General features: G+C 40.0%; 59 protein-coding genes, 2 pseudogenes and 2 riboswitches (2 of these 63 running past the window's edge). Of the genes and pseudogenes, 16 read left to right on the plus strand and 45 right to left on the minus strand.

Annotation, left to right across the window (positions count from 1 at the left end; translation table 11 throughout):
* A protein-coding gene (locus QUF86_RS25350; RefSeq protein ID WP_289317356.1) for a hypothetical protein crosses the window boundary here: on the plus strand, positions 1-75 show its 3' portion. 213 nt of this gene lie to the left of the window's left edge; the window shows 75 of its 288 coding nt (coding positions 214-288); its start codon lies off the left edge, out of view; it ends in the stop codon at positions 73-75.
* A 27-nt stretch (positions 76-102) separates the two neighbouring features.
* Positions 103-888 carry a membrane protein insertase YidC gene (gene yidC, locus QUF86_RS25355; protein WP_289336036.1) on the plus strand — a complete coding sequence of 262 codons (786 nt, stop codon included), beginning with the start codon at positions 103-105 and terminating at the stop codon, positions 886-888.
* 269 nt (positions 889-1,157) lie between these two features.
* On the opposite strand, the gene cphA is transcribed toward yidC, so the two are convergent.
* Both cphA and QUF86_RS25365 read right to left on the minus strand, forming a co-directional pair.
* Entirely contained in the window at positions 1,158-3,779 is a 2,622-nt protein-coding gene (gene cphA / locus QUF86_RS25360) for a cyanophycin synthetase (protein WP_289336037.1), read from the minus strand.
* Entirely contained in the window at positions 3,776-4,588 is an 813-nt protein-coding gene (locus QUF86_RS25365; protein WP_289336038.1) for a cyanophycinase, read from the minus strand. Before QUF86_RS25365 ends, cphA begins: the two co-directional genes overlap by 4 nt.
* Positions 4,589-4,771: 183 nt before the next feature.
* On the opposite strand from QUF86_RS25365, the gene QUF86_RS25370 reads away from it, so the two are divergent.
* Positions 4,772-5,194: a pyridoxamine 5'-phosphate oxidase family protein gene (locus QUF86_RS25370; protein WP_289336039.1), complete on the plus strand. Its 423-nt coding sequence runs from the start codon at positions 4,772-4,774 to the stop codon at positions 5,192-5,194.
* A 26-nt stretch (positions 5,195-5,220) separates the two neighbouring features.
* Here the strand turns inward: QUF86_RS25370 and QUF86_RS25375 are convergent, their stop codons facing one another.
* The 9 genes from QUF86_RS25375 to QUF86_RS25415 form a co-directional block, all read right to left on the minus strand.
* A complete protein-coding gene (locus tag QUF86_RS25375; RefSeq protein WP_289336040.1) occupies positions 5,221-5,658 on the minus strand; it encodes a hypothetical protein in 438 nt (145 codons plus the stop codon).
* Positions 5,659-5,775: 117 nt separating this feature from the next.
* Complete coding sequence (locus QUF86_RS25380) at positions 5,776-6,822, minus strand: M42 family metallopeptidase (RefSeq protein ID WP_289336041.1); 1,047 nt, start codon at positions 6,820-6,822, stop codon at positions 5,776-5,778.
* Positions 6,823-6,914: 92 nt separating this feature from the next.
* Positions 6,915-7,052, minus strand: a complete 138-nt coding sequence (locus QUF86_RS25385; RefSeq protein WP_289336042.1) for a hypothetical protein — start codon at positions 7,050-7,052, stop codon at positions 6,915-6,917.
* 66 nt (positions 7,053-7,118) lie between these two features.
* The gene (locus QUF86_RS25390) at positions 7,119-7,271 is read right to left on the minus strand and encodes a hypothetical protein (protein ID WP_289336043.1); all 153 of its coding nucleotides are present in this window, start codon (positions 7,269-7,271) and stop codon (positions 7,119-7,121) included.
* Positions 7,272-7,384: 113 nt separating this feature from the next.
* Positions 7,385-9,148: an oligopeptide ABC transporter substrate-binding protein gene (opp4A, locus tag QUF86_RS25395; protein ID WP_289336044.1), complete on the minus strand. Its 1,764-nt coding sequence runs from the start codon at positions 9,146-9,148 to the stop codon at positions 7,385-7,387.
* 19 nt (positions 9,149-9,167) lie between these two features.
* Positions 9,168-10,067, minus strand: a complete 900-nt coding sequence (locus QUF86_RS25400) for an ABC transporter permease (protein ID WP_421157033.1) — start codon at positions 10,065-10,067, stop codon at positions 9,168-9,170.
* A gap of 22 nt (positions 10,068-10,089) precedes the next feature.
* The gene (opp4B, locus tag QUF86_RS25405; protein WP_214743605.1) at positions 10,090-11,055 is read right to left on the minus strand and encodes an oligopeptide ABC transporter permease; all 966 of its coding nucleotides are present in this window, start codon (positions 11,053-11,055) and stop codon (positions 10,090-10,092) included.
* Between the two features lie 15 nt (positions 11,056-11,070).
* Positions 11,071-11,997 carry an ABC transporter ATP-binding protein gene (locus QUF86_RS25410; protein ID WP_289324208.1) on the minus strand — a complete coding sequence of 309 codons (927 nt, stop codon included), beginning with the start codon at positions 11,995-11,997 and terminating at the stop codon, positions 11,071-11,073.
* The gene (locus tag QUF86_RS25415) at positions 11,975-13,000 is read right to left on the minus strand and encodes an ABC transporter ATP-binding protein (RefSeq protein ID WP_289317367.1); all 1,026 of its coding nucleotides are present in this window, start codon (positions 12,998-13,000) and stop codon (positions 11,975-11,977) included. Before QUF86_RS25415 ends, QUF86_RS25410 begins: the two co-directional genes overlap by 23 nt.
* A gap of 493 nt (positions 13,001-13,493) precedes the next feature.
* On the opposite strand from QUF86_RS25415, the gene QUF86_RS25420 reads away from it, so the two are divergent.
* The gene (locus QUF86_RS25420; RefSeq protein ID WP_289317368.1) at positions 13,494-14,129 is read left to right on the plus strand and encodes a Bax inhibitor-1/YccA family protein; all 636 of its coding nucleotides are present in this window, start codon (positions 13,494-13,496) and stop codon (positions 14,127-14,129) included.
* 194 nt (positions 14,130-14,323) lie between these two features.
* On the opposite strand, the pseudogene QUF86_RS25425 reads toward QUF86_RS25420, so the two are convergent.
* The 5 genes and pseudogenes from QUF86_RS25425 to QUF86_RS25445 form a co-directional block, all read right to left on the minus strand.
* Positions 14,324-15,015, minus strand: a pseudogene (locus tag QUF86_RS25425) (transposase); the annotation flags it as partial.
* A gap of 562 nt (positions 15,016-15,577) precedes the next feature.
* Positions 15,578-16,120, minus strand: coding sequence for an acyl-CoA thioesterase (locus QUF86_RS25430; protein ID WP_289317369.1), 543 nt, complete (start codon positions 16,118-16,120; stop codon positions 15,578-15,580).
* 130 nt (positions 16,121-16,250) lie between these two features.
* The gene (locus tag QUF86_RS25435; protein ID WP_370014291.1) at positions 16,251-16,790 is read right to left on the minus strand and encodes a M15 family metallopeptidase; all 540 of its coding nucleotides are present in this window, start codon (positions 16,788-16,790) and stop codon (positions 16,251-16,253) included.
* Positions 16,791-16,865: 75 nt separating this feature from the next.
* Positions 16,866-17,357 (minus strand): DinB family protein, encoded by a 492-nt coding sequence (locus tag QUF86_RS25440; protein ID WP_289336045.1) that lies wholly within the window; start codon positions 17,355-17,357, stop codon positions 16,866-16,868.
* A 351-nt stretch (positions 17,358-17,708) separates the two neighbouring features.
* Entirely contained in the window at positions 17,709-18,410 is a 702-nt protein-coding gene (locus QUF86_RS25445) for a DUF459 domain-containing protein (RefSeq protein ID WP_289336046.1), read from the minus strand.
* Between the two features lie 215 nt (positions 18,411-18,625).
* On the opposite strand from QUF86_RS25445, the gene QUF86_RS25450 reads away from it, so the two are divergent.
* Positions 18,626-19,132, plus strand: coding sequence for a GNAT family N-acetyltransferase (locus QUF86_RS25450; protein ID WP_289336047.1), 507 nt, complete (start codon positions 18,626-18,628; stop codon positions 19,130-19,132).
* A 73-nt stretch (positions 19,133-19,205) separates the two neighbouring features.
* Here the strand turns inward: QUF86_RS25450 and QUF86_RS25455 are convergent, their stop codons facing one another.
* Positions 19,206-19,400, minus strand: a complete 195-nt coding sequence (locus tag QUF86_RS25455) for an aspartyl-phosphate phosphatase Spo0E family protein (protein ID WP_289317373.1) — start codon at positions 19,398-19,400, stop codon at positions 19,206-19,208.
* Positions 19,401-19,660: 260 nt separating this feature from the next.
* Positions 19,661-19,873 carry a Fur-regulated basic protein FbpA gene (locus QUF86_RS25460; RefSeq protein ID WP_081112828.1) on the minus strand — a complete coding sequence of 71 codons (213 nt, stop codon included), beginning with the start codon at positions 19,871-19,873 and terminating at the stop codon, positions 19,661-19,663.
* Between the two features lie 153 nt (positions 19,874-20,026).
* Positions 20,027-20,131, minus strand: a riboswitch (SAM riboswitch).
* 159 nt (positions 20,132-20,290) lie between these two features.
* A riboswitch (TPP riboswitch) is annotated at positions 20,291-20,395 on the plus strand.
* Between the two features lie 96 nt (positions 20,396-20,491).
* Between QUF86_RS25460 and tenA the strand changes: the two genes are divergently transcribed.
* Genes tenA through thiE form a run of 5 tightly spaced genes read left to right on the plus strand, consistent with a single transcriptional unit; the run spans position 20,492 to position 23,915 of the window.
* The gene (gene tenA / locus QUF86_RS25465) at positions 20,492-21,181 is read left to right on the plus strand and encodes a thiaminase II (RefSeq protein WP_289317374.1); all 690 of its coding nucleotides are present in this window, start codon (positions 20,492-20,494) and stop codon (positions 21,179-21,181) included.
* 12 nt (positions 21,182-21,193) lie between these two features.
* On the plus strand, positions 21,194-21,715 hold the full coding sequence (gene thiW / locus QUF86_RS25470; RefSeq protein ID WP_289317375.1) for an energy coupling factor transporter S component ThiW: 522 nt from the start codon (positions 21,194-21,196) through the stop codon (positions 21,713-21,715).
* Complete coding sequence (thiD, locus tag QUF86_RS25475; RefSeq protein ID WP_289317376.1) at positions 21,684-22,490, plus strand: bifunctional hydroxymethylpyrimidine kinase/phosphomethylpyrimidine kinase; 807 nt, start codon at positions 21,684-21,686, stop codon at positions 22,488-22,490. The genes thiW and thiD overlap by 32 nt, the downstream gene beginning before the upstream one ends.
* Positions 22,487-23,302 carry a hydroxyethylthiazole kinase gene (thiM, locus tag QUF86_RS25480; protein ID WP_289336048.1) on the plus strand — a complete coding sequence of 272 codons (816 nt, stop codon included), beginning with the start codon at positions 22,487-22,489 and terminating at the stop codon, positions 23,300-23,302. The genes thiD and thiM overlap by 4 nt, the downstream gene beginning before the upstream one ends.
* Positions 23,283-23,915 carry a thiamine phosphate synthase gene (thiE, locus tag QUF86_RS25485; protein ID WP_289336049.1) on the plus strand — a complete coding sequence of 211 codons (633 nt, stop codon included), beginning with the start codon at positions 23,283-23,285 and terminating at the stop codon, positions 23,913-23,915. Before thiM ends, thiE begins: the two co-directional genes overlap by 20 nt.
* Before the next feature lie 38 nt (positions 23,916-23,953).
* Here the strand turns inward: thiE and QUF86_RS25490 are convergent, their stop codons facing one another.
* Positions 23,954-25,159, minus strand: coding sequence for an MFS transporter (locus tag QUF86_RS25490; protein WP_289317379.1), 1,206 nt, complete (start codon positions 25,157-25,159; stop codon positions 23,954-23,956).
* A 271-nt stretch (positions 25,160-25,430) separates the two neighbouring features.
* Between QUF86_RS25490 and QUF86_RS25495 the strand changes: the two genes are divergently transcribed.
* Together QUF86_RS25495 and QUF86_RS25500 are read left to right on the plus strand one after the other, a co-directional pair.
* Positions 25,431-26,918: an aldehyde dehydrogenase family protein gene (locus tag QUF86_RS25495; RefSeq protein ID WP_289317380.1), complete on the plus strand. Its 1,488-nt coding sequence runs from the start codon at positions 25,431-25,433 to the stop codon at positions 26,916-26,918.
* Between the two features lie 380 nt (positions 26,919-27,298).
* Positions 27,299-28,531, plus strand: coding sequence for an aminopeptidase (locus QUF86_RS25500; protein WP_289336050.1), 1,233 nt, complete (start codon positions 27,299-27,301; stop codon positions 28,529-28,531).
* A 60-nt stretch (positions 28,532-28,591) separates the two neighbouring features.
* Here the strand turns inward: QUF86_RS25500 and QUF86_RS25505 are convergent.
* The 4 genes and pseudogenes from QUF86_RS25505 to QUF86_RS25520 form a co-directional block, all read right to left on the minus strand.
* A pseudogene (locus QUF86_RS25505) lies at positions 28,592-28,808 on the minus strand (tyrosine-type recombinase/integrase); the annotation flags it as partial.
* A gap of 72 nt (positions 28,809-28,880) precedes the next feature.
* Positions 28,881-29,030, minus strand: a complete 150-nt coding sequence (locus QUF86_RS25510; RefSeq protein ID WP_289336051.1) for a hypothetical protein — start codon at positions 29,028-29,030, stop codon at positions 28,881-28,883.
* 142 nt (positions 29,031-29,172) lie between these two features.
* Positions 29,173-29,931, minus strand: coding sequence for a GntR family transcriptional regulator (locus QUF86_RS25515; RefSeq protein WP_289336052.1), 759 nt, complete (start codon positions 29,929-29,931; stop codon positions 29,173-29,175).
* Between the two features lie 225 nt (positions 29,932-30,156).
* Complete coding sequence (locus tag QUF86_RS25520) at positions 30,157-31,254, minus strand: tartrate dehydrogenase (RefSeq protein ID WP_289317387.1); 1,098 nt, start codon at positions 31,252-31,254, stop codon at positions 30,157-30,159.
* 815 nt (positions 31,255-32,069) lie between these two features.
* Here QUF86_RS25520 and QUF86_RS25525 point away from each other — a divergent pair.
* On the plus strand, positions 32,070-33,437 hold the full coding sequence (locus QUF86_RS25525) for a citrate:proton symporter (protein ID WP_289336053.1): 1,368 nt from the start codon (positions 32,070-32,072) through the stop codon (positions 33,435-33,437).
* A gap of 307 nt (positions 33,438-33,744) precedes the next feature.
* Here QUF86_RS25525 and QUF86_RS25530 read toward each other — a convergent pair whose 3' ends face one another.
* From QUF86_RS25530 to QUF86_RS25540, 3 genes are all read right to left on the minus strand, one after another.
* Positions 33,745-33,966, minus strand: coding sequence for an HPr family phosphocarrier protein (locus QUF86_RS25530; protein ID WP_289336054.1), 222 nt, complete (start codon positions 33,964-33,966; stop codon positions 33,745-33,747).
* A gap of 628 nt (positions 33,967-34,594) precedes the next feature.
* Positions 34,595-35,749 carry a glycerate kinase gene (locus tag QUF86_RS25535; protein WP_289336055.1) on the minus strand — a complete coding sequence of 385 codons (1,155 nt, stop codon included), beginning with the start codon at positions 35,747-35,749 and terminating at the stop codon, positions 34,595-34,597.
* A 113-nt stretch (positions 35,750-35,862) separates the two neighbouring features.
* A complete protein-coding gene (locus QUF86_RS25540; RefSeq protein WP_289336056.1) occupies positions 35,863-36,948 on the minus strand; it encodes a CdaR family transcriptional regulator in 1,086 nt (361 codons plus the stop codon).
* A 656-nt stretch (positions 36,949-37,604) separates the two neighbouring features.
* Here QUF86_RS25540 and QUF86_RS25545 point away from each other — a divergent pair.
* Positions 37,605-37,772 (plus strand): hypothetical protein, encoded by a 168-nt coding sequence (locus QUF86_RS25545; protein WP_289317393.1) that lies wholly within the window; start codon positions 37,605-37,607, stop codon positions 37,770-37,772.
* A gap of 126 nt (positions 37,773-37,898) precedes the next feature.
* On the opposite strand, the gene cspC is transcribed toward QUF86_RS25545, so the two are convergent.
* The gene (cspC, locus tag QUF86_RS25550; RefSeq protein ID WP_010331195.1) at positions 37,899-38,099 is read right to left on the minus strand and encodes a cold shock protein CspC; all 201 of its coding nucleotides are present in this window, start codon (positions 38,097-38,099) and stop codon (positions 37,899-37,901) included.
* A 300-nt stretch (positions 38,100-38,399) separates the two neighbouring features.
* On the opposite strand from cspC, the gene QUF86_RS25555 reads away from it, so the two are divergent.
* Positions 38,400-38,660, plus strand: a complete 261-nt coding sequence (locus tag QUF86_RS25555; RefSeq protein ID WP_289336057.1) for a hypothetical protein — start codon at positions 38,400-38,402, stop codon at positions 38,658-38,660.
* A 37-nt stretch (positions 38,661-38,697) separates the two neighbouring features.
* Here the strand turns inward: QUF86_RS25555 and QUF86_RS25560 are convergent, their stop codons facing one another.
* From QUF86_RS25560 to QUF86_RS25570, 3 genes are all read right to left on the minus strand, one after another.
* The gene (locus QUF86_RS25560) at positions 38,698-39,315 is read right to left on the minus strand and encodes a YdcF family protein (protein ID WP_289336058.1); all 618 of its coding nucleotides are present in this window, start codon (positions 39,313-39,315) and stop codon (positions 38,698-38,700) included.
* A gap of 121 nt (positions 39,316-39,436) precedes the next feature.
* Positions 39,437-40,222 (minus strand): serine hydrolase, encoded by a 786-nt coding sequence (locus tag QUF86_RS25565; protein WP_289336059.1) that lies wholly within the window; start codon positions 40,220-40,222, stop codon positions 39,437-39,439.
* A 178-nt stretch (positions 40,223-40,400) separates the two neighbouring features.
* Positions 40,401-40,568 (minus strand): YezD family protein, encoded by a 168-nt coding sequence (locus QUF86_RS25570; protein ID WP_289317397.1) that lies wholly within the window; start codon positions 40,566-40,568, stop codon positions 40,401-40,403.
* A gap of 536 nt (positions 40,569-41,104) precedes the next feature.
* On the opposite strand from QUF86_RS25570, the gene QUF86_RS25575 reads away from it, so the two are divergent.
* On the plus strand, positions 41,105-42,493 hold the full coding sequence (locus QUF86_RS25575; protein WP_289317398.1) for an amino acid permease: 1,389 nt from the start codon (positions 41,105-41,107) through the stop codon (positions 42,491-42,493).
* Between the two features lie 40 nt (positions 42,494-42,533).
* Here QUF86_RS25575 and QUF86_RS25580 read toward each other — a convergent pair whose 3' ends face one another.
* The 15 genes from QUF86_RS25580 to QUF86_RS25650 all read right to left on the minus strand — a co-directional run.
* Complete coding sequence (locus tag QUF86_RS25580; RefSeq protein ID WP_289336060.1) at positions 42,534-43,511, minus strand: aldose 1-epimerase; 978 nt, start codon at positions 43,509-43,511, stop codon at positions 42,534-42,536.
* 298 nt (positions 43,512-43,809) lie between these two features.
* On the minus strand, positions 43,810-44,109 hold the full coding sequence (locus QUF86_RS25585; RefSeq protein ID WP_289317400.1) for a YxcD family protein: 300 nt from the start codon (positions 44,107-44,109) through the stop codon (positions 43,810-43,812).
* On the minus strand, positions 44,097-44,531 hold the full coding sequence (locus QUF86_RS25590) for a hypothetical protein (RefSeq protein WP_289318449.1): 435 nt from the start codon (positions 44,529-44,531) through the stop codon (positions 44,097-44,099). Before QUF86_RS25590 ends, QUF86_RS25585 begins: the two co-directional genes overlap by 13 nt.
* Before the next feature lie 197 nt (positions 44,532-44,728).
* A complete protein-coding gene (locus QUF86_RS25595) occupies positions 44,729-46,090 on the minus strand; it encodes a C40 family peptidase (RefSeq protein ID WP_289336061.1) in 1,362 nt (453 codons plus the stop codon).
* Between the two features lie 522 nt (positions 46,091-46,612).
* Positions 46,613-47,677, minus strand: coding sequence for a sulfate/molybdate ABC transporter ATP-binding protein (locus QUF86_RS25600; protein WP_289336062.1), 1,065 nt, complete (start codon positions 47,675-47,677; stop codon positions 46,613-46,615).
* Positions 47,678-47,688: 11 nt separating this feature from the next.
* The gene (gene cysW / locus QUF86_RS25605) at positions 47,689-48,573 is read right to left on the minus strand and encodes a sulfate ABC transporter permease subunit CysW (RefSeq protein ID WP_289336063.1); all 885 of its coding nucleotides are present in this window, start codon (positions 48,571-48,573) and stop codon (positions 47,689-47,691) included.
* An 11-nt stretch (positions 48,574-48,584) separates the two neighbouring features.
* The gene (gene cysT, locus QUF86_RS25610; protein WP_289327263.1) at positions 48,585-49,424 is read right to left on the minus strand and encodes a sulfate ABC transporter permease subunit CysT; all 840 of its coding nucleotides are present in this window, start codon (positions 49,422-49,424) and stop codon (positions 48,585-48,587) included.
* A gap of 68 nt (positions 49,425-49,492) precedes the next feature.
* Complete coding sequence (locus QUF86_RS25615) at positions 49,493-50,530, minus strand: sulfate ABC transporter substrate-binding protein (protein WP_289336064.1); 1,038 nt, start codon at positions 50,528-50,530, stop codon at positions 49,493-49,495.
* A gap of 259 nt (positions 50,531-50,789) precedes the next feature.
* The gene (gene nadD, locus QUF86_RS25620; protein WP_289317404.1) at positions 50,790-51,443 is read right to left on the minus strand and encodes a nicotinate (nicotinamide) nucleotide adenylyltransferase; all 654 of its coding nucleotides are present in this window, start codon (positions 51,441-51,443) and stop codon (positions 50,790-50,792) included.
* A gap of 16 nt (positions 51,444-51,459) precedes the next feature.
* Complete coding sequence (kynB, locus tag QUF86_RS25625) at positions 51,460-52,086, minus strand: arylformamidase (RefSeq protein ID WP_289336065.1); 627 nt, start codon at positions 52,084-52,086, stop codon at positions 51,460-51,462.
* 25 nt (positions 52,087-52,111) lie between these two features.
* Positions 52,112-52,957, minus strand: coding sequence for a tryptophan 2,3-dioxygenase (kynA, locus tag QUF86_RS25630; protein ID WP_289336066.1), 846 nt, complete (start codon positions 52,955-52,957; stop codon positions 52,112-52,114).
* Positions 52,958-52,974: 17 nt separating this feature from the next.
* Positions 52,975-54,324 carry an amino acid permease gene (locus QUF86_RS25635; RefSeq protein WP_289317407.1) on the minus strand — a complete coding sequence of 450 codons (1,350 nt, stop codon included), beginning with the start codon at positions 54,322-54,324 and terminating at the stop codon, positions 52,975-52,977.
* A gap of 14 nt (positions 54,325-54,338) precedes the next feature.
* Positions 54,339-55,607, minus strand: coding sequence for a kynureninase (gene kynU, locus QUF86_RS25640; protein WP_289336067.1), 1,269 nt, complete (start codon positions 55,605-55,607; stop codon positions 54,339-54,341).
* 36 nt (positions 55,608-55,643) lie between these two features.
* Positions 55,644-57,158, minus strand: coding sequence for a carboxylesterase/lipase family protein (locus QUF86_RS25645; protein ID WP_289336068.1), 1,515 nt, complete (start codon positions 57,156-57,158; stop codon positions 55,644-55,646).
* 205 nt (positions 57,159-57,363) lie between these two features.
* Positions 57,364-57,671, minus strand: the 3' portion of a protein-coding gene (locus QUF86_RS25650) for a MerR family transcriptional regulator (RefSeq protein WP_289317410.1). 106 nt of this gene lie beyond the right edge of the window; the window shows 308 of its 414 coding nt (coding positions 107-414); its start codon lies beyond the right edge, outside the window; the stop codon is at positions 57,364-57,366.

A 57,671-nucleotide genomic window follows, 5' to 3' on the forward strand; every position in this document is an offset into this window, starting at 1 on the left:
CGCTTTTTCACATTTATCCGGCAAAAGGACTCACCCGATGATTCCGATGAGCCAAGCCTCCTTCTCGTTGTTTAACCACTAACAATTCGAGGAGGAATCATTTTGAAGAAGAAAAACATGTTTCTATTTACCGTCCTATTTCTAGCAACGACCCTTTTGACAGGGTGCTCTGCAGCAACGAGCGGCCCATTTCATACTGCATTGGTTAACCCCATGACAAAAATGCTTGAATTTAATGCTGATTTATTTAATGGTAACTATGGTTTAAGCATCATCATGATGACATTTTTCATCCGTCTAGTCTTGCTTCCGCTGACTGCCAAGCAATATAAAACACAGCTCAGCATGAAAACGAAGATGAATGGGCTGAAACCGGAAATGACAGCAATCCAGCAGAAAATTAAAGAGACGAAAGATCCAGCTAAACAAAAGGCCCTTCAACAGGAAATGATGCAGCTTTACCAAAAACACGGAGTCAATCCTCTAAATATGGGATGTCTGCCGCTTTTGATTCAAATGCCGATTCTAATGGGTTTTTATTATGCGATTCAAGGTTCCCATGAAATTGCGACACATAGTTTCCTTTGGTACAGCCTTGGCCAGCCGAATATTGCCATGGCGATTATCGCTGGCGTAATTTATTACTTCCAATCGGTCATTTCCATGAGACAAATGCCGGAAGAACAGCAGAAGCAAATGAAGCTGATGAGCCTGCTCTCACCAGTAATGATTTTATTCATTTCTTTCTCCGCTCCTGCTGCATTGCCACTGTATTGGTCAATCGGAGGTTTATTCATGATTGTTCAATCCATCGTGCTTCAAAAAGTATATAAAAAAGACCATGCCAATGTCCCTGCTGTGACTGAAACGGTTATGAAAAAAAGCTAATCCAACTTTAAACTGTACCCTATAGAGCAGACACTTTAAAAAAGTCTGCCTTAGGATACTATTTTGTATATCAAATGAGTAAAAAGGTTTTAATAGAAAAAGAGATTGAAGTACTTTCAAATAATCCTTACGTGAAACCCGTGGGTTTTAAAGAAATCACTTATATGGACGATTTCAATCAAATTTCCATTTAAATATTCAGTTACCAAGTGATTCAGAAGGAAAAGACAAAAAAGTGCATTCCGCAGGGCGGAATGCACTTTTTTTATTTATTTCTTTGGCAATGGATTTGTTGAAACCTTTTCGAAAAACCGCTCTACATATTCGAAATCCGTGTAAAAGAACAATAATAGGTCACCCGGTTGTGATGCTTCCCAGGCTTTTACGAATGCATCCAATTCATTAGGTTCGATGAATGTTTGATCTTTATGTAACCCTGCTTCTACGGCAGCTTCCTGAAGCAGCCCGGCTACTTCGAAAGGCTCCCTTCCCCTCAAATCGTCGTCTTCTTTAATGATGAACAAATCAGAATTCATGGCCGCCACCTTGGAGAGCCTGATAAGCTCATCATCAATACGGTCCCCCGGTCCGGCCAAAACAGTAATTAGACGATTTTTATTATAGGCACTGACCGTTTCGAATATGGCCTTTAATCCTGCTTCATTATGGGCATAGTCGATGATGATCGTTCGCTCTTTCAACTTTTTTAAATTGAAACGCCCTTTGGACAAATTGGTATCAGGCATAAATGTGACAGCCTTTCTCCTTAGTTCTTCCATGGAGATCCCTTGTGTTTCGGCTGCGGCTAACGCCTGAAGTAAGTTGGCGATATTATGACGTGCCATGCCGTTAATCGTTATTGGTATCATGGAGCAATCCATAAATTGATGGATGACACCATCAGATGAATGACAGATCATGCCTTGTTCATTGACGTACCAAATTTTACAACCACCATTTATCGCTGCCTTCACGTGAGGCTGGGTGGCATCTGTAGAGGTATAAATGACCTCCCCATCTGTATAAGCGTTCATGGCAGCTACATTCGGATCATCTGCATTCAGTACACAATAGCCTGTTTTCAGCACAACTTCTGCTACCAGCCTCTTTAATTTTATCAGATCATCCAATGAATCGATTCCATCACGGCCAAGGTGATCCTCACTCACATTAGTAATGATCCCCACATCACATTTACGAAAAGCCAGACCTTCACGCAGAATGCCTCCCCGGGCCGTTTCCAAAACGGCTACATCAACTTCAGGATGGCCCAACACCATTCTTGCACTGACCGGGCCACTGCAGTCACCTTGATCCAATACCTCATCGCCGATATATACTCCATCAGAATTCGTCATACCTACCTTTGTTTTTTCATTAGTAAGAAAATAATGAACCAATCGGGTGGTTGTCGTCTTTCCATTTGTTCCGGTCACTGCGATGATCGGTATAGCTGCCTCTTCCCGAGTCGGAAATAAATAATCGACAATGGCTTTGCCTACATCCCTTTTTTCTCCTTCACTCGGATAATGATGCATTCGAATTCCCGGTGCAGCATTCACTTCAATAATTGCAGTCCGTGAATGTTCGATCGGTTTTGATATATCCTCACAGATAAAATCTATTCCGGCTATATCCAAACCAATCGCTTTCGCGGCAGCAACCGCCATATTCCTAATGCTTGGATGGACCTGGTCCGTTACATCGATTGCCTTTCCACCAGTCGAAAGATTTGCATTGCCGACAACTTGAACCAATTCCCCTTGGTTCGGAATGGTATCCAGCGTCCGGTTCGATTTTTCCAAGTAACACGTAACGGTATGTGTAAGCGGAATTCTTGACATCGGCTTTTCATGACCTTCCCCCCGCAATGCATGACGATTTTCCTTTTCTATCAAATTGCGTATTGTTTCCTTACCGTTTCCAATAATATAAGGAGGAAGCCTCAAACTAGCGGCTATAAGTTCTCCATTGACTATCAGTAACCGATAATCATGTCCTTCAATATGCCGTTCGACAATGTACTTCTCCACATGCGACTCCAAACAATTGACGACATTGAATAGTTCATCCTTATTTTTGATATGGGTGATGACACCTTGCCCTTGTCTCCCATTATACGGTTTTATGACCAGTGGGAAACCCAGCTTGTCCGCCGAGGTAAAGATATCTTCAATGGAATGGGCAACTTCACCTTCAGGTATAGGAAGGCCACACCCTCTTAAAATTGATTTGGTCATTGATTTATCACATGAATTCTCAACTGCAATATTCGATGTCTGGCTAGAAATTGTCGCCTGGACATACTTCTGCCTTGAACCCGTTCCTAAACGTAGTAAACTTTCATCACCCATTCGCTCGACAGGGATATTTTTTGCTTGTGCAGCCTTAAAAATGGCTTCGGTACTTGGCCCCAGTTTATTTCTATAATATAACTGCTCTATTTGTTTTACATAAGATTGTACATTTATAAGTTTTTCACCATTCAGGATGGCTTCCACGATATCTTTCGCTGCTAAAAAAGCTTGAAGTCCCGAGTGAGGCTCCTGATAGTCAAAGGTAACATAATAAAAACCCTTCTTTTCCATCATTATCGTTTTTCCACGAATGGCTTCGATGCCGGCCAAGTTTTGAAGTTCAATCGTCATATGCTCCAATATATGTCCCATCCATGTTCCTTTTCTCAGCCTTTCGGCGAAACCGCCTCGATACCCTTTTGAACATGAATGGCTTCCCAAGTTCGGGAGCGCCTTTAACAATTTTTCATTGAATCCAGGTATTGAATCAGATGGTTTCTGTTCCAGTTCCCCTATATCCAATTCAATGCAAATCGTCGGTGTATAAGCAAAATAATTAGGTCCTTTTAAATAACGGACTCGATTGATTATCATTGTTGGATCCCCTTTTTCATCAACAATTTCCTGTTAAGCAGATCAAAACGGTATCCCCTGGTTAGTGCATGAAGGTTAAATCCCGAAAGAGTCAACTCTTCACTACCATTATCAGAAGATGTGATATTGATATAATCACTATTGCTGCCATCAAGAACCAATACTTGATGTTGGCCAAAGACTTCAAAATGACCGTCTTTTACTAAAATTGCTGTATTTTCATCAATTCCGATACCCATAATTTCTTTATTCCCTGCTATCGCACTTAACAGTCGGTCAAAGCGGCCACGCTGGGAAAAGTGTTGATCAATTATCAGGCCGTCAAGGAAGCCGAAACCCATCCCGATCTCAACCTTTAACTTATTATCATTCAGCATCGTGTCGGCAGCAACGATCATATGCTTACCTAAAATGGAAGCTCCAGCACTTGTCCCTGCTATCACCATTCCATTATGCCAGGCTTTAGAAAGGGCATTGTGGAATTTGGATTTTCCAATCAACTCAGACAACCGGCTTTGGTTTCCTCCAGAAATGAAGATGGCGGAAAAAGAGGTCAGCTGTTCACAAATCGCCGGATCATCTGCATCCTGCCTTGAGTCCAGCTTGATCACTTCCACCCTGTCCACGCCTAAATCCCTGAAAACCTTGATATACTCCGTACTCACTTCTTCAGGAATTTCACTCGCTGTAGGCAATATTCCTATTCCGCCCTCTGAACGGATTGCAAGCTGGACAAATTTATTTAATACTTCACCTTCAAGGCATTTATCCTCTGCCCCGCCAATGATAAGTAATTCACCACAATTCATTCCTCATACTCACCTTTACAAATGGATTAAGATCATGAAATTGCTCTATACAGAACACATAATGACTAGTATGGCAACTTGTCCTAGTCTTCATTCATAAAAATGGTAAACTATAGAATTTTGTTTAACTTAATGAAAAGAGAGGAAAAGTAATAGAGTAAATAATAAAAGGAGTGTGCAAAGATGAGCCAAAACCAATTAAAAGAAAAAGTATTGAACATCATCCGTGATCATAAAATAGGAGTTTTATCATCTGTAGAAAATAACAAACCACATTCACGCTATATGACATTTTTTAACGAAGAATTAACTTTATTCACACCAACGAGTGCAAATACGGAAAAAATTGATGAAATTGAAAAGAATCCTAATGTCCATATCCTGATTGGCTATGAAAATGAAGGATTAGGCGATTCATACTTAGAAATCTCAGGAACCTCGAAAATTAACGATTCACAGGAACTGAAGGATAAATTATGGAATGAGTCTTTTAAAGATTGGTTTGACGGTCCGAAAGATCCAAATTATTTAATCCTTCAAATTAAGCCCGAGAGCATCCGATTGATGAACAACAATGGTGAACCTTCACAAGAATTATCATTATAAATGAATTATTATTTGGCATTTACGAGTCAATGAGCAAAATTCACGAGTAAATGTGCAAAACTCACAAGTATTTGACCGAAACTCACGAGTAAAATGGCAAAACTCACGAGTATTTGACCGAAACTCACGAGTAAAATGGCAAAATTCACGAGTATTTGACCGAAATTCACGAGTAAATGTGCCAAATTCACGAGTATTTGACCGAAACTCACGAGTAAAATGGCAAAACTCACGAGTATTTGACCGAAACTCACGAGTAAAATGGCAAAATTCACGAGTATTTGACCGAAATTCACGAGTAAATGTGCCAAACTCACGAGTATTTGACCGAAACTCACGAGTAAAATGGCAAAATTCACGAGTATTTGACCGAAACTCACGAGTAAATGTGCCAAATTCACGAGTATTTGACCGAAACTCACGAGTAAAATGGCGAAACTCACGAGTATTTGACCGAAACTCACGAGTAAATGGCAAAATTCACGAGTATTTGACCGAAACTCACGAGTAAAATAAAGTTTGTTATAAAAATCAGTTAAAAACCCGCACTCATATTACATGAGTGCGGGCTTTTTTCACGATTAGACCAATTCTGATTGGATATAATGCAAAATGAGATTGGCTGTATGCTTTAAAGAAGAGACGTGTGTCCTCTCGAAGGCATGGGAAGCATCAATCCCCGGTCCGATCAGACCATGTACGACATCATATCCTGCCCGGATTGCAGCCGAAGCGTCCGATCCATAATACGGATAAATATCGACGCGATAGTCAACAGCATTCGCTTGGGCAAGTGTGACCAGATGCTGACGTAATTTATAATGATACGGACCCGAGGAGTCTTTAGCGCAAATGGAAACGCTGAATTCATCCGTCGTTTGTCCACTACCGATCGCGCCCATATCGACAGCTAGATATTCGACTGTTTTCTCTGGGATATTGGAATTGCCTCCATAGCCGATTTCTTCATTGTTGGAAATCAGGAAATGGGTCGTATATGCCAATTTAATCTTACCTGCGGAAATGAGGTCAATGATATGAAGGAGGATGCCAACGCTAGCCTTATCATCCAAATGCCTTGATTTTAAAAAGCCTGTATCCGTCAATTCCACTCTAGGTTCAAAGGAAACAAAATCTCCAACAGATATACCGATGGCCTCCGTTTCCGCTTTATTTTTCACGATAGCATCTATACGGACTTCAATTGTCTCATCATCGCGCTTGGCATCCCCGGCATTTTTATATACATGGACAGAGGTCTGATTGATTAAAATGGTGCCGGTGATAATGGTCCCATCAGCTGTATGGATTTTACAATACTCCCCTTCCACTGAGTTCCAGCGGAAACCGCCGATCATCGTCAATTTAAGGCGGCCATTCGCCTTGATTTCCTTCACCATGGCTCCCAGGGTATCGACATGGGCAGTCAGCAATCGATGTTTGCCATCATCTTCTCCTTTTAATGAAGCAAGTAGTGCACCTTTATTCGTGATTTTGTAAGGAATCTGCCTCTTCTCCATGAATTCGGCCGCATATTTAATGGCTTGCTCTGTAAAGCCGGAGGGGCTGGGTATTGATACCAATTCTTTTATGTAAGATACGATTTCCTTTTCTTCGATAACACTCATGCATATCGCTCCTTTCTTCTTTGTCCATTATATCTTTTCATGGCAACTTTTAACATATTAAAAGACCGTCAAAAAACGGTCCTTTAATCGATTTAACTCATATGGGCCAGGACAGGCAAAATGGCCATAATTAGTGTTGAAATGCCATATAACGCTAAATTCTCCATATGCACTTTTCTTTTCCACTTATCGCGCCATACTTTGTATCTGCTCATATCTTCGTTACTCATAAAAAAACCTCCTTGATGATGAAAGTTCAACTTACTTTAACTGTCTTTGTTTGTTGGACATTTCCTTCATATATTCCAAGAAGGCAATTCTCTTTTCGTCTGATAGGCTACAATGTCTGCAATGATTTCCTCTTCAAGAGGTTTCAGTAAACGGCCAACCGATTCAGTAAACAATATTTCTAACTCTCTCTTTGTTTCATTAGGATTTCTCACTTCCATCAACATCACCCTTCCAATTACTTACTATTATGTATTTAACCTTAATACACACCTTTGAAACGTAAAAAAAATCGGCCGCCCATGCAGGCAGCCGATTGGATTCATCAATTAAATTATTTAGTTACACCCACATTATGCCACTGATATTGGCGGCCTGCAAGGAAATCATAACCAGTAACTCGATCATTGACTCCAGCCAACTGATAACGGAATAATGTCGGAATTACTGGTACCTCTTCATGGATCAATTCTTGCCACTCATTGTAGGTATCGATCCTATATTGATCATCGAAGGCCTCCTCTGAAATCCCTTTAGCAAGAAGCTCATCATTTTTTTCATTCACCCAGCGAGTATAGTTGAATTCTGCAGATCTGGACCATAAGCCTGATGGATCCGGATCGGAAGCGACTCCCCATGCAGCTTGATAAATATCAACTTTGTCATTATCCTTTTTCAGTAGGTCATAGAATGAATTGAACTCATGCAGCCTTCCATCCTGCAATTCAACATCCAATCCGACTTGTTCCCATTGTTGGATATAATACCTTGCAAGAGGTTCGGAAACATCGGAGCCACTCATGGAAGCAAAGTTGATCTTGAACTCTTTTCCATCTGCATCTTCACGAATGCCATCCTTATTCGTATCTACGAATCCTGCTTCATCCAAAAGTTTTTTAGCTTTTTCAGGATCATATTCATATGCTTTTACATCTTTATTGTTATATTTAAAGTTTGGTGTAATGACCGAGTTGGCAGGGAATCGGAGGCCCTTGTACATTTTTTCGCCAACTTCTTCATTATTGATTGCATATGCCATCGCCTGACGAAGGCGTTTGTCTCCGAATTTTGGATTCTCATCCATAACATTTTCTTCTTTTTCCTTATCATAATGACCGAAATTGAAACCAATATAGGTATAAGCCAATTCAACTTTCCCCAACAATTCGACATTATCCAATTCCTTGGCCTGGTCATATTGCTCAGCCAGGACCTCCGCTACATCGAGGTCACCATTTTCAAGTGACTTAACGACAATAGACGGATTCACGACTTTCAATGTGACACTGTCCAATTTAGGTGCACCACGGTAATAATCTTTATTCGCTTCGAATTCGACGGCTTCCCCTTGGACGATTTTCTTCACTTTAAATGGTCCAAAACCAATCGGATTTTTACGGATTTTATCTGAAGATTCCAACTCGGCAATTGGAACATCTTTTAAGTATTCTTTATGGAGCGGGTATGTCCATAATCCAGTCGTGACGGAAGGGTTCGCTTTCTTGAAAGTGAAAGTAATTTTCTTGTCGTCCACTTTAATGCCTGAAATCTTATCCGCTTTCCCTTCATGATACTCTTCCATACCCTCGATTAAAGCCATTTGTTCATCATAACGTACACCTTTGTAATCTTTGCTTCCCATGACAAGATATGCATATTCTAAATCCGCACCTGTCACAGGCTTGCCATCTTGCCATTTCACATTATCCTTAATCGTCAGGGTAACCGTTTTATGATCGTCTGAAATCTCATAGGAAGCGGCACCTTCATTCGTGTATACATAGTTTTCGTCTGTATCCAATAAATCCTCATCAAAGAATGTGATAACTTGGTTATCGGGTTCGCCTTGATAGAAAACTTTGTTCAAAATCCCTTCAAACGGGGTATCGGATACCAATCCATATGTCAAATGGCCGCCTTCAATCGGCTCTCCTTGATTAGTCGTCTTTGTCGGGAATTTAGAGGTATCGACCTGTTCGACATCTTTCCCTTTTTTCTCTTTCGTTGACGATTTCTCCGTATCGTTCGAACATGCAGCAAGCAGTAGAGACGAAATGGCCAATGCACTTAATACCTTACTATAGCTTTTGATTTTCATATCATACACTCCCCTTTTTTTATGCTCTTCTTTGTCTTGCATCGGCGGCGCGCTTTAACGCTTGACCAACGAAATTTATACTCAGCATCAACACTAAAATCATGAGTGATGCGGGTACCCATATCCACCACTTGTTTTCCAGAACATCTGGATTTCGAGCATAACTGATGAGCGTCCCGAGACTCGGTGAGCTCTCCGGAAGACCGAACCCTAAGAAAGTCAAACTGGATTCTAGGCCAATATTGCCTGCAAGGTTCAAAATGAAGTTAACGATGATCAGTGAACTGACATTGGGCAGAAGCTGAAAAAGGATGATTTTCCAATGTGGCGTCCCAAGTGTCTGAGAGGCATGGATATAATCCAGCTCACGCTCTGACAAAGCCTTTGAACGAATCAGCCTTGCTTTTCCAGTCCATAAAAACATCGTCATGATTAAAATGAAAACATATACATTGAAGATCGGAACTATCGTGACTACAACGATGATGAACATCAATTGCGGTAGGGAAATCACGAAATCGATAACACGCATGATCACATTATCGGTTGCCCCTCCAAAGTAGCCAGCAAGTAGCCCTAATGATAAACCGATGATAGCCGTGAATAATGTAATGAATAAACTGATCGTGAATGAATTTCTGGTACCTATTATCAGTTGCCCGAATACATCCCGGCCACCATAATCGGTTCCAAGCCAATAGTCTGAAGATGGTTCCATATAAATGGAGAGGAAATCGACCTTGGCTATTTCCTTGGCATCCATGAAGAGAGACGCACCGTAAACGAAAAGCAATATGGCTGCTAATATAATCAATGAGCCCATTGCAAGCTTGTCTTTTTTGATTTCCTCCCAGATGATTTTAATTCCTGAAGGGCTCACATCTTTCACTTGTATGTTCTTTCCGGTTTCCACTTTCATTTCCATACGACTCACCCCGCTCCTATTCTATCCGTATGCGCGGATCGACCGCACTAAGTATGATGTCCGAAAGAAGAGTGCCAAGCAGAGTGGCAAATCCCGTCATCATGACGATAGCCGTGACAACGCTGAAATCCCGCAGACTGACTGAACTAAGGAAAAGCTGACCTAGTCCCGGATAACTGAAAATGGTCTCGATTATGACCGCGCCGCCGATCAATCCAGTAATTTCATAACCTAAGAATGCCGCTATCGGTAAAAAGGAATTCCTAAGGATATGCCGTGAATATACTTTTGATTCAGGCACTCCCTTCGAACGCGCAGTCCTTACGAAATCCTTGATTTTATTATCGATGATTTCATTTCGCAAGTATTGGATCGTGCTTGTTGTTGCAATTAAAGCTGTACTTAAAGCTGGTAAAATCAAATGATTGATCTTACTTACAACATAGGCGAATGTTCCTTCATCCACTTTGGAATCGACACTGCCACCAGACGGGAACCAATCCAAGGCAAATCCGAAAACGAATAACATGATTAAAGCAAAAATGAAAATCGGTGTACCAAACCCTACATAGCTATAACCCGTAACGGTTTTATCCACCCAGGTATCGTTATACCTTCCGCTAAGTATGCCTAATGGAATTGCAAGCATATATGTAAAGATCAGAGTGACCAACGCCAGGAACACCGTGTTCCAAAGCCTGTCTTCGATAACATCCATGACGGGCGTTTTATGTGTATAGGAAATACCGAAATCCCCCTGTACAGCATTGGATGCCCACCTTAAATATTGTTGGTACCAAGGGTCATTCAAACCCAGTTCCTCCCTTATCCTATCAAGCTCGGCTGGATTGGCCCTAGGGTTGATTTCCTGGCCTGACAAAGCATCTCCCGGCATTGCTTTTGCCATCATGAATACGATGATGCTCAATAAAAAGAGCTGCGGGATCATTACTAATAAACGTCTAAGGATAAACTTCCACATATTCTTTTCACCTCCTTATTGTAATGCGACTCTATGCGTCGGTGAGATCGGCTTCAAATCGTAAGCACGTCCATTCTCATCGAAATATCTTGAGTAGGTTGACTCATATTCTGAGGTGAGTTTTTTTCTTAGCTGCACTTTATCCTCGCGAACTTCCGGCTCTAAATCCGGAATGGCGGCAATCAGGCGTTTCGTGTATATATGTTGGGGATTTTCATAGATTTCCTCACTTTTACCTTCCTCTACCAATCTACCGCGATACATAACGCCCATCCGGTCACACATATGCCGGATTACACCTAAATCATGCCCGACAAATAAATAAGTCAAATTGAACTCCTGTTGGAGATCCTGAAGGAAATTCAATACCTGAGCCTGAACGGAAACATCCAGGGCTGATACCGGTTCATCGGCAATGATCAGTTTAGGTTTCAATGTCAAGGATCTGGCAATCCCAATCCGTTGGCGCTGCCCACCTGAAAATTCATGTGGATACTTGTGGATCGATTCCGGACTGAGTCCGACTTTGTCCAAGAAGTCCTGAACGATTTTCTTTTCCTCTGCAGGGGATAACCGTTCGAAATTCCTCAGCGGTTCGGCAATGATGTCCAGTACCCTCTTCTTGGGATTCAATGATGAATACGGGTCTTGGAAAATCATTTGGATATCTTTTCTGAATGGTTTAATCTCTTTTCTACTTAAAGATGCTAAATCCCTGCCTTCAAACAGGATTTGTCCGGAAGTCACATCATTCAGCTTGACAACTGCCTTGCCTGTCGTGGACTTGCCGCTTCCGGATTCCCCGACCAAACCATATGTTTCCCCTTGCTGCAACTCAAAGGAAACACCGTCCACGGCCCTTACGTGATCGACCACCCTTCGGAAAAAACCGCCCCTAATTGGAAAATGCACTTTTAAATTATCTACTTTGAGTAATGTCATGGGTCGATGCATCTCCTTCAGCTTGAAAATAAAATTCTTTATAGCAGGTACACCTTACAAAATGTTCGTTGCCCACATCGTGAAGTCGGGGCGACTCTTCATGTGCATGTTTTGGTATCCAAGGAATCCTATCTTGGAAACGACATCCTATCCTATCCATTTTCGCAATCGATGGAACGATTCCCTCAATAACATGCAAACGGTTTTTCTCGTTTGCAGCTGAAGGAATCGAATTTAATAACGACCTCGTATATGGATGCAGCGGATTGTTGAATATCGTTTTGACACTTCCCGTTTCCACCACCTGACCTGCATACATGACAACGATCCTGTCAGCAACCTCTGCTACGACGCTCAGATCATGTGTAATTAAGATGATTCCCATTTTTGTCCTGCTTTGGATATCTTTCAGCAGATCAAGTATTTGCGCTTGAATCGTAACATCCAGTGCCGTGGTGGGTTCATCGGCAATGACCAGTGCAGGGTTACAAGCAATGGCAATCGATATCATCGCCCTTTGCCGCATTCCACCCGAGAGCTCATGCGGATATTGCTTGTACGTCCGTTCAGGATAAGGAATTCCTACTTGTGTCAAAAGTTCGATCGTCCTGTTCTTTTTTTCCTCACTGGAAAGTTCAGTATGGTAATCAAGATTCTCCTCGATCTGTTTTCCTATGGTCATGAGCGGGTTCAACGCCGTTAGAGGTTCCTGGAATATCATACCCAATTCCTTACCACGGACTTTATTCATTTGCATATCATTCAACTTTAGTAGATTTTGGCCTTTATAATTAATGTTTCCTTGGGATTTCGTTCTCTGCTTATTATGTAATTGCATGATAGATAAAGCCAATGCACTCTTTCCACAACCTGATTCTCCAACAACTGCTACAATTTCATTTTCATTCACCGTAAACGAAACATCATCCACCGCTGCATGATATTTGTTACCGATTCGAAATGAGGTAGTTAGGTTCTCTATTTGCAAAATAGCTTTCTTCATCCTTGCCCCCCTAAACTATTTTTTTGGGAAAATAATTAATCTTCTGATAATTATTTAAAATTTTAATCAATTTTTTACAATTATACAATAGTTTTATTGCAAAATAATCACATTTTTTTCATATTTTATAACTTTAGGAATAATTTTCTGCAATAAAAAATCATTTCCTTTACAACTGTTATACAGTAAAGTTTTGAAGTCCTATTAATTGCATAGAACCAATATTTTTTTCTTTATTATTTCAAAATAACTATTCTATAGATCATACCTCTAAATTGAACTTGTCTTTGTACGTACCGCAGAACGATTCTGGTTAGTAATATTTTAATATTTCAGAAAAATTAGTCTATTTTTAAGAATATCATAAAAAATGTAATTATTTCATATATATTTCAATACTTTCAAAAAAACACCTAATTTTTATCAAAGGCAATGAAACCTTTTTAAAACAGATTCGTAGAAAATGGTAGAAAATAAATGATGAGGTGATTGAATGTATTCACAAACTGTACAAACATATATGCCATCCGTCATGCGGACGTTCGCTTTATCTCTTGCTGTTTCCGTTTTAGGGATGGCTCTCGGCACTTTTGTTCCACCATTCTTGTTCATTCCCTTAGCGATACTTGAGTTTGCCATGTTGATTGGAGCTTTCATCATGCGGAAGAAAAAAGCTATCGGTTACACATTCTTGTATAGTTTCACATTTATTTCAGGAATTACGACCTATCCGATCATTGCACACTATCTAGCCGCTGCAGGGGCAAATGTGGTGATCTTAGCCGGTGTGACGACGACAGTTGTATTTGGAGGACTGGCGATTTATGCTTCAACCACCAAAAGGGACCTTTCTTTCTTGGGAGGAATGTTATTTGCTGCCTTGCTTGCTTTAGTGGCCATAAGCATTTTCAACATTTTTTCTCCATTAAGCTCTACAGCCATGCTGGTCTTTTCATTTATTGGGATTTTAGTTTTCAGTGGTTATATTTTATATGATTTCAATCGAATGAAGCATTACGGGGTTACAGCGGAAGAAGTACCGCTAATGGCCTTGAATCTGTATCTAGATTTCATTAACCTTTTCATTAACATCTTACGTTTCTTTGGTATATTGGCAAGCGATGACTAAAAAGCGCGTATGATCAAACCAACAAGGTATCTTAAGAAAAGACGCTTGGATTGATCCGAGCGTCTCAGTTTGTAAACAAAAAGGTTTCGGAATGGTCTCATTCCAAAACCTTTTTGATTTTTTATTGGATTTGAAGCAGTTATAGAGAATAGTGACCTCGCCTAGGTCATTATTCAGGACATTTCTGACCCTCGTTAAGTCCAGTTGGCCATCTTCTTTACATTCATGGCAAAGTAAGCATCGCCTGCATCGACAATTTTTCAAGTCCCCCTTTAAGTAGTCCAACGCATAACGTGCTTTTCTTTTGACTTTACGTTTCGCATAAATATGTTTTCCTTACATTCTTGCAAAATATGGCGTGTGACCACTTTCTAATGGTCTTTAATTTCTGTACACTGTGATAAAAATGAACAATTCGCACAAATGGATTTGGATGATTTGTACTCACAATAGCCCTCTTTATTTGTTGTTGTATACTTTAAAATCTCGTCCGATGAGCAGAGATAACAATAAAAATGTTTATCGCACACATAGTCATGCTTACGGAAGAACCCTTCTCTTGTTCGAGGACGTGTATAGGAGCTGGTGTGATTTCTTTGCCAAAAAGGTAGTTTATAATGGCTGGTGTTTTGTAAGCTGCATCTGCGGCAACAGCTTCTGGTTTTCAAACTCTCTCAATAAGCTCTAAGATATGACTATCATGCATATTTCCGGGTGTTACTATCGTCCCCAACACAAATCCATTGCGGTCTGCTGCCGCATGGAACGAATAGGCAAACTGTTTTGTTCGTTCAACTTTCACATAGTGGCCACTCTCAGGATCAGTTGAACTTTCTTTACTCACCTTGGTTTATTCCTTGATAATTTTAACTGGTGGAAAAGGCTCATAACTGGATTAATACTTGGGCGTCCTACCTCTGAATACATATCATTCACCAAGTCATACATGAAAGGGAAATCAATTGCTGTCTCCATATCCAAATGGTTCGATGGCACCAGTTAATCTAAAGTAATCATTTCAAGTAGATCTCGCTGAATAGATCATGTTCATTAAGTCTCCTTAACACCTCGAGTTTTAATCCTTCTATTTTAAAACAAAAAAGACTGTAGGCAAAAGGAGTTCTATCTTTCTGTTAAAACAAAGTTGATTGGAACGGAATGTACGAGACTCCTGCGGAGAAAGCGAGTGCCTGGAGAGGAAATCACATGTGACAAACTCAATTATTATCGAATTTGTCTACAGTCTGAGACGCTTGGACTTATTCAAGCGCCCAAGTGTCTTTTCACGTATTTGCCATACACCTTTATGTCCTGTAAAAACATAATTTCTGGATGTATTCAAAAATGGATGCTATTTTTCAGAACCCTGCAAATGAATAAAAGACCAAATCACGAATTTGGTCTCAATGCTTCATTAATAAGTAAGAACTGCTTAAGGCATTCGTATCTTATTTATATAATCCTGGATTTGATTGATCAGTCCATGGCAGTTTCACACCGAAGGTACTTGCAATGAATTGTGTATCTTCTCTTCTTTTTTTCCTTATTTGGGCCCGTTGTTTTGCCGATTCATTTAAATTCATTTCCATCTCTGTTTCAGGGACCAAACGCGGAACCGGTATTGGTTTACCTTCTTCATTAATGGCAACAAAGGTCAAAAAGGAAATGACGCATAAATTCCGATCTCCTGTAACTAAATCCTCTGCAATCACCTTTACGATGATTTCCATTGATGTTCTGCCCGTATAGGTCACGAAGCTTTCCAGGCAAACTGCATTTCCTTCGTGAATAGGGTGCAGGAAATCGACAGAATCGGTTGATGCCGTAACGACGTTGCTTCGCGCATGACGCATGGCGGATATAGCCGCTACATCATCAATGTATGCCATTAGTTTGCCTCCGAACATCGTACCAATGTTATTTGTATCCGGCGGGAGGACAAGGCTTGTTTTTATGACCAAAGAGTCCCGGCAATGTTTTATTTCTTCCATGGTGACTGCACTCCTTTATGACTGATTTCTCACTAGTCCACTTTATCGAATTATTACCTGTAAATCAATTCACATGCTTATTTTCCTGCTTTTAGTCAAAATTATTCGGTTAAAATAAAGCGTCCCACTCTCACTGCCCTTTTGGCTGCTTGCCTTGTTGCAGCTCACGCAGGCTCAAACCAAATGTCATTTGTAAATGAGGATAATCCTTAAACCCTGTCCAATCCCCGCCCCAATCAAAACCTAACCCTTTAGCGATGGTTACGACTTCCATCCAATCCGACTTTCCATTATCGTTGCCGTCATAACCCATATCCCAAATGGCCTCACCTTGTTTGTTTAGGAGGGCAAAATCTATCGCCAAACCGAAATTATGAAGAGACTCCCCACCTTTTGCATTCGTTACGATGTTCCCCGTGCTTAAACGGCCTTTTTCATAGAGTTCATTTTGCTCGGCTAAAGAACGGAACCCTGCCGTAATGATTACTGGGATGCCTTTGTCATTGGCCAATTGAATGAGCTCGTCTTTTTTGTCGGCGACGATCGGATTCAGCTCGTCTGTCAGTTTGATTTCATCTAAATCAGGCGGAAGCATATACTTGAACAAGAGCCCCAACAACAATCCGAAAAAGCCCAATATCAGACATGTCCTTACCCAAGTGGCTTTCACTGAAAAACCCTTCCTTTACTATAACTGTCTTAAAGTCAAAAACTCAACCAAAGACGGATGAGTTTTTTTCTTCTATTATAACTTTGATTTCAATTCTTCTATTTGCATTAAATGCCGTTTTTCATGTAGTCCCACGAACGAGATCCATTGCTTCAAGCTTAATTCTTTAAACAATGGGTGGGGAAAAGACTTTTGTTTGAGATCATTTTCTTTTGCTTGGTCAACGACTCTTATAAAAGCTTTGCGAGTTTCGGACAACTTATCCTTAACCTCATTCAAAGTTTGGAATGATTCTGACGGAATGACAAATGGCGGGGCCTGAACCTTCACTTCACGATTTAATGTAAGCTCGATCGGTTTATCAACAGCCGGAGTGCTATCGTCGCTTTTCAATTTATCGGCAATGCTCTTTGTTATGGCCCGTTCCATTAAATATAAATGATCCAACACCTGAATGATGCTCCATCGTCCTGCTTCAGGATGCGCGTTCAGCTGTTCATCCGATAGTCCGTTGACCGTATTTAAGAGTTCTTCCCTGATTTTTTCATTATCATTCACCTTTAGCATCTCCTCTTATAAGCCTGGCTAATCTCCTATAATTATTCCATGACCTATATGAATGTGTAAAATAATAATACTTTTTGACAGAAACGAACCGATTAATAGTTGTCTATTTTTTGAACAGCTCTATGATAGTCATAAAGGTAAAATTCGCCTAATATAAAGGACTATCAAAATTCATCAAGGGTATTCTAAATAGGAGTGATCGCCATCATTGGAGGATACTCCATTCAGCCACAAAAGCAGATACAAGCATCCCAGATCTTTGCAGTTCTCTTCCCAACTAAAGGCCATATCAAATTCCTAGCGACTTATGCAGGTAAAAATGCACAGAAAGCATTCTGTGCATTTTTGCTTTCATTTGAAATCATAACTTTCCAGAACCCGATTCGTAATGAGTTGATACCCTTTTTCATTCGGATGTATCTTATCACTGAAATACTCTGTTTTCTTTTTATTTTCAAAAAGATCATTTGTAGGAATGAATACCATCCGATCATCCTTTTCCGCTATTCCCTTTATTGCTTGGTTATAATCTAGAATGTGTTTTTCAAGTTTTTCATTGTCTTTAATTGGGTTATATAGCCCTACTACCAGTATATCCGCTTTATCGTTTGCCTTTATTAGGGTTGATATAATCTTATCCAGATGGTTGATATACTCCCGTTTACCATCATCGATTTTTCGGTCACTTATTTTCTCCAAGTTCCCGCCGTTACTATTGATCAAGTCATTCGTTCCAATATAAACGATGAAAGTATCGGCTTTATCAAGTTTCGTTTTAATGCGGTAATCATCAAGCTGCTTCATTACCCCATCCGTTTCCTGACCTTTTATACCGTAATTCCAAAAACTCACTTTTTGTTCCGATTCCGGATTATTCAATTCATCATCCAGACCGTCTACATATCCTTCCCCGTCCTTATCCCCTTTTCCATAGGTTAACGAATCTCCAAAAGCCATCACCCTTTGTACATCTTTCGCTTCCGAGGCTTGAAATTTATATGCAGCGAAACATATTATTAGTACAATAATTAATAAACCTGCTATTTTTTTCATTTGCTTCTCCTTTTGTCTATTTACTATGAAGTATTTAATCTTTTAAATACCCAAAAATCTGTAGTCCTAACATATAAAATGAATTGTCAGATAAAGAGCAAAGGGTGTATGATAGTATAAAACTTTCAATGGATTGGGTTTCATTCACCGTCCCTTAATAAAAAACCGGCGATACCCTTTATTCTGGAGATAGAATATAGATAGGAGTTTAAATCATGGAAGAGCACATAGAGTTTAGAAAGGCAGAACTATCGGACTTACCCAGGATCGTTGAAATATATAATTCGACAATTGCTTCAAGAATGGTCACGGCGGATACGGAACCTGTATCCGTACAATCGAGGGTTAAATGGTTTGAGGAACATGATTCAGAAAGTCGACCGCTATTTATCATTACTATAGAAGGGGAAACTGCTGGATGGATGAGCTTTCAATCGTTCTATGGGCGGCCGGCCTATAATTCCACGGCTGAAATCAGCATTTATATTGATGATTATTTCCGGGGAAAAGGAATCGGACAAATTTCGATTCAAAAGGCAATTGATGTGAGCCCAAAATTAGGGGTGAAGACTCTATTAGGTTTCATTTTTGCCCACAATGCACCAAGCCTGAAGCTTTTTTCCAAATTCGGGTTTGAAAAATGGGCACATTTACCTCAAGTTGCCGAGCTGGATGGCATTGAACGGGATTTGATCATTCTTGGTAAACGTGTCGATATTTAAATATATTTATTTAAAAGCTATTGCCTTGTGTAGTAGCTTTTTTCTCTGATTAAACGAGGACGAAATAGTGAATTTAGAAATACCTATATACTCTCTGGAGGGAAAAATATTCAGATTCTCTTTTATTTGTCAACGCATTTAACAGCGCATCCAATTCTTGACTTGCTTGAACAGTTAGAAGACTTGTAAAACCATAAACTGCTGCCAATTTGATCATTTCCTCTCTCTTTTCTTCTACTTTTTCTATAGTTACCTTCCGGCAAATCATATAAACACCTCCTAATTTTTCAATATTTTTACACTTTCATCATAATGAAACTCGTAGTTAAAATCAACTATTTTCCGGAAATTAAATGTGTTATTTCATAGGTTAAATGTGACAAAAAGCCTATTTCAGTCTCTAATTATGTATATTTTGTGACATCCTATATATAAACCTAAATAAAAAAAGCATCCACAAGTGTGATACATTGCGAATGCTTACATCATATCCCTATCCCACGAACCCAAAATATAGTCTATCGCTTACTATGTCATCCATTCCGAAGGAGACTCGTTATTAGGTCTATTTATAACAATCTTATATTCATCTTCAAGTACTTTTAACGGGGCATCGTAAAGGTGCCTTTCATCAGAGGTTTTGTATACTCCATTGGCCAATAACTCTTCAATAAGCTTTGCCTTCCTCTGTTCAATCCTCTTAAATAATTCCGCCATGTAAATGGCTCCTTTCCTAGTCATCATAAAGCCTGCTTCTAGTTGAGCTAAACTGTATTAACTGGTTTGATTTTCACCAAATTATATATACCTTTATTATTATGTCACTAAACGTTATTCCGCAAAAATAAAAGCCTCTTCTAATTCAAGAAGAGGCTGACAGTGTCCGTACGGCTCTTCTTATCTTCCAAGCATATGCTTGTTGGATTTAGCACAGTTCCCAAAATGGGTCTGCTGCCGAGGTTTCTTTGGGCCAAGTCCCTCCACCTCTCTGGATAAGAATTCAATATATAATTGATGTAGACATGATTTTATCCCAATAATCATCAAAAGTCAATTACCTGGATCTCCCTTTTTTCCTGAGCCATAAAGGATTCCCTCTTTCAAATACGGGTTGCATTTTCTTGTCTTTCTGATATGATGTCAGTAATTACATACAATTCACACCACTAGGGGAGTCTTTTTTAAGACTGAGATGGAATTAGTTCCGGACCCTTTGAACCTGAACCGGCTCATACCGGCGGAGGGAAGTGGATGATATCGTCCATTTACAGACTTTATCCATCTACCCCGTTCCGTATTCAGGAGCGGGGTTTTTTATTGGGTGTAAACAGGGGGATCCATTCTAAAGGAGGATGAACAATGGAGAATACTAAATTAGAAACATTCAGTGATAGACTTCATGGACGGGCAAAAGAGATTTGGAAAAGGAACCATTCACATCCCTTTGTCCAGGCAATTGGAAACGGCACACTTCCTGAAAAGAAATTTGCCTATTACCTGAAGCAGGACTATATCTATCTCATGGATTATTCCAAGCTCTTTGCTTTAGGTGTCATCAAAGCTCATAATATCGAAACCATGGCAAAGTTTGCGAGTATTTTAAATGAAACCCTTCAAGTTGAAATGGATATCCATCGGCATTATGCTTCAGAATTCGGAATCAGCTCCAAGGAATTGGAAGATACAGAACCCACACCAACCACTCTAGCCTATACGGGTTACATGCTAAATGCAGCTCAGCATGGGACTTTGGCAGACCTGATAGCCTGTCTCCTGCCATGTGCTTGGGATTATTATGAGATCGGTTTGCTATTGAAAGAACAAAATGGTGAAGCATTGGAAAACAATCGCTACTCTGATTGGATAAGGTCATATTCATCTCCTGAATTCGGTGAAGCACACAAGTGGCTGATTGCTTTGTTGGAAGAATTAACTGAAGGCATGCCCGAAAAGGAACTTCTTAGATTAGAAAAGCACTTTTTGGTGACTTCCCGATATGAATATTTATTCTGGGATATGGTTCAAAATGAGCAGGATTGGCCACTGTAGGTCGTTGATATGATGAATCCAATCAAGAAATTGACATTGACCGCCATGATTACGGCTATAACGACTTTAACCAGTTCATTTATTTTCATCCCTGCCGGATTTGCAAAAGTCTTTCCTATTCAACATCTGGCAAATGTCCTGACAGCCGTATTATTGGGACCTGCTTATGCGGTAACACAAGCTTTTTTAGTTTCCATCATTAGAAACATGTCTGGTACCGGTTCAATTTTCGCCTTTCCTGGCAGCATGATCGGTGCACTTTTGGCTGCCGTCGTATATCGAAAAACACAAAGCTTAAAATTCGCTTGTTTAGGGGAAGTGATCGGGACCGGCATTTTCGGTTCCCTAGCCTGTTATCCACTTGCAATCCTCCTATTGGGAGAAAAAGCTGCTCTTTTTGGTTTTTTACCAGCTTTTATGCTTAGTTCATTCGCAGGTGCGATTTTAGCTTTCATATTACTTAAAATACTTCTAAAAAATAATTATATGAAGGGGTTTTTTTATGAAAACAGCATTAACCATCGCAGGCTCTGATTCAGGGGGCGGTGCTGGAATACAAGCTGATTTAAAAACATTTTCTGCACATGGGGTCTTTGGAATGTCAGCAATCACAGCCGTAACCGCACAAAATACAATGGAAGTGCGTTCAATTCAGGCCATCGATACAGCTATCATTTCGGATCAAATTGCAGCCATTTTTGAAGATATTCGTGTCAATGCAGTAAAAATAGGTATGCTTGGATCAAAAGAAATAGTGGAAACAGTCGCTGCGTCCCTTAAAACATTCTTACCTGACATCGTTATCCTTGATCCTGTCATGATTTCCAAAAGCGGCCACCATTTGCTCGACGAAAAAGCCGTCTCTGCCTTAAAAACGGAATTGCTTCCGCTTGCAACACTTGCAACCCCAAATGTACCAGAAGCGGAAGTTCTTACTGGCTTGTCGATTCGAACGAAACAAGATTTTTACAGGGCATGCATATCCATACAAGAACTGGGCCCTAAAGCCGTTTTACTTAAAGGGGGCCATGCAGCGGGAAATCCAAATGATCTCTTTTATGATGGGACTGACTTCCACTGGATAAAGGGAGAACGCATTCATACAAAAAACACACATGGTACAGGCTGTACCCTGTCATCCGCCATTACATCCAACCTGGCAAATGGACTGACATTGCTGGAGTCGATCGAACAGGCCAAGATCTATATTTCTGAAGCCATTCGTAATAGCTTTTCAATCGGTAAGGGTCATGGACCTGTCCACCATTTTCATTCATTTTCAAAAAAAGAACGGAGTGAATTAATATGAATGTTCCTGCAGCCGATTTATTCGTGAAGGTAAGAGAAGGAAAACCACTCGTTCACCAAATCACCAACTTTGTTACGGTCAACGACTGTGCAAATGCCACCCTTGCCATCGGTGGTTCGCCTGTTATGACATCGAGCCCAAGAGAAGTGGCGGATATGGTCAAATTAGCAGATGCATTGGTCCTTAATTTCGGTACGATTGATGATAAAGCCTTGGAAGCAATGGAGATTGCCGGTAAGACGGCAAATGCCCTGGATATCCCGGTCATTTTGGACCCGGTGGGAGTGGGTGCCACCGCCTATCGGACAGAGCAAGTCACAGAACTCCTACGTAAGGTTAATTTCCAAATCATTCGCGGAAATGCGAGTGAGATCCATCGATTGATGGGTGGGGATATCGTTACACGGGGGGTGGATTCGGGGGAACTTGCGATTAGCAATGCGGAGCTGGCTGCACAAGCGGCAAATAAATTGAATAGTGTCGTCGTGGTCAGCGGAGCGAAGGATGCTGTTAGTGATGGAAAACATACGTCCATAATCGACAACGGGAACCTCCTTTTAACAAATGTTACAGGTACCGGATGCATGGCCACTGCTCTTATCGGAACCTTTTCCGGAGTCACGGACGATTTCTATGCTGCTGCAGTTGCCGGTATCTCTACCATGAGCATTTCAGGGGAACTGGCTGCTGGAAAACTTCAAGAAGATGAAGGAACAGGCACGTTTCGTGTGAGATTAATCGATGCAATATCAAGAATGAATAAGGAAACCTGGATGCATGAGGTGAAAATAAATGAAGAAATCCAAAATTGATTTAAGCTTATATTTAGTTACGAAAGAGTCCATAGCAATAGAAGATTTGACCAAAATCATTACAGAATCGGTTTCAGGAGGAGTCTCGATCGTACAACTTAGAGAAAAAAACAATTCCTCCCTTTCCTTTTATAAAAAAGCTTCTGCATTAAAACAGTTATTGAACGAGCTGTCCATTCCCCTTATCATTAATGACCGGGTAGATATAGCACTTGCTGTTGCAGCTGACGGAATTCATATTGGGCAAGATGACCTTCCACTGCCTGTCATCAAACAAATGGTTCCTGACGATATGATTATCGGGGTATCAGTCTCCACTCTTGAAGAAGCAATTGAAGCCGAACGAAATGGAGCAGATTATATCGGAGTCGGTTCCGTTTTCCCTACGAAGACCAAACAAGATGCAACGCTAATGGCAATTGAAGATCTGGAGGAAATTTGCCGCAGCGTATCGATTCCCGCCGTTGCCATCGGGGGTATAACTGCCGATAACATTTCCTCGCTTTCTGATAGCGGGCTATCCGGAACGGCAGTCGTTTCAGCCATCATTAATGCTGATAGTCCGAAGACTGCCTCCGAATTCCTTTTAAAAATAATAAAAGACTTTAAATAACGAAATGAGGGGACTGAATTCAGTCCCCTCCCTTTTGTTTATGTCAAAACGGTATTCTTAGTTTCCTTCCCAAAAGCTACGGCAACGGCCCCCACTAGAATAGCAATCGTAAATATGGTGAAAATCGTTGAAATCGGAGTATCGGCAGCAACTAAATACCCTACAAGCAATGGACCCAGGACACCGCCAATCCTGCCGATGCCAGCAGCTAAACCAGCACCTGTGCCACGAACTGCAGTTGGATACTGCTCAGGTGTATACGCATAAAGCGCACCCCATGCCCCTAGGTTGAAGAAAGATAGGAACATTCCAGAAACTATCAGTGGTGCCAACCCCTCTGCCGATCCAAAGAAAAAGGCACTGATGGCCGTTCCGATTAAGTATGTGATCAAAACGAATTTACGCCCCATCTTCTCTATCAGCCATGCAGCTGAAAAATAGCCTGGAAGCTGTGCAAGCGTCATGATCAAAACATATTCAAAGCTTTGAATCATACTGAATCCTTTTAGGACCATCACACTTGGCAGCCATAAAAACATCCCATAATAAGAAAAGACCACGGAAAACCACAGAATCCACAGTACAAGGGTCTGGCGGGAGTATTCCTTTTTCCAGACACTTTTCATATTGCTTAATACAGATGGTCTCTGCTTTTTTTCAAGTTCCGTATACTTCGGTGAATCCGGCAGTTTCAAGCGCAGATACAGTGCATATAAAGCGGGAACGGCGCTCAATAACAATGCAACCCGCCAACCATAAGCAGGAATGATGAAATAGGAAATGAGTGCTGCCAATATCCAGCCAACCGCCCAAAAACTTTCAAGAAGAACGACGACCCTTCCCCTTTTACTAGCTTCAACACTTTCAGAGACCAATGTCGAGGCAACCGGAAGTTCTCCTCCGAGTCCCATTCCAATCAAAAATCGCAATATCAAGAACAAGCTGAGTGTACTGACTGCTGCAGACACGCCACTTGCAATTGAAAACAATAATAAAGTAATGATAAAGACATTCTTCCGTCCGACCTTGTCAGCCATTGCACCAAAGAAAACGGCTCCAACAGCCATACCTATAGAGTTAATGCTCCCAATCCAGCCAACCTGTTCACTGGTTAAGTTCCATTCTTGTTTCAAAGCAACAATAATGAAAGAAAGCATACCGACATCAAGTGCATCGAACATCCATCCAAGACCCGCAACACCAAGTAATTTACGCTGCGATATCGTTTTCGCATTATTTCCCATATATTCCTCCTGATGAACTTTAGACCTTCTAGTTATTTTATCCTTATCCATTTTAACTATTAACTTTCATTTTTGCTATAGTAATTACACATGTCATGACAAAAAAATACTTCATTTTTAAAATGATAAAGAAATCTTGGATATTCTGTCGAATGTTATAGATTGAATATTCCCTTTTTTTCATTTATCATAAAAATTGGCATAAATCATAGCGTTATCAATAAGTCATCATGTTTTGCCCAAGTTAATCATTTTATTCAGGAGGGTAATTATGACAAATCTAACGTTAGAAGTAAGTGGAAAGCTGCAAAAATTTTTAACAGGACCAAAAAAGCTCTATATTAATGGTCAGTTTGTGGAAAGTGCTTCAAAAAAAACCTTCTCCACTCCTAATCCTGCTACAGGACAAAAACTTGCCGATGTTTATGAAGCTGATAAAGAAGATATCGACTTAGCCGTCAAAGCTGCACGCAAAGCATTCGATGAAGGTCCTTGGTCAAGGATGAGCGCGGCTGCACGCAGTAGGCTTATGTATAAACTTGCCGATTTAATGGAAGAAAATAAAACTGAACTTGCTCAATTGGAAACGTTGGATAATGGGAAACCAATCAGTGAAACTACCAATGCCGACATACCTTTAGCTATAGAACATATGAGATATTTTGCTGGCTGGTCCACCAAGATTGTTGGACAGACCATTCCGGTAAGCGGAAATTACTTTAACTACACAAAACACGAGGCTGTTGGTGTTGTCGGCCAAATCATCCCATGGAACTTTCCGCTTCTTATGGCGATGTGGAAACTGGGAGCGGCACTTGCTACAGGTTGTACGGTCATATTAAAGCCTGCTGAGCAAACACCGCTTTCCGCGCTTTACCTGGCTGAATTATTGGCTGAAGCCGGTTTCCCTGATGGAGTCGTCAATATCGTTCCCGGTTTTGGTGAAACCGCTGGACAAGCACTTGTCGACCATCCGCAAGTAAATAAAATTGCATTTACAGGTTCGACCGAAGTTGGAAAATTGATCATGCGCTCCGCTTCATATTCATTGAAACGGGTCACATTGGAACTTGGAGGGAAATCGCCAAACATCATCCTACCTGATGCGGATTTCTCAAAAGCCATCCCTGGAGCTTTGAATGGGGTCATGTTTAACCAAGGGCAGGTATGCTGTGCCGGTTCAAGGGTTTATATTCAAAAGAAACATTATGATAATGTTGTTGCAGATATGGCCAGCCATGCAAAAAACATCAAACAAGGGGCAGGATTGGATCCAAGTACACAAATTGGACCGCTTGTTTCCCAGGAGCAGCAAAATCGGGTAATGGGCTATATTGAAAAAGGGAAAAACGAGGGTGCGGAAGTTCTTGTCGGCGGAAATAAACCGGGTGAACAAGGCTACTTTGTTTCTCCTACTATATTCGCTGGTGTCGAAGAGGATATGACAATTGCTAAAGAAGAGATTTTCGGGCCGGTTATTGCGGCAATGCCTTTCGAGGATTTAGATGATGTCATCAACCGTGCAAATGCCAGTGAATATGGATTGGCAGCCGGCTTATGGACAAGCGATATAGCCAATGCCCATTATGTTGCAGGAAAACTCCGTGCCGGTACAGTGTGGGTGAACTGTTATAACGCGTTCGACGCAGCTTCCCCATTCGGCGGCTACAAACAATCCGGAATCGGACGTGAAATGGGATCTTATGCACTTGACAACTATTCAGAAGTGAAAAGCGTCTGGATCAATTTGGGTAAGTGATTTTTGACTATTAAGAAAGAGGGTCTCAAAGAGGCCCTCTTTCTTTCAGTCCATTGATTCACTGAACCAAATTATTAAATTATTCAACTATTCAAACCTTTTAATAGTCTTCCCTTCTTTAGTTTTGGTAAAATGCAAGATAGACAAAATAGCTGCTGGAGCTTGAGCTGACTTATGTGTGCACACGAGTGTGATTGTCGGTGTTGATGCTAAAGTATATGAATCAAAACCGATGTAGATTGAATTCAGTTGCTTCCCGGTTGAACTCCTTTATTGAATTTACTATAAAGTTTTTCCGCACAACGATGTAAAAAGTTTCTTTTTTATAGAACAATAAGTACAATTATGAATGTAGAAAATGGAAAAGGAGTTTTGAAATGATGAGTGATTTTCAATCGAATTTAGAAAAATATGCAGAACTTGCCGTTAAAGTCGGCGTTAATATCCAACAAGATCAAACCCTGGTCGTTAATACTACATTAGAGGGCGCTGACCTTGTCCGTCTCATTGTAAAGAAAGCATATGAGAACGGTGCGCGTAATGTCATCGTTAATTGGAATGACGATATCATTTCACGTACCAAATATGAACTGGCTCCGGATGAGGTGTTCCACGAATATCCAAAGTGGCGTGCAGAAGAAACGATCGAACTTGCGGAAAACGGAGCTGCCTATCTATCCGTCATCTCCTCAAGCCCTGACTTATTGAAAGGTGTAAAACCTGAAAGGATAGCCAACTTCCAAAAGGCATCCGGAACTGCACTGAAGAAGTGGCGTCAGTATATGCAATCCGATAAAGTAAGCTGGTCCATAGTCGCCGTCCCTTCAAAGGCTTGGGCTGATAAGGTATTCCCTGAAGAGGCAGAAGGAAAACGCGTTGATATGCTATGGGAAGCCATTTTCAAGGCAGTTCGTGTTGATGTTAAGGATCCTGTAGAGGCCTGGAAAAAACACGATGATACCCTGCATGAAAAGGTTGATTATTTAAATGATAAGCATTACCAAAAATTGCATTATACGGCTCCTGGAACCGACTTGACAATCGAGTTGCCTGACAAGCACCTTTGGGTCGGAGCAGGAAGCGTTAACGTACAGGGTCATGAATTCATGGCTAACATGCCAACCGAAGAAGTATTTACGGTTCCATTGAAAACAGGTGTTAACGGTACGGTTTCCAGTACGAAACCCCTTAGTTATGGCGGCAACATCATTAATAATTTTTCAGTGACCTTTAAGGAAGGACGAATCATTGAAGTAAAAGCTGAAGAAGGGGAAGAAATTCTAAAACAATTGGTGGAAACGGATGAAGGTTCACACTATCTTGGTGAAGTTGCACTTGTTCCATTCAACTCACCGATTTCCCAATCGAATGTTTTATTCTTCAATACATTATTCGATGAAAACGCGTCAAACCATCTCGCAATCGGCAGCTCTTATGCTTTCTGTATTGAAGGCGGAAAAAACATGAGTCCAGAAGAGCTTGCAGAAAATGGATTGAATGAAAGCCTTACACATGTCGATTTCATGATTGGATCCGAGAAAATGAACATCGATGGCATCAAACAGGACGGCACTTCAGAACCTGTCTTCCGTAATGGGGATTGGGCTTTTTAATTAAAGCTTTGATATAGAGGGGTTTTGAAGGTCTAAAACCTTGAGTGGTCACAAAAATGGTCACATTTCTTTAATTTTAAACAAATTATCTAGCTCATCAGCCACGTGTTTCTGCATTCTAGGAAGCACGTGGCTATACTTGTCTAGCGTAAATTTGAAAGGATGTATGTCCAACCCTCTCCAAAAAAATGACCTTTACATTCACATTTTGTTTGATTAGCATCGTGACATGTGTATGTCTTAAATCATGAAAACGGATTGAAGGTAATCCTAGCTTTATTGCGAAAGTGTCTGCGACACCTGTATTCCTGTTAGTAACTCAGCTGCATCCAGCCCAGGGAGAAGAGAACTATTTGGTCATTTCAGCTTCATGAAAGGCACAGAGTTTGCTATCTTCAAATCTTCTTTCAGGTCGATCAAAAAAAGTCCCTCCAAATAATAAATTTCCAGCGACAACCTTGCTCTGAATATATACCTTTAAAATACATGCTTCGTTCATATATTTTTCACCCATTTTACTTGTAGTTCATTGAGGAAATTCATTGGCAGATTCAAAAATGTAAACAGTAGGATTCCTTCGAGGTGGTTGAGGTGGAGTAAGTGAGTGAAACTAGAAAGTAAAATTCCTTACCCAAAATGAGCTAATCAGTTTGGGTAATTTTTTCAACCGCTGTAAGGATTTCATTACGTGCTCGGTTTCGATGTGATTGCATTAAAACACCTGCAGCATTACTGTCTTTAGCCTTCATACATGCAATAATTGCTTTATGTTCCACTATGGAGTGAAAAGGAAAAGGCCTGTGATTAATCGTAAATAATCGCGCTCTATATAATTGATCTGAGTGGCTATCTATTACCGCCCTAAGACGTTTATTATTTGCGTAGTCAATAATTGATTGATGAAATTGATCATCTAGAATTGCCCATTTTTTTAAATTCTTTTGCTCAAGTGCTTCTTCCTGCTGCTTAATCAATGATTCCAGTTGATTTATCTCTCCCTCTCCCACCTTTACAGTAGCAAGGCTTACGGCAAGTCCATCAAGTTTTTCAACTATTTCATAAATTTGTTTAAGATCCTCTTTTTCGATGGGCTCAACTATGAATCCTCGTCTCGGTATAAGGCGAACCATGCCTTCCGTCTCCAAACGCACGAGAGCTTCCCTTACAGGAGTACGGCTCATTTGTAATGCTTCAGCCATCTCCCGCTCAAGTATCGTTTTCCCGGGAGGAAGGACTAAATCACGGATAGCTAGTCGGACAATGTGATATGCCCTCAGTGGTAAACGATATTCATCGAAACCTTCGAGATTATCAATAAAAAACAAAACATCTTTCTCCAAACTTGTTTCGTTTAGAGAAAAAAAATTTTCATTATCATTTTTAGTATTATTTTTCTTCATCATTATCACCTAATCCATTCTTCATTTATATAGTCATTATTTTAGTAATAAATCCTATACCTAACATGTACCATTTTACGCATCTATAAAGAAAAAAGGTATACCATTTTAGTTTGCAAACCAAATAGAACAATTACTTGCTTAAAATTATTTCGAATGATAAAAATCCTCTTACAAAAGAAAAAAAGACTGGGGTGTTTTTTGGAACCCCCCCAGCCCTCTATTTCATATTTCTGCTTTAACTTTGGACAGATTTTCTATAATGGCATCCGTTATTTCGTCTGTATTATACGTTCCACCAAGGTCACGAGTAAGAATTCCCTGACGTGTCGTTTCTGCAATTGCTTTATTGATGAGTACTGCTTCTTCTTTTAGCCCTAAATGATCTAACATTAGTGCAGCGCTTCCAATTGCTCCAATTGGATTGGAGATTCCTTGGCCAGCAATATCAGGTGCCGATCCATGAACGGATTCGAACATACTTGGTGTACGCCCTTCGGGATTGATGTTTGCGCTAGCAGCTAATCCCAAGCTTCCTGCAAGAGCACTACCTAAATCAGAAAGAATGTCTGCGAATAAATTAGAAGCGACTACAACTTCTAGTTCTTCAGGTTTCAATACAAATTGTGCGGCAGCTGCATCAACAAGCCATTGATCCGTCTCTACATCCGGATAATCTTTACTTACGCGAGCAAATACTTCATCCCAAAGTACCATTCCATACTGCTGCGCGTTACTTTTCGTGATGCTTGTTACTTTCTTCTTTTTACGTGTCCGTGCAAGATCAAAGGCATAACGGATAATACGTTCGCAGCCGTGATCTGTAAATAAAGCGGATTGCACAGCTACTTCTTTTCCAGGTCCACGTCCGGAGAAATTGCGACCGCCGATACCTGAATATTCCCCCTCAGAGTTTTCTCGAATCAATACCCAGTTTAGAGAATCAACATCCGGGTGATTAAGTCTTCTTGGGACACCAGGAAGAAATTCGATAGGGCGAATATTGGCCCATTGATCAAACCCCTGACAGATCGCTAAGCGCAAGCCCCATAAGCTAACATGGTCTGGCACTCCAGGAAATCCAACAGCTCCAAAATAAATTGCATCATAATCTCTTAGTTTTTCTACTCCGTCTTCATCCATCATTTTCCCGTTTTCTAAATAGTATTCACAGCCCCAAGGGAAGAAATCGCTTTCAAATTCGAACTTACCGTTAGAATCTTTCGCTAAATGATTAATTACTCGAAGACCAGCCTCAACCACTTCCGTACCAATTCCATCACCTGGAATAACTGCTAAACGAATTTTTTTTGTTTCACTCATTAAAATATCCTCCTCCACTAATCCTGCCTCTTCAAGCGGTTTAGTTTAATGTGAATCTTATAGTCATTATGTTAGATAACGTATACGTTATTGTCAATGGTTTTTTATTAAATTCGAATGTTCTTTTAGTTTTTTCTATACACACACAAGGAAAAATTAGATGATAGCCGGATTTAACCTAAATTCCTTTTATCAAAGAACGTTCCCCTTTGTCCAAACCACCTCATATTTTTAGATAAAACAAAGTATTCAGAAATTTATTGACACTAATGTATACATTAATGTACAATCCAATAAGGTTAACATACTTTTTTCATTTTTCACCATCATAGGAAAAAGAAGGGGGAATTTTTGAATGCGCTTTCAGACATGGAGTTTTAAACTTCATAGTTTCTAATAACGTCTTGGCTTTTTTCCAGATCACCACTTATCGAAGCGATAATTTTGTATGCGTTTCCAGTCATAGGGTAATTAAAAAGTAGGATTCTAAAAGTTCTACTTAGGTTGTAAATGATACTACCAATTAATGTTATAAGGAGGCGTATAAAGTAAAGTTACTAAAAAATTTAACAGTCCAAGAAAGTTGAGTATGCAATTTTTAGTGAACGAAAAGAAAAGCTTATGAAGAAATCAGTAAACAAGCTAGTTTCATCAAGTAAATGAATAAGAGCCTAGAACCTCATTAAAAGTTGGTCCTTCTGATGAGGTTCCGAATGAAAGATTAATATATTCATAGCTTAACAATGTAGTAATACACTTAACTATTTAAAGTTTCAAATAATTTTATTTCATAATTTTTACGGGAGGTGGTTTGTATGCTAACATTCCTAGCATTATTAATGATCATTGTATTCATTGTACTTCTCTCAAAAAATAAATTATCTGTATTCGGGGCATTAACAATTGTTCCATTTGCTTTTGGAGCAATTGCTACCTTTGTAACGGGCGCTTCCTTTTTGGATCTCTTTGAATGGATTAAAGAAGGTATTTTATTTAGTGTTAATGAAGAAACAGGAAAGGTATCCATTGGGGTTATTTCACCTGCAATTGTTATCTTATTTGCGGTGTTGTATTTTGGTGTAATGCTTAATGTCGGTTTGTTTGACCCTTTATGCGAATTCTTTATTAAAAAGGCTAAAGGTGACCCACTGAAAGTTACTATGGCAACAGTTTTAACTGCGACAGTAGTCACTATGAACGGTGATACTACTACAACTATTATTATCTGTGTTGCTGCTTTCCTTCAACTTTATAAACAAATGAATATTAAGCTAATTTATTTAGCTGTAATTATCGTTACCCCAATTGGAATTTTTAATCAGTTACCATGGGGAGGTCCAACAATTGCTGCGAGCACAGCAATGGGTGTAAGTATTAGCGAATTGTTCGCAAATTTATTGCCAGGAATGCTAGTTGCTGAAGTATATGCAATTTTCATGGCTTATTTTATTGGAATAAAAGAACGAAAGCGCTTAAACTTTGATCCTAAAACTGCTAAAGATATTTCTCCTGATCAAATGGAAAGCATGTTAAACGCTATTCGTCTAAAAGACCCTGAATTAAAGAGACCCAAACTCTATGCTTTTAATTTGATTTTAACCCTCGTTATTTTAGTTATGCTTGTGTTGGATGTTGCACATGGCGGTGTTTTATTTGGTATAGGTGCAGCAATTGCCCTTACGGTAAACTATAAGTCTGCAAAACTTGTTAATGAACGAATGGATGACTTAGCAGCAGATGCTTTAGCACCAGCTTTGGCAACTTTGGCTGCTGGGGTTTTCTCTGGCGTTTTAACAGGTAGTGGGATGTCAACTGCTTTAGCAACATCCATTACAGCTATTATCCCAGAATCATTAGGCTCACATATGGCACCAATCTACGCGTTAATTGCAGCACCTGCAATTACATTTTTACCGCAAGATGCTTTCTACTTTGGGATTGCCGGGGTTATGTCAGATGTTATGGGGCAATATGGAATTTCTGCTAGCGAAGCGGCTGTAGCTTCCATGGTGGGACAGGCATTCCGTCTAATTTCCCCAGTTATCCCAGCTCTATATATGTTAGTTAGTTCTACGGAGACGAACTTTGTGAATTTTCAAAAAACATATGTGATTTATGCTTGGCCAATTATATTTATATACCTGGCTGTTTATATATTAACTGGGTCATTACCAATTTTCTAAAGGATAAAAGCTATATCATGAAGTTCAACTATCAATTCTTTTGATTATTCTAAGTCAGAATAATATATAGAAATTTCCTATCAATTGAAAAAGGTATATGAAAGTATTGTCAATTATTACTTCTTTATTTAAAAGAAAAAAATATAGAGATTGAAGCTAAATCAACTGAAACAGATGGTTCTTTTTGAGGGAACAGTCTGCAGAGCCAGGTAGAATTCAATTGTAAGGGTTAGACAACTGCATTGTGACTGTTTCTTCTTTGAGTGTCATTACTCTTTGTTTATCAAACAAGCCTCATCGAATATTTTTACCATCGATGAGGCACAAAGTAATATAAATTTCGTTCAATTGAAAGAATATCTTGTATTATCTTAATTGGCTTGTTGTCATCATTATCCCCTGAAATTAGTTTTATTTCATCACTAGGACTAATCGCCGCACCCACAACCCCGATGATACTTTTAGCTGATAGTGATTTTTTAAAAAAAATAATCATGATTTCACCGTTGAAGGACGTTGCTAATTCCACAAACTAAGCTGCGATTCTTACCTGAATCCCTTTCTTGAGACAAACAACAATCTTTTTTTCTAACATTATTAACTCCTTCCCTTTTCATGAATAATTTTTGTATCCACAATATCTGCTAAAATCCAATGTTTATTCAAGTTTTTATAATAAACATAAAAATATTTATTTCTAAGTTGCATATTTTTTACGATTATAGCCGCTTCCCTTCGACTAACGGCAAAAGTATCTATGAGCTTTCCATAACGGCGACATCTAAGAGCACCTATAATGCCACTTCTCTTATCAACAACGCTGCAGGCATCAGCCCATTCGTTATCATACTTTGATACCTCTCTTGACACTTGAACAATAAGATCAGCTAAAGAAACAGTCTAAGTAGGAACATGTAAAGCGGTTCCCGGGAAGAATGATGGATCAAATTCACACAAACAGAATGTTCTGATATTTCAGAATAACTCCCCCCCTTTCAGTAAATCGTTCATTGTCTACTATTTTTACTTCACTGCGCTTTTGATCTAAATACTGAAGAAGCTGTGCACGGTACTCCTGACTTTTTTCCCGATTCAACATCGCAAAAAAAACAGCAAAGCATTCATTTAATGATCATCCTCTCGCCAATGTTTACCTGTTACGTTTTCACGCCTGTTCGAACGGCTTGAAGTAGCCGGAATAATTGATTTGTCGTTGATCGTAAATTGCTGAACGTTACTTTTGGATCCATCGCTTCTTCCAGTGTCATTGGCGTATTCACAATAGAAAAATAGGAAGTGACACCAAGTTTGTTTAATGCTGCTGTCTCTTCAGTAATTCCACCTGCGAGCGCAAGGACGGGAATCCCATGCTTTTGGGCAAGCTGTGCTACTCCAAGGGGTGCCTTTCCCATAGATGTTTGTCCGTCTAACTTCCCCTCACCTGTAATGACAAAATCGATACCTTGCATACTCTTTTCCATTTCAATAATCTCCAACACTAGTTCGATTCCAGACTGGAGATGGGCATGTAAGAAACCTGAAAAAGCAGCGCCTAATCCCCCGGCAGCTCCGGCCCCCTCAATCTGGTTGATGTCTATACCCAGCTTATCAAGGACGAATTCTGCAAAGTGTTTAAGCCCTTTATCTAGTTGTCCCACCATTTCAGGCGTTGCTCCTTTTTGAGGCCCAAAAATGCACGCAGCGCCATCCGGCCCGTAAAGAGGGTTTTTTACATCACAAGCAACCCTGAATGTGCACTCTTTCAATTTTGTATTCACATGGCCCAGATCCATTTTCCAAATATCTGTGAGCGCTTGACCGTCTACTCCTACTTTCTCATTGTTCATGTTATAGAAACGAAAGCCCAATGCTTGCAGCATGCCAATCCCTGCATCGTTTGTAGCGCTTCCACCAAGCCCAATGACAAACTCACGACATCCTTTTTCTATGGCATCAGAAATGAGTTCCCCAACGCCATATGTTGTTGTAAAGAATGGATTACGTTGGTTGTAAGGAACAAGAGGTAAACCACAAGCTGCAGCTACTTCAATAACAGCTGTCTTCTCATCACCCAAAATTCCATAGATTGCCTCTACTTTTTCTTTTAAAGGCCCTATTACTTCTTTTTTGACTAGTTTCCCATTGGTTGCCTGTACCAAGGTCTCCACTGTTCCTTCTCCACCATCCGCTAAAGGAAGTGTTACGATCTGCGCTTCAGGATAGATATCTCTTATACCTAAAGAAATAGCTTCGCTGCCTTTAATAGAAGAAATACTTCCTTTAAATGAATCAATGGCAATTAAAACTTTCATCATTAGCACCTCCGTCATCTACATTGATTATAGGTGAGTATTTAGGTAAAGGTAATAGTCTAGGTAACAAAGAATTATTAATAATTTTGTTTTAGAAAACAAAAAACCTCAAACTAAAGAGTTTGAAGTAAAAGAGCAAGATACAGTTTAACAGAATCATGGTAATCCCTTGGGTTTGCCGCTGTTTTTTGAGCGATTTTATCAAGACGATACTGCAAGGTATTTTTATGGATAAATAATTCTTCAGCTGTCTTCTTCAGCGAAAGGTTATTATTGTAATAAGTATGTAAGAGATTTATTTCCGCTTCTGAAAGTTCACCGATGAGTTTCGATGCATAGTCTTTTCTTATATGGAAATCAATGTTTTCCATAATCATTTCTAAATCCAGCTTTGCATATTCGCATACCGTTACTTTTTTTGAAAGAGCATATTTTAAGGCAAGTTTTGCATGCGTATAGGACTTTGCGAGTTCCTCTAAATAACCGATACTGCCTATCCCGATCGAATAGCTTACATTCATAGAGCGGAAATATGAATTGAAGATTTGTAATATTGATTTATACTGTGATGCGTTAATAATTAAGGCGTATTGGTTTGGAAATAAGTAAGTAAAAAGTTTAATTCCCTGTTCTAATAATATCCCATTCATTTTAACAGGAAGTGATGAGGCATTATTCAAACCTGGCAAATGAATAATAGCGACAAACGCTCTCTCTTCTAACTCATATTGGAGCTGCTGCAAGTGTTCATTCATGAATGTATCCTCTTTTTCATTTTCAAAAATGAGCATGCGAACAATAGATGAGCGCAATTCGTCTAAAGAATGAATGACGTTTTTTATCATTTGTTCCTTTATCAATACTTCTGTAATTTTGGTCAGTAAAAACCCCAAGGACTTACATTCTTCCGGATCTCCGGATATCCCGATAACACCCAGCATTATTTGATCGATCATTACCGGATAATTAATGCCTTTTCTTGCACCCTTAAACGCCTCATTCGCAGTAACTTCTACAACACTTCCTTTTTTCTGCACTTGAAGGGCGGCAGCATGAAAAGAGCCGACTCGATCTGGGTCTGTACTGGCCACAACTTTCCCATCTAAATGTATAAAGTTTATATCTTTTCCAATGACTTCTTTTGCTGCATCCACGATCATTTGAGCTAAAGAAGGACTAATCTGAAAATTTTCTTTCATCCTTATCTATTCCTTTTATAATGGATTGGACTGTTTCTTTTTCATTTTATCACCAGAAGATGGAGAATTGCTCAAATGTATATATTTTGTTTTACAGTATTTTATTACCTCCTTTTTCAAATCCCCTCGCCGTTGAACCAGCATGCTTTTATAACTGGCTTTTATAGTTGACTCTCCGCTTATGATTACCTGTGAGATAATAATAAGCCCCTATTGCTTTGAAAGCCTTCTGTAGCTATAAATAATGAGTTGGCATCTATGGGTGCACTCCAAGAAGTTGTTGAGTCTCAGATCCTCCAGAAGTTGATTTACGATGTTTCACTTGCCTTTATAATCGGTGTCTCAAAGCCAAAGGCATCCTTGTCCCACCATCAGGTCCTTTTTTACTGACTTTTACATTGTAACCAAAGCCTGAAGTAAACCTGATACTAGTTCTTGCATTTCCAATGATCTAGTTTATCATAATGTGAAGAATACACTGTTCAGAGTAAAAGACACATGACCTCAAAGAACGAATCTACGCTAATAGGAACCTTTTCAGTATCAATATATCCACCCATACAGTTAAGGGAAGTTACATAATATATCCTTGGAATATCTTGGACACATTTTTTATTACCAAATATGTTATACTATTAGTAAAGAGGGTGCATAAATTGAAAAGCAATAAGTATAATACTGGCGAAACAGTAACTATTCAGGATACTAATGAATCAGTAACCATTAATAAATGGGCATATGTAAAAAACATGAAAAGATATTCTTATACTGTAAAAGAACATCCAACTACTTTTTTCTTCGAAGAAGAATTAAAAAAATCTTAATAACACGTCCCTAAAACCCTACTCAGCTCAGAGTGGGATTTTTTTTTACTTACTTTCTTTAGCACAATAAAAAACAGACTCCCATCGAGGGAGTCTGTTCATATAGGTTACGATTTAATTTTAAAATTAAGCTTTTTGAACGTTAGCAGCTTGAGCTCCACGAGCACCTTGCTCAACGTCGAAAGTTACTTTTTGACCTTCGTCTAAAGACTTGAAGCCTTCGCTTTGGATAGCTGAGAAATGTACGAATACGTCGTCTCCATTTTCACGTTCGATAAATCCAAAACCTTTTTCTGCATTAAACCATTTAACTGTACCTTGTTCCATTTTTGTTGCCTCCTAGTGCATAACACACATTGTATTACTATTTTCAATCATTTGGAAAATAACTAGTACCTTCTTCCACAATCAAAAACAATTCTTTATTAGATTAACACGAAATGATTAAGATAGCAAATTATCTCGTGATATTTATTTGACAGGGCACATTCTTTTTCCGCTTCCCTATATCCTTTATTTTCTTTATTTATCCAATTGAATGATTCAGTTATAGATTAAGGGGTATATCAGAGTATAAGAAACCGTACCATTTTCACTTATAGAATTAACAACGAGGGGGGTCAACCAATGAAATATTACAAAGTTTCTAATAGCGGTATTGACAGTAAGGTTATTGTAGCCTATAGCGGATATGAGGCACTTGGATTTTATTTAATGGAAATCGATGATCAACTTGGTTTTGTTGATGATATAGATGTGGAAGAAGTGAATGCCGATGAACGAGTCGAGATTTCCTATACCGGTTATCCCGTTTATAAGACACTTAAAGAGTTATATCAAGAGAAAGATTTTTGGGAAGTTCCTAATGTTGTCGTGGAAGTCGAATAATGAAAGTACCCTCCCCCATCTTTAGGAGAATTCGAATTCACCTCCCAATCAACTCTGTCAGATAGTATTTGGTAATAGCCAGATATTCACGGGAATATGATTTCAACAATGCCACTTTTGGCGTTTTTGCCGGTATTCCCTTCATGTCCAAGCCTTCTTTTTTGGCTATTTCAACGGCTCGGTAGATATGAAAATCATTACTGACAATCAATCCGGAGGCTGATGGATCAGGAATGAGTTCTTTCGAGAAAACAATATTTTCATGAGTTGTTGTAGATTTGTCTTCCATCATGATACGCACTTCTTCAATTCCCTGCTCGATTAGCCCTTGTTGCATTGCTTTTGCTTCCGAAATATCTTCTCCAGGTCCTTTGCCGCCAGATACAATGACCAGAGTATGTTTATTCGCCATTAAATATTCTGCAGCTTTATCAATCCGGTATTGTAATGATAATGATGGAACCGAACCTTTGACCCTTGCCCCAAGAATTATTAGGTAATCGGCATTTTCCGGAATTGGCTGATGAATGCTTTCTTGTATTTTCATGTGTAAAAAACCGAAATAACCCAATAACACAATAAAACCAATAACACCAACTTTCATCGCTCTTTTTAAAGTTTTCCCCCGTTTCATTTTCCTTTCATTATCTAACATTCTTTCTCATCCCCCCTTATAACTAATATGGAAGAGCGGGAAATCATGAATGACTTCCCGCTCTTCTTCTTATAATAGTGATAACCCTGTTGACCATTCCAAAAATATTGAATCGGACAATTTAATCTGCGACCATATCATCATAAATCACCTTTCCAATTTTACTGATTACTTGGCGGCTTTCTTCCTCTGAATTCATATCCTCAGTAAGAACTGCAGCATAAACAGTTTGTGTTTCTGACCGAATGATTGCACAATCATGGGCAACTCCCCGAATTCCGCCCGTTTTGCTTGCGACCTTAACCCCTCTGCCCATCAATGATGGAAGTTTATCCCTTAATTGCTGATTGTCAAATACTCGCAATATTCTTTCCTGGCTTTCTTTCGTTAAAAAGTCGCCTGTATGTATAGCTTTTAAGCAGGTAATCGTATCTTCCGCCGAGATGGTATTGTCCCGACCTTCTTTTAATGCCTTAAAATCCTGCATTTTTCGTTCAAGGACGGTATTTTTCAAACCAAGTTCCTTGATGCATTGATTTATTTCCTCAAAGCCCAACAGTTTCATCATCATATTCGTGGAAGTATTGTCAGAAACAGTTATCATCAGTGTCAATAAATCCTCTACAGTTAAAAATACCTTATTCGATAAAACATGCAGGACTCCTGATCCCCCAGTCACTTCATTAGGGGGGATGGTAACTGGTTGATTCAAATAGATTATCTTTTGTTCGCTTTGACGATAACCTTCGATGATCATTGGTATTTTGATCAAACTCGCTGATTGAAAAGGTTCATCCTCGTGATATCCAATCGTATCCCCTAGCTCATTTTCAATTTTATAGGCAATTTTCCCATTAAATGATTCAACTAATTCCAAGATATCATGTTCTATAGTTTGTAAGGTCATCTATTCCCTGTTCCTCCTTAAGATTTCATTAGTCCCTATAAAAACTCCCATATACCCTAACTTATTCTACCATGTTAAAAGCAGTACAATCTTCTTGAAAATTCCAAATCGAATAAATTTGTATATTAAAACGAAATAAAAGAGCCTTCGTATCGAAGGCTCACTTAAAAACTGATATTCATCTAGTCTTAACAGCCCGGCCCTTCACTAATGGGAATCGTTTCTTCTCAGTTGTATCCACCTGTGTGATTTCTCCATCATGGACGGTTATTATGACGGATCCATATTGAAGTTCTTCCAAGCTTGAAATGATATGCCTTATTTTCAATTCTTCTTTCTTTTCCATATTATCTCCCCTTCAATACTGGTAATAAAGCTTCGTTTCATACCTAATGTTAAAAAGAGATCGTACGAAAATCTACACGTACTCTTCCCACTTTCAATGTTTTCTTGAGGAACTTGGTTACCTATCATATCCTCATCTCTTAACCCTTCCGATTAAGAATAACCCGTTCATAGGAACTCCATATTCCCCTCCCTTCACTATAATAAATAAAAGGCACCCGTCATCTAACAGATTAGATGTAAGGGCGCCTTTAGTTGACTAATCGGCAATATTCAGGAGTTGCAAATGTTATGGAAAAATCCAGTATACGATTTGAAGCAATAAACCGCATTATCCTTACCTATTAACTCGGTTTTTTCTAATATAATCCAATTTAATCCTTTTGTCAATCACGCATTTAAATTTTCTGATTAGTCTGTGTTTTACATTTTACTTATTTACCACTTTACCAAACTAAACTATTTAAGATATACTATTTTAGTATAAGTTGTCGGTATATAACACACACTTTGTATTTAAGAAAGGTTCGATTATATATGGTAAATAAAAAATGGGGTTTATTGATTTTGACCACATTCGTAATTGGAAATATGGTCGGCGGCGGAATTTTCATGCTCCCTGCTCAATTAGCACAAGTATCCAGTCCATTAGGGGCAACATTGGCATGGATGGTTACTGGACTGGGAGTATTTTTAATAGCTCTGGTGTTTGGTAACCTGGCAGTCCGGAAACCGGAATTGAAGGCCGGACCTCAAAGTTATGCCCAATCATTATTTAAATCCCGGGCTAAAGGAAGGGTTTCAGGATATAGCATGGCTTGGGGTTATTGGGCTGCAAATTGGGCGGCGACAGCTTCTGTCATCATTTCATTTGCTGGTTACCTATCAACGTTTTTCCCGGTGATGCATAGTACGAAAGTGATTTATACTGCGGGTTCGTTTCATCTCGAAATTGGTAAAGCACTAACCTTTGCAGTCTGTTCCATTGCCCTTTGGGGAATTCAGGCAATCTTGGTAAGAAGCTTCAACAGTGCTGGGAAACTGAATCTTTTTGCTACGGTAACAAAAGTGCTTGGATTCTTATTTTTCATCATTATCACGATATTCATTTTCGATTCCTCAAATCTGGGGAACGGTGCTGAATTTTACGATAAGACAGGTTCAGCCATCTCTTTAGGTGATCAAGTGAATGCTGCTGCAATTTCAACATTATGGGCATTCATCGGTATTGAAGCTGCCGTCATGCTTTCAAACCGTGCCAAGTCACAAAATGATGTTAAGAAAGCCACGATTCTAGGTTTACTTATCGCTGTTGCCATTTATATCGGCATTACCTTATTGACGATGGGTGCCATATCTCAAGACGATTTGAAAATATCACAAAAACCACTTGTTGACGCACTACAAGCTGTAGTCGGTTCAAGCGGTACGTATTTAATGGCCGCACTTGCCGTCATTTCCTTATTGGGTTCTACAATCGGATGGATTGTCGTTGCATCTGAAGTTCCTTACCAGGCAGCGAAATCAGATCTGTTCCCGTCCTATTTTGCAAAAGCAAACAAAAATGGCACGCCTGTCCGTTCTATGACAATAACAAATATCATGACACAGATATTCTTATTCTCCACTATTTCGGGAACGATTTTGGAAGCTTATAAATTCTCAATGATCGTCGCTACACTCGCATACTTGATTCCTTACCTTGCATCAGTTCTGTATCAATTGAAATTAGTCATGACTGGGGAAACCTATGACATCATGAAAGGTTCGAGGGTTCGTGATGGCATTATCACCATCCTGGCGTTAATCTACTCGATTTGGGTCATCAAGACAGGTACAGCTGATATGAATACATTCATACTTGGCATTGCCTTATATGTAGTTGGAATCGTTCTATACCCGCTCTGGATGAAAAAGAAAGCATAATCTTAAACACCTTGGCATTCAAAAGTGCCAAGGTGTTTTTTTATATCTCTTTCATTACCAGTCTAGTTTTCAGCTGAACCGTTTCCCCTGAGCTTAACTCCCTCAATCCTGTCAATTCCTCCGATAAATCCAGATTAGGGGCATTCGTTACCCATGTGTATGGTTCCGGACAGACGAACCCCTCCTGATTGAACAATACCCAAAACTTAAAACATTGATCGCCATGATAAATGACTTGTATGCCAGCCTCATGGTCAGTGAGAATACACTCGTTTTCCAGAGAACTTTCCTCATCATAGCCAAATAGATCATCAAACAGCCGGCCTTCCAAGCTAAATCCGTTTTGGATTTCCAATGTATTGTCCGTTTCATGAATTTCGCCAGTAGGCAATGACCTTTCATTCAACTCCCATTGTTTATTGACGGGAAGTGATATTCTGCAATCTTCCAACTTACTCCCTGGCCCAAATGGAAAATTGAATACAGTATGATAACCTGCTCCCCACGGAAAGGATTCGATGCCCTTGTTGGTGATTTCCAATTTTATATCCAATGTTTCACCGCTTAAAGACAAAGACATTTTCACTGTAATATCTTGCGGAAAGCTGCCTTTTAGATAAGCAAAATCACTGCTTGAAAACTCAGTATTAATGACGATTTCATTCCCGTTCACTTCTTTTTTGCAGACTTGCCACGGTTTGTCATGCAAAAAACCATGAATATGATTGGATTTTTCCATTTCATTGATAGGAAACTTATACGTAGTCTCCTTATATGTAAATTGGCCATCTTCAATTCGATTGGGAGGGAACAAGATTGGCATCCCGTATAAAATGGGGACCTTTTTAAATTCTTCCAAACTATCTGGAGTTCGCAGCACCTCAATATCCTTTCGCTTGTACTTCAACGAAAGTAGATTGCTTCCTAAAGATGGTGCAAGTATCGCTTCCACTTTTTCATTGCCGAACTTTATGGCCTTTTCATTTAAAAAAGTGATATCCTCTATATAACCGGTCACTTACTCTCCTCCTTTTGCTTGAACATATATCCATCCTACTTCCAACAACCATTTTTTGCAACAAATGGAATGAAAATACACCAAAAAGAAACATCGGTATTTCTTAACCATGTTGCCAGTAATTAAGATTTTGCCTAGTTTGCTTTAATACCTATCTATTATCTTAGATTCTTTCTTTTGCACCGATCTACTACCCCTAAACTCGACTTTTAATAGAGTCGTTTTCATTGCATGTATATAGTTTTTACGAATATCTTAAAAAATAAAAAAAGGACGCCTTTACGGCATCCTTTTTTACTTATCGATTACTTTCACTTACTAAAGCCACTATTCCCTCTTCATCATCCAAAACAAGTTCAATACCCGAATATGGATCTTTATTCAAATATTCATCCAGCCATAAGCGAAGTGCTTCTATCAAGTTGATGGTGATTAACACTTGTTTCCGGCCATCGACAAACGTTTCAGCCGAAAAGCCATAATCATCATCATACATTAACTCCACTTCTACCTCATTAGGTTGTACCTGCTTTTTACGGGCAATGTAAACACAAACCGCATTGATGATATCTTGTTCGGAAATCTTTAGCCTCTCCATGGGTTTGGATCCTCTTTCTTCTTCTTATCTTTGAAATATGTGAATATTTTACGGATTACAACGATTAATGCAACAACCGCTAACACGTTGATTAATAGTCCAAGTATAGAACCAAGGGCTCCCATATTGGCGAATAGGCTACCAAAAAGTAATCCTGCCAGTCCGCCTAGCATAATCCCTTTCATTAAGCCGCCTTTATTAAATGTGTTTCCAGTTTTTGCTTTATTAGTAGTAGTGGCATCGGATTTCTTCGTTTCTTTATTTTGGAAATTCGAATTATTATTGTTGTTGCTGTTAAAGCTTCTTTTTCCAGACTTGTAACCCCTTGCATCGACTGACTCCGAATGATCCTGGAATACATAAGTGCCGACTGGAGAGAATGCTAGTGTAATTGTAAGTAATGCAGCCATAAATTTTTTCATCATGTTTTTTTGCCTCCGTTTAATAGTATGGAATGTTGTTTCATTATAACTTTTCCCAGATTAACTGAAAGTCCACATCACCTATCCTTGTTTTATCTTATAGTATTTACGTTGAATATCAAAATAAGTTTCACTTTTTTCGATATTTTTTCAAAAAAAATAAGCAGGGGCATTTACCCCTGCTTATTAAGGAACCATTAATTTACACGAACGACACGGCCGTTGTATACAGATGCCCAATATCCACTTTCCATATTGGCAATTGCAACACCTGTTGAACTTTGGGAACCGATAAATTTGCCGCCGCCGACATAAATTCCGACATGCCCATCAGTTTTATAGGTATTGAAAAATACTAAATCTCCAGGTTGTTTTTGACTATCAGATACTTGACGTCCTGCATTTTTCAATGCATCCGTACTGGCTGGAAGGTTCACACCAGCTTGTTTATAAGCCCATGCAACGAACCCTGAACAATCGAATAAACCGTTAGCGATATCGGATGCCGTTCTTCCGCCACCAAATTTATATGTGGAGTTACCGATATATTTATAACCTGCTGTAATTGCAGAGCCTGTATTTGCACTGCTTGGCTTGCTTGATGCTTCAGTTTTACTGGCTGCAGGTTTATCAGCAGAACTGTTTTTAGTTGAATTTGAAGATGAAGATGATTCACCTTTAGACGAACCTGACGCCGACGCTTCGCCTTTAGAAGAACTTGGCGATTCTTCACTAGAAGAATTTGAAGAATTCACTTTTTCAGCAGCACGGTCAAGATCAGCTTTCTCAGATGCTTTACGTTCTTCCTCTTTTTTGATATTTTCACGAATGGATGCTATTTGTGCTTCTAAACCTGCATCTTTATTCTCTAAAGATTGTTTAAGGGCCTCTGTTTCCGCTTCTTTCTTTTCAATCTTTGCCTTCATATTGACAGTTTCTGCTTTTTGATCTTCAATTTGAGATTGCATACCTTTAAGTTCTACTTCCATATCCTTTAGGTTTTGCAATTTTTTCTCTACGGTTGCTTGTTTTTTTTCTAAGTCAGCTTTATCCGCTTCCTGCTCGCTAAGAATCTGTTGGTCCGCTTCCACAATTGTAGCTACCGCTCCAACACGATTAACGAATTCACCAAAGCTTTTAGAACCTAAAACAACTTCAAGGTACTCAACGTCCCCGCCGCTCTCTTGGAATGAAAGGGCGCGCTCTTTCAAGACTTCCTCGCGTTTTGCGATTCTTTCTTCCAACGCTTTAATTTCTTTCTTTAAAGAAACTATATCTTTTTCCGTGTCTTTAATTTCTTGTTTAGTATCTTTGATTTTTTCGTCATTTTCTCTCATTGCCGTTTCAATCTGGGCAATTTGGGAATTCATTTTCGACTGTTCTTTTTTTAGTTCCTGAATAACTTGTTCCGCCTCTGAAATATCCGATTGTATTCCTGTGCGTTGCGATTGAATATCCGAGATATTTTCTTCAGCTTTCACTGATGGTATGGCAAAAGCGCTTCCCAATCCTAGCATAATTGTCGTGTTCAATACGATAAGTTTTTTCTTCAAACTCATTTCCCCTGCTTTCCTCCCCGTGCATTTCCATCGACCCACTTCTTTTTCTCTATGAAAAATGATTAGTCAAAATAAATTGCTGGGAACTCTTCTCTATTTTTTTTACTCTTTATGTAATCTTCTAAGGTTGTAATTATATTAAATACACTTCTGATACTCTACTATGTTTTCACCTAAGTCGTAGTATATCATCAGATTTTGTCAAATACGTAATATTAATGTTACAATTACATTTCAATTTTAACATTATACGTAAGAATTCGACTTTTCCTCGTGATAACACAACCAATATCTTACAAAACCATCTTCGTATTTTGATGCAAGACTTTCTATCTAGTGTTTAGCACCAAGGGACTATAGACTATCGGCAGGTAAAAACTCACATTGTTCGAACGCATAGAAGCCCTTTTGTATCAGATTGCAGCTTATTTACCATTGATACAGGAAAGTTCGCTAATATCCTCATTAAAAAACTAAAAAAACCGCTCTTCAGCGGTTTTTCCGTCAATATTCGACCCATTCTTAAATTCCAGCCATAAAGTCGACAAAAACTTTCAATTCTTTTGGCCGGACGAATACCCTTTCCCCTTTGCTTATTTCCAGATTCAAGTATTGTTCTTTCGTCAGTTCGATTTCCAGCGGTTCGTTTGTATCCTGACGAATGACTTCTATCCGGACGATGGGGCCAATTGTATGAATGTGGTCAATTATGGAAGCAATCGAATCCTTTTCTGATGATGCTCTTTCTATGATAAAGTTATGAGCCCTTACATAACCCGTTCCCAATCCATCTTCACTGCCCGGGGCATTCATTTCCACATTCCCAGTTACCAATTTCCCTTGGTGAACGTTGCCTTTGAAAAGATTGACACTGCCGAGAAAATCATAAACAAATGGATTTTGCGGTTGATCATAAACTTCTTCCGGAGTACCAATCTGTTCAATTTTCCCTTCATTCATGATTACGACCCGATCAGCTACATCCATCGCCTCTTCCTGATCATGCGTCACGAACACACTCGTAACGTTGAATTCATCATGAAGCCTTCTTAGCCATCGCCGAAGTTCTTTACGAACCTTGGCATCCAATGCCCCGAATGGTTCATCAAGCAAAAGAATATTCGGTTCAACCGCAAGTGCCCTTGCCAAAGCAACACGCTGGCGTTGGCCGCCTGATAATTGGGATGGATAACGATCTTTATATCCTTCCAGCTTGACGAGCTGAAGCAACTCGGTAACCTTCTGTTCAATCACTTTTTTACTTGGCCTTATTTTTCTAGGACGGACCTTCAATCCATAGGCAATATTATCAAAAATGGTCATATTGCGAAAAAGGGCATAATGCTGGAAGACGAAACCAACATTTCGATCTTTTACATGCTTATGCGTGTAATTCTCTTCATTAAAGAGGATCTTTCCGTTCTCTGCCTGTTCAAGACCCGCAATGATACGCAGTAATGACGTTTTTCCAGATCCGGACGGGCCAAGAAGTGCTACGAGTTCCCCGCTTTTTATTTCCATATTAATGTTTTGGAGAGCTTGATAAGACCCGTAATATTTTGTAACATTTTCAATGATGATACTCATTTCATTCCCCCCTAACTCGCTTTTGTTGATTTAAAGTCCGTTTTCCATTCTATGAAACTTTTAATGATCAAGGTTATGATTGCAAAAATGGACATCAGGGATGCAACGGCAAAAGCAGCTGAAAATTGATATTCATTGTATAAGATTTCAATATGAAGCGGCATCGTATTGGTCATCCCCCGTATATGGCCCGATACGACCGATACAGCCCCAAACTCCCCGATTGTCCTGGCATTGCAAAGTATAACTCCATATAATAGTCCCCATTTTATATTGGGAAGGGTTACGTACCAAAATGTCTTAAACCCTCCCGCCCCCAGCGTTAGTGATGCCTCTTCTTCAGACGTCCCCTGACTTTGCATGAGCGGGATCAATTCACGCGCAATGAATGGAAAGGTAATGAAAATGGAGGCGATGACAATCCCTGGTATTGAAAAGATCACTTTAATGTCAAAGGTTTGCAGCAATGGACCAAGTGTTCCATGCAAGCCGAAGAGAAGGACAAAAATCAAACCGGCTATGACTGGGGAAACGGAAAAAGGCAAATCTATCAACGTTATTAAAAAGTTTTTCCCCTTAAAATCATATTTTGTTATGGTCCACGCAGCCACTACCCCAAATATGGCATTGAGCGGCACAGTGATGAGGACAACGATCAATGTCAATTTAATCGCAGCCAGGGAATCAGGATGGGAAATGGCCGCAAAATATGTTTCGGCACCTTTTTCGAATGCCTTTACAAAGATCGCGATTAATGGGACAACTAAAAACAAAGTCAGAAATAGCAATACAATGGAAATAAGGACCCACTGTATGGATTTAGGCTCTTTTGTTGCGTTTCTCGTTATAATGACCGGGTCATTCGTTTTTGCAACCACCGAATTATCATGTTCCAACATGTCCCCTCCTACTTCCCTGAATATCTTTTGCCGGTCCACCATTGTAAGATATTGATGGTGAACAAAATTATGAATGTAATAATGAGCATGACGGCTGCAACAGCTGTTGCCCCTTCATAATCATACTGTTCGAGCTTTGTCATGATGATCAGCGGGGAAATCTCCGTTTTAAACGGCATATTTCCTGCAATGAAGACAACGGATCCATACTCTCCAAGTGCCCTCGCAAAAGAAAGTGCAAAACCCGTCAATATCGCTGGAATCAATTCCGGGAAAATAATTTTAATGAATGTCTGCATTCGATTCGCCCCTAAAGAAGCAGATGCCTCTTCCATCCCTTTTTCGATATTTTCAAGCACCGGTTGAACCATCCGCACTACGAATGGAAGACCGATGAATATAAGGGCGATGATAATCCCGATAGGAGTGAAAGCGATTTTAAAGCTGAAAAATTGCCCGATCCATCCGTTCGGTGAGTACAAAGTCGTCAAAGTAATCCCTGCCACAGCAGTCGGGAGGGCAAAAGGCAAATCAACCAGCCCATCGATGATCCGCTTGCCGGGAAACTCATAACGAGTAAGCACCCAGGCAATTAAAACGCCAAAAACTGCGTTCACGAAGGCCGCAGTTAACGCTGTCAAAAAACTCAATTTATACGAAGCGACAACCCTTGGTTCAGTTATGGTCGCCCAAAAATCCTGAAATCCCATTGAAAATGTGTTTAGAAAAACCATGGATAATGGGATCAAAACGATGATGGTGAGATACAGCAACGTAAACCCCATCGTCAATCCAAAACCGGGTATGGTCCTCTTTTTCTTCTGTTTTCCTTCTGTCGCTATATTCATCGCTTCGCCCCAGCTCTTTTTCTGATTTATGAAGGAGAAGATGTGAATATCCATCTTCTCCCCCATGCTTATTGCGGTTGATAAATTTCGTCAAATGTACCACCATCATTGAAATGTTTTTCCTGGGCTTTTTTCCACCCGCCAAACGTATCATCGACAGTCACCATATCGATATTTGCAAATTGGTCTTCATATTCAGCGAGAACCTTCTCATCCCTTGGACGATAGAAGTTTTTCGCGGCAATTTCCTGACCTGCATCCGTATATAGGTATTCCAGGTAGGCTTCAGCCACTTCCTTGGTTCCTTTTTTCTCGACCACTTCGTCGACAACAGCTACCGGTGGCTCTGCTAATATACTGATCGAAGGATTGACGATTTCATATTTGTCATCACCGAATTCTTCAAGTGTTAAATAGGCTTCATTCTCCCAAGCGATAAGTACGTCACCAATTCCCCTTTCTACAAAAGTGGTGGTTGCACCACGTGCCCCTGAATCCAGAACTTCAACATTTTGATAAAGTTTTTTCATGAAATCCTTTACTTTTGTTTCGTCATTATCGAAATTCTTCTCTGCATAAGCCCAGGCTGCCAGGTAATTCCACCTTGCCCCTCCGCTTGTCTTTGGATTTGGTGTAATTACGGAAACATCCTTTTTGGTTAAATCATCCCAATCTTTAATGCCTTTAGGGTTATCCTTTTTTACCAAAAACACAATGGTTGAGGTGTAAGGTGTCGAGTTTTCCGGCAGACGTTTCTGCCAATCCCCCGCTAATAGGTTACTAGCTTCATAAATGGCATCAATATCATAGGCCAATGCCAATGTAACGACATCCGCTTCCAATCCATCAATGACAGCCCTACCCTGTTTACCAGATCCGCCATGGGATTGTTGAACCGTTACATCCTGACCCGATTCTTCCTTCCAGTGCTTCACAAACGCTTCATTGAATTCCTGGTACAATTCGCGTGTCGGATCGTATGACACATTCAATAGCTCAAGTGTCTTTGACTTTGATGTCCCGTCCCCTTCCGTTTTTTCCGAGTTACATCCTGCAAGTACACCGAAGGCTAATATCAAACTTGTCAATTTCATCAACTTTTTCATGGAATCCCCCCTGTTTTTGCAACAAAAAACGCACACTACTTCCCTTTTAATTTTTTTTCAAGGAGATAGTATGCCTTCAGTTCTCTGATCAGCAAATATTCTGAATTTATGTATCATTAACATAAAGCATAGTATACCAAGTTGTCAACTATGTTTTTATTAATAAACATGTCCTTTTATTTAAACTCATTCACGTATCGAAGGTGAATGAATTTTCCATACGAAAGAGCTCGATCCACGGAGAGATCGAGCCCGACACTTAAGAATTTGATCCTTTTTGATACAGCTTATTGTCCACAATATACTGATAGCACTGATCAGGCAGTAAATATCTTGGTTCCCCACCCATCGCGAATTCATCCCTTATATATGTAGAACTGATTTCCATGGAAAGGCCTTTATCTATAAGGTGAAATGTATTGCCATCATCATAATTCCTTAGCAATGGACTTTTGGATATGATTTTCAACATATCGATCCCATCCCGTGCCATGACGATGAATTTATGATTGGCAATCAACTTTTCCCTGAATTTCCATCGTAAGTGGATCGGTAACTCCTGATTATCAATATCTTCAAGTAAATCCGCACCCATTATGAAATAAACTTCATCCTTAGGATATCTTGATTTAAAATATTCCATCGTATACCAAGTATATTGTTTACTCGTTCCAGCACGTTCATTAATTTCATAATCACTAACTTCGAATAACGGGTTGCCCCCTATTGCCAGCCCAAGCATTTTCCAACGGTGTCCATTGCTCGTTTTCATCTGTTTATCGATGCGGCCATTGGCACAAGGCAAAAAAATCACCTTGTCTAGCTTAGCACGATGCGCAATGGTGGATGCTGTCCATAAATGCACATTGGTGACTGGATCGAAGGAGGATCCATAAACTCCAATTTTGCCCATCCTTATATCCCCCTCATCAGCCTTTCTTTTTTACCACGGCCCTGACCGGACTCCCATCCCCTGCTTCTAATGCAAGCGGTAATGCAGCCAAATCGTATAGCCCAGGCTCAAGTCCGTCAAGGACCAGCCCTTCCAGGATATGAATCCCACAGCCAGACTGCGCATGATGTGCAGGCAATTCTTTGCTGTCGAGAAAGTCAACGGAAGGTAAATCAATCCCAAGCAGCCTCACTCCTTTATTTGCAAGGAAGGGTGCTAAACCTGGTTCAACCACTGGAATCCATTCAGGAAAACGGCTGTGGTCCTTCCATTGTCCAGTACCCAGCAACAACCGTCGGACACCTGTCAATTCAATGCCTTCAAAATCTTTGATGCCAATACTTTCAGCTGCATCCACCTTTACTACAAGTGCAGTGCCAATATATAAATCGATATCAAGTTCGATGATTTTTCTTCCCTGTCCATCAAAATGAAATGGCGCATCAATATGGGTTCCTAAATGGGTACTCATCCGAATTTCCCCTACATTCACGGATGCCCCCTCCGCTATTGATGAATTAAGCCGATATGAATATGGTGCATCTCCTGGCCAATATGGCGTACTTTCATTCAGGCGCTGAGAAATATCTAACCATGGATTCATCTATAATTTCCCCTCCAGTCAAAGCTTACAGTTTGGTCCTTAAAGTCCAAAGCTCAGGAAAAAATGGCTGTTCGACCACTTTCTTCAGATAACTTACACCGGATGATCCGCCCGTTCCCATCTTATTACCGATGATCCGCTCGACAGTGCTCATATGATTGAATCTCCAGAATTGTTGCTGACTTCCAATATCAACGAGTTTTTCGGCCAACTCATACAAATCCCAGTATTTATGCACATCACGGTAAACTTTCAGCCACGCGCTTTCGACACTGGCATTTTCCCGATAGGTTTCAGACCAATCCCTGTTCAAGACTGATTCATCAACGGGAAGTCCTTTTGCAGCCAAAGCCCCAATCGCCGCATCATAAATACTAGGTTTATTCAAAGCAGCCATCATCGACTCATACAGCTCAGGCTGATGACGGAAAACCGCCAATATTTGCGAATTCTTTTGACCCAATGCAAATTCTATCAACCTGTTCTGAAATGATTGAAATCCGGAAGAGTTTCCTAGTTTATCTCGGAATTCCATATAATCAGATGGCGTTAAGGTCGAAAGCACATTCCAGGATTGAACAAGTTGCTGTTGGATCCTAGCCACTCTGGATAGCATCTTAAAGGAAGGCTCCAAGTGCCCTGCCTCAATATGTTCCGTTGCTGCAGTCAATTCATGGAGGATCAATTTCATCCATAATTCACTGGTTTGGTGAATGATGATGAACAGCATTTCATCGTGATGTCCGGAAAGCCGGTACTGACTCGATAATATTTGATTTAAATGCAGGTAGTCCCCATAGGACATATCCTTCTCAAAATCAGTTACCATCCCTTCTTCCAAACGATGTTTATCCTTTGGTCCCTTATCCATACCATCCCTCTTTCCCTTTACGTTCTTTTGATTTTCGACATTAAAAAATAAACGATGCAAAGGAAGACCAGCCAAGGAACACCGAACTGGAGAACGATTTTAAACGGGCCAGTGAACCAAGTAGATACCGTCAAAGCAAACAAGAGTAATGCACCAAGAATCGTTAAATACGGAAAGCCATACATTTTGACCGGTAATTTACGCCCCCCTGATCTCTCCCACCCCTTTCTGAAATATAAATGGGAGATGAACACCATGAACCAGGTTAAAATGGCTCCGAACATCGATATCCCCATCATGAATGCATATGAGGTATCCGGAAGCAGGACCTTTACTCCTGCAGCAAGAAATATGCCCAAAGTGGATATGAGAAGGGCTCTTATCGGGACTCCTTTCCGGCTCACTTTTTGAAACAGGGATGGAGCCTGCTTTTGCTCGGATAATGAAAATATCATTCTGGTGGAGGCATATAATTGGCTATTCATTGCAGATAAAGCAGCTGTTAAAATAATGAAATTCATTATCCCCGATGCTCCAGGGATATTCAGGATTTCCATTACCCTAACAAATGGGCTTTTCTCAATACCAGCGGATTGCCAGGGAACGATCATTAACATGATTCCGATTGTCAGTACATAAAAAGTGGCAAGTCTGAAGACAGTTGCCTTCAAAGCTTTAGGGACGGCAATATCAGGGTCTTTTGCTTCTCCCGCCGTCACCGCAATCAACTCAGTTCCTAAAAAGCTGAAGAGAGAAATAAATATAGCGACCCAAAGCCCCCAAAATCCGAAAGGCATAAAACCTCCATCATTGGCATAGTTCTCTGCACCGATCCCGCTTGAAGGTTCGGCGCCAATCACCACATAGGCACCCAATAGAATGAAAATGACAATGGCGCTAATTTTGATCATTGAAAATATATACTCAAAATTTCCGAATGTATTGACACTTGTCGCATTTACATAGATTAGCAAGGCAGCAAAAAGGAAGATCCAAACGCTTCCAGGTACATCCGGGAACCAATATTTCATATATACCGAGATTGCACTCACTTCGACACCAATGGCAAGGACATTCGCTATCCAATATGAATACCTCACAACAAAACCCGCAAATGGACTTATATATTTTTCAGCAATGGTTCCAAAGGACCCAGATGTTGGATGGGCTACAGTCATTTCCGCCAAACATCCCATCAGGAGAAGGACAATGAATGCACCTATTGCATAGCTGATCAGTACACTTGGACCTGCCGTTGAAATCGCAAGGCCACTGCCCAAAAATAATCCTGTGCCGATTGCACAACCCATGGCAATCATTGTAATTTGATTCGATGATAATTCACGATGCAGCTTATTTTTCTCCATTTGTTGCTCCCATTCTAGGCAATGATTCCCCTTTTATTTTCATAGTTTTCATATAACCTGCCGTCCATGATCTTTTTGAGGACCTGTACCGTTTCATAAACTTCCTGAAAAGTGGTATAAAGAGCAACAGGTGCTAAACGAATCATATTCGGTTCACGATAATCGGGTATGATAGCCTCATGTTTCAATGCTTTACATATTCTTGCAGCTTCTTGATGTTCAATGATGATATGACCGCCCCTTTTTGATTCATCCCTTGGGCTGCCAATTTCAAATCCATATCCCGCCAATTCCGATTCGATTAAATCCATAAGATATTGAGTCAGCCTCAAAGATTTATTCCGGACTTGTTCGATTCCCGCTTCCGCAAACATTTCTAGCGAGCCTAAAAGAGGAGCCATGCTTAAAATATGGGGAGTTCCAATCTGAAAGGCACCTGCTGAATTTGCCTGAGTGAAGGAATGTTCCATATCGAACTGCTTATCCTTCCTCGAGCCAAACCATCCCGCCAACCCGGGCTTCCTGTCAAAATGCTTACGGTTCACATATAACCCCGCTACACAACCTGGCCCGCCATTCAAATGCTTATAATTACACCAAAAAGCGAAATCCACTTCCCACTTGTCAAACCAATGCGGAATGGCACCCACGGAATGACAGGCATCGAATCCTATCATGATTCCACGCGCATGCGCTTCCTTTGTTAACCTCTCCATATCAAGGATCTGTCCGCTTCGATATAAGACCGTCGGAAGTACAATCAACCCTATTTCCTCTTTCATCTCTGCAATGATGTCATCTTCTTCAAGGAATTTACCATCTCGGCTTTTCACCTGGACTAAATGTGACGAAGGGTCCAGCCCATGCAATTGGAGCTGGCTTTGAAGTGCATAGATATCACTGGGAAAGGTTAGGTCATCCGCCAAAATCTTATTCCTGCCAGCTATCGGTTCAAAAAAGGTCGCCGCAAGCTGATGCAGATTAGCTGTAGTTGACCCTCCCATTATCACTTCATCCACTGCTGCCCCAACCAATTGGGCACTCAATTCACCCAATCTCTCAGAATAGTAAAACCAAGGCTCTGCACCCTCCGTCCACCCATCAATTCCATACCTTTTCCAATCTTCCAATGAATTCATTAAACTTTTCTCAGCCCGCTTCGATAAAAGTCCCAATGAGTTGCCATCCATATAAATCATCCCGGGATTCAAGTAGAACTCTTCTCGGTAAGGAACTAATGGATCTACCTGATCCAAAGTTTTCGCATCCTCTTTCATTGACATAAAATTCCCCTCGCTTTCTTCCGAGTCCACTATATTTCACTTGTAAATCCCTACCCCTTCCCATGCCAACCTTATCATTCTGTTAGGATCTTTTTCAATATAATCCTTTTTATCAAAAATCATTGTGTAGTGATTGGTTTCATCATATTTCGGCCAGATTTCGCCTTCCGGGGGATTGGGGTTTCCATGTTTCGCAAAGTTGACCCAATGGCCCTGTATCCTTTGGGAAACCTTTAGTGCAGCTGGCCTGGAACCATATGAAGTAATCCGTTTGCCCAATGCCGAGTCGAAAGTCTGGAAGGCAAAAGGAATTTCAATACCATGGGTCGCCCCTAATTTACTTATGCGCATTGCCGCCGTTTTATAATCAAAACGGTACATCCATGTTTTTTCGATGCGACTGTATGCCTCCGCATACCAAACCGAAGGAATATGAAAAGTCGCATCCCGGCCAATGCCTAGCACAGCTTCCTTTTCCGGGTAGTTCAAATAAGCATTCGTAATTCGCTCTTTCGCGTCTGGATCAGTATTTTCAAACATTTTATGAATCATCTCTTCATTAGTCGGGATTAACGGGGAATCCATCTGGTCGAATAATGTAGCTTCGTCCCTATTTGTTCCAATAAGCAAGGATATTCCCTTTGCTTTTCCTGATCGAATCGAATCTAGTGGATAATCAGGCAGGAAGTCACCATCCACGACAGGTCCAAATGATAGGGAACCCGGCTTGTCTTGCGAGTTTTCCTGTAATAGTTGGTAGGATGCCGCGACAATCTCTTGAACTGGAAGTGTTTTTAACCGTTGGATTTCATTCTTTCCAATGCCCAAGATCTCAAGGAACCTTTCACTGAAATGGCGCGCAAATCCTTTTCCGTAAACAGATGTCGGAGCGGGACTTTCTGCAATAGCTTGTTTAAATAGACCTCTCGCTGAAGGAACGGTAAGTAAAGTCGTTACGGCATTCCCTCCAGCTGATTCACCAAATATCGTAACATTTTCAGGGTCGCCGCCAAAAGCTTCTATATTCTCTTTAATCCACTTCAGAGACGCCACTTGATCACGTAAACCTAAATTGGTTTCAAATATTTCCCCATCAACTGCCAAATCGGTAAAATCCAAATATCCCAGTGCACCCAGCCTATAGTTGATGCTTACTACAACTACGTCTCCATTCTTAGCCAATAAGTGTCCATTGTACATATCAAGGGATCCGGCTCCCGTTATATATGCTCCACCAGGAATCCACACCATGACCGGGCGTTTTTTATCATCAGCTCTAGGTGACCAGATGTTCAGGAACAAGCAATCCTCATCCATTTTTTCATTTGCTGCCATTCCAGTTCTTACAGCCCGATCCATCGGCTGTGGGGGTATGGGACCAAAATCCACTGCATCCATGACACCGCTCCATTTATCAACGGGCTCAGGCGAGCGGAAACGCAGAGCATCTATCGGCGGTTTCGCATACCTGACTCCACGCCAAACACATATACCGTTTTCCATAGTGCCTTGAAGATGTCCTTTACCTGTCGTAACTATTGATCCAATCATTCACTCTCACCTCTTCATATAGTCGTAGATACTTAAGTTCTTCTTTTTCCGTTCACTTATATCCTTCATCTATATCGAAAAAAGATTAAAATCTCCATTTAGCCAAGTACCACTATCTTATGCAATCCTTAAGTAAGCATCGTTTGCCGAGTTCAACAAAAAAAAGACCCAATCAGGTCTTTTTTTGTTGAACTCGGCAAAAATCTTAGGCGAGCATGGCAATGATGCTCAATAAAGAGCTGCTCCGAACGGAAAGCTGTTTTGCAGCATATGTTAACTGCTGTTCATCAAGCTTTTCCAGTAAGGGCTTTAATTCAAGCAATTCATTCTCCAGTCCTTTAAGGTCTGTAGATATCTTGTCCACCAACAAGAGCACTTGCTCCGAATCAACAGTGGTTTCAGACAAAACTTGTAACCGTTCCTTGATTTCAGTCAACGGCATATTCTGTTCTTTATACCGATTAATCATTTGAAGACGATTTAGGGCATCTTCTGTGTAATATCGATATCTTG

This window comes from Peribacillus sp. NJ11 (assembly GCF_030348405.1).
Lineage (GTDB): Bacteria > Bacillota > Bacilli > Bacillales > DSM-1321 > Peribacillus.

Coding starts and splice junctions, on each gene's coding strand:
- cysT (WP_289327263.1), bottom strand. CDS start 49,424: ATGAATATAGCGACAGAAGGAAAACAGAAGAAAAAGAGGACCATACCC.
- QUF86_RS25565 (WP_289336059.1), bottom strand. CDS start 40,222: ATGACCTTACAAACTATAGAACATGATATCTTGGAATTAGTTGAATCA.
- QUF86_RS25570 (WP_289317397.1), bottom strand. CDS start 40,568: ATGGAAAAGAAAGAAGAATTGAAAATAAGGCATATCATTTCAAGCTTG.
- thiE (WP_289336049.1), top strand. CDS start 23,283: ATGAAGAAATCCAAAATTGATTTAAGCTTATATTTAGTTACGAAAGAG.
- kynA (WP_289336066.1), bottom strand. CDS start 52,957: ATGGATAAGGGACCAAAGGATAAACATCGTTTGGAAGAAGGGATGGTA.
- QUF86_RS25445 (WP_289336046.1), bottom strand. CDS start 18,410: ATGAAAAAAATAGCAGGTTTATTAATTATTGTACTAATAATATGTTTC.
- QUF86_RS25540 (WP_289336056.1), bottom strand. CDS start 36,948: ATGAAAGAAAATTTTCAGATTAGTCCTTCTTTAGCTCAAATGATCGTG.
- QUF86_RS25365 (WP_289336038.1), bottom strand. CDS start 4,588: ATGAATTGTGGTGAATTACTTATCATTGGCGGGGCAGAGGATAAATGC.
- QUF86_RS25560 (WP_289336058.1), bottom strand. CDS start 39,315: ATGTTAGATAATGAAAGGAAAATGAAACGGGGGAAAACTTTAAAAAGA.
- QUF86_RS25590 (WP_289318449.1), bottom strand. CDS start 44,531: ATGAAAAAATTTATGGCTGCATTACTTACAATTACACTAGCATTCTCT.
- QUF86_RS25595 (WP_289336061.1), bottom strand. CDS start 46,090: ATGAGTTTGAAGAAAAAACTTATCGTATTGAACACGACAATTATGCTA.
- QUF86_RS25500 (WP_289336050.1), top strand. CDS start 27,299: ATGAGTGATTTTCAATCGAATTTAGAAAAATATGCAGAACTTGCCGTT.
- QUF86_RS25460 (WP_081112828.1), bottom strand. CDS start 19,873: ATGACTAGGAAAGGAGCCATTTACATGGCGGAATTATTTAAGAGGATT.
- QUF86_RS25520 (WP_289317387.1), bottom strand. CDS start 31,254: ATGAGTGAAACAAAAAAAATTCGTTTAGCAGTTATTCCAGGTGATGGA.
- QUF86_RS25525 (WP_289336053.1), top strand. CDS start 32,070: ATGCTAACATTCCTAGCATTATTAATGATCATTGTATTCATTGTACTT.
- QUF86_RS25645 (WP_289336068.1), bottom strand. CDS start 57,158: ATGATTGGATCAATAGTTACGACAGGTAAAGGACATCTTCAAGGCACT.
- thiM (WP_289336048.1), top strand. CDS start 22,487: ATGAATGTTCCTGCAGCCGATTTATTCGTGAAGGTAAGAGAAGGAAAA.
- QUF86_RS25490 (WP_289317379.1), bottom strand. CDS start 25,159: ATGGGAAATAATGCGAAAACGATATCGCAGCGTAAATTACTTGGTGTT.
- QUF86_RS25495 (WP_289317380.1), top strand. CDS start 25,431: ATGACAAATCTAACGTTAGAAGTAAGTGGAAAGCTGCAAAAATTTTTA.
- QUF86_RS25410 (WP_289324208.1), bottom strand. CDS start 11,997: ATGACATTACTCAAAGTAGATAATTTAAAAGTGCATTTTCCAATTAGG.
- QUF86_RS25430 (WP_289317369.1), bottom strand. CDS start 16,120: ATGGAAGAAATAAAACATTGCCGGGACTCTTTGGTCATAAAAACAAGC.
- QUF86_RS25415 (WP_289317367.1), bottom strand. CDS start 13,000: ATGAAGAAAGCTATTTTGCAAATAGAGAACCTAACTACCTCATTTCGA.
- cspC (WP_010331195.1), bottom strand. CDS start 38,099: ATGGAACAAGGTACAGTTAAATGGTTTAATGCAGAAAAAGGTTTTGGA.
- nadD (WP_289317404.1), bottom strand. CDS start 51,443: ATGGGCAAAATTGGAGTTTATGGATCCTCCTTCGATCCAGTCACCAAT.
- QUF86_RS25455 (WP_289317373.1), bottom strand. CDS start 19,400: ATGATTTGCCGGAAGGTAACTATAGAAAAAGTAGAAGAAAAGAGAGAG.
- QUF86_RS25575 (WP_289317398.1), top strand. CDS start 41,105: ATGGTAAATAAAAAATGGGGTTTATTGATTTTGACCACATTCGTAATT.
- QUF86_RS25635 (WP_289317407.1), bottom strand. CDS start 54,324: ATGGAGAAAAATAAGCTGCATCGTGAATTATCATCGAATCAAATTACA.
- QUF86_RS25385 (WP_289336042.1), bottom strand. CDS start 7,052: ATGAGTAACGAAGATATGAGCAGATACAAAGTATGGCGCGATAAGTGG.
- cphA (WP_289336037.1), bottom strand. CDS start 3,779: ATGATAATCAATCGAGTCCGTTATTTAAAAGGACCTAATTATTTTGCT.
- QUF86_RS25555 (WP_289336057.1), top strand. CDS start 38,400: ATGAAATATTACAAAGTTTCTAATAGCGGTATTGACAGTAAGGTTATT.
- kynU (WP_289336067.1), bottom strand. CDS start 55,607: ATGTCAATGAAAGAGGATGCGAAAACTTTGGATCAGGTAGATCCATTA.
- QUF86_RS25515 (WP_289336052.1), bottom strand. CDS start 29,931: ATGAAGAAAAATAATACTAAAAATGATAATGAAAATTTTTTTTCTCTA.
- thiW (WP_289317375.1), top strand. CDS start 21,194: ATGAATCCAATCAAGAAATTGACATTGACCGCCATGATTACGGCTATA.
- QUF86_RS25510 (WP_289336051.1), bottom strand. CDS start 29,030: ATGAACGAAGCATGTATTTTAAAGGTATATATTCAGAGCAAGGTTGTC.
- QUF86_RS25420 (WP_289317368.1), top strand. CDS start 13,494: ATGTATTCACAAACTGTACAAACATATATGCCATCCGTCATGCGGACG.
- QUF86_RS25400 (WP_421157033.1), bottom strand. CDS start 10,067: ATGAAAGTGGAAACCGGAAAGAACATACAAGTGAAAGATGTGAGCCCT.
- QUF86_RS25585 (WP_289317400.1), bottom strand. CDS start 44,109: ATGGAGAGGCTAAAGATTTCCGAACAAGATATCATCAATGCGGTTTGT.
- opp4A (WP_289336044.1), bottom strand. CDS start 9,148: ATGAAAATCAAAAGCTATAGTAAGGTATTAAGTGCATTGGCCATTTCG.
- kynB (WP_289336065.1), bottom strand. CDS start 52,086: ATGAATCCATGGTTAGATATTTCTCAGCGCCTGAATGAAAGTACGCCA.
- QUF86_RS25535 (WP_289336055.1), bottom strand. CDS start 35,749: ATGAAAGTTTTAATTGCCATTGATTCATTTAAAGGAAGTATTTCTTCT.
- QUF86_RS25450 (WP_289336047.1), top strand. CDS start 18,626: ATGGAAGAGCACATAGAGTTTAGAAAGGCAGAACTATCGGACTTACCC.
- QUF86_RS25600 (WP_289336062.1), bottom strand. CDS start 47,677: ATGAGTATCATCATTGAAAATGTTACAAAATATTACGGGTCTTATCAA.
- QUF86_RS25380 (WP_289336041.1), bottom strand. CDS start 6,822: ATGAGTGTTATCGAAGAAAAGGAAATCGTATCTTACATAAAAGAATTG.
- tenA (WP_289317374.1), top strand. CDS start 20,492: ATGGAGAATACTAAATTAGAAACATTCAGTGATAGACTTCATGGACGG.
- QUF86_RS25370 (WP_289336039.1), top strand. CDS start 4,772: ATGAGCCAAAACCAATTAAAAGAAAAAGTATTGAACATCATCCGTGAT.
- QUF86_RS25390 (WP_289336043.1), bottom strand. CDS start 7,271: ATGGAAGTGAGAAATCCTAATGAAACAAAGAGAGAGTTAGAAATATTG.
- thiD (WP_289317376.1), top strand. CDS start 21,684: ATGAAAACAGCATTAACCATCGCAGGCTCTGATTCAGGGGGCGGTGCT.
- QUF86_RS25615 (WP_289336064.1), bottom strand. CDS start 50,530: ATGAAAAAGTTGATGAAATTGACAAGTTTGATATTAGCCTTCGGTGTA.
- QUF86_RS25440 (WP_289336045.1), bottom strand. CDS start 17,357: ATGCTAAAGGTGAATGATAATGAAAAAATCAGGGAAGAACTCTTAAAT.
- opp4B (WP_214743605.1), bottom strand. CDS start 11,055: ATGTGGAAGTTTATCCTTAGACGTTTATTAGTAATGATCCCGCAGCTC.